Source organism: Pseudomonas capsici, from assembly GCF_017165765.1.
GTDB lineage: Bacteria > Pseudomonadota > Gammaproteobacteria > Pseudomonadales > Pseudomonadaceae > Aquipseudomonas > Aquipseudomonas capsici.
In genome coordinates, this window is record NZ_JAFGZD010000021.1 from 55,456 (window position 1) to 97,820 (window position 42,365).

A 42,365-nucleotide genomic window follows, 5' to 3' on the forward strand; every position below is an offset into this window, starting at 1 on the left:
GCTGCACCAGATGCGGAGTGACGATCATCAGCAGCTCACGTTCATCGCGCTGGATCTGCGAATTGCGGAAAAACGCTCCCAGAATGGGGATATCGCCAAGCCCTGGAAACTTGTCCACCGACGCAATATTGCTGGAGCTGATCAGGCCGCTGACCACAAAGCTTTCCCCATCGGCCAGGGAAATACTGGTGTCGGTACGCCGCACATTGAGTGCCGGCACCGTAGTGCCGGAAATGGTGATACCCGCCGTGAAATCCAGCTCGCTGACCTCAGGCGCGACCTTGAGCAGAATACGGTCACGTCCGACCACGGTAGGCGTCAGCGTCAGGCGCACGCCGTATTCCTTGTATTCGATGGAAATGCCATTGCCGTCTCCGCTGGGCACCGGCACCGGGAACTCGCCGCCCGCCAGAAAGCTCGCACTCTGCCCGTTCAGCGCAACGAGGCTCGGGCGTGCCAGGGTGTAGGCAAAGCCGCTGCCTTCCATCGCATTGATCATGCCCAGCACCTTGCTGCTGCCACCGCCCCACACGATGTTGAAGTTATTGTTATTCAGGCCGATGGCTGGCCGCGTGGACCCGACAGTGCCTGGCGAAACCGTGACATCGGTTACCGTACCGGGAGCACCGAACAGAAAGTTGTTCGAGCCGGTACCGAAAATCGATGTACTGGCCTCCTTGAGCTTGGAGCGACTGACTTCGATGAAACGGATATCGGTCTGTACCTGACTGGGCAACTGGGGATCGAGAGAAGGCACCGATACAGGATCGACCAGCGCGGCCGTGCTGCCTCCCCGCACGAACACCATGCTCTGGCGCGGCGAGGTCGAACAGGACGTCCAGACCATCAGACTCGTGGCCCCCGCAGAGACACCGGTCAGCAGAAAGCCCTGGTTGCCATTGACCAGCACATCGGCCACCTTCGGATCGCCCACGGCAATCCGGGTAATGCTCACCGGCGAACGAACATCCTGTTGCATGCCTTGCGTGACCTCCAGCACGGTCGGCATGGCTGCCAGACTTGCACAGCCAGCATTGGTATTAGCGGCGGGGCCAGAAGCTGCCCAGCCCGAATCCACGCCCAATCCGGCGAACAGCAAAAACAGCGCGTGACGTTTTAAGACCGGTACGAAACAGCGGCTCATCAAATGCTTCCTTGCTCGATCAGGGAGTTTGTTGCGTTACCTGGTTGCCGCGTATCACCTCGACACCACGAGATCCGCGAGACGCACCGGCATGAGGGTTGGCCGCGCCACTGAGGGCCAGTTGACTGAACTGCACCAGATTGCGCCTGGCGGTATCCAGGCGCACGGCGACATCGGGACGACCGGGGTCTGCGGTCCAGTAATCCTGCAGATTGCCTTCATCGGCACTGCGCACGGCCAGACGCAGCACACCGGTCTGGGTGGCCAGCAGCAAACGGCTCAGCAAAGATTCGGGCACCGCAACCACCACGGTCCGGGCGTTGGTACGTTGCTGCTCCAACTGAAAGCGCTCATCGGCACTGATATTCCGGGCAGGCTTGCCGTCGCGAGTCGGCCCGAGCAATTCACCCACGCTCAGGATTCTCAAGGCAGGCACTGCCACCTGACTGGAACGGATCGGGTTGACGGTGTCTTCGGGCAGATAAAGCAGAACATCGACATAATCGCCGGGGCTGAGCAGCCCGCTGGCACCGATCACCTCATCCACGGACAGGGCCATTGCCCGCTCGTCGGGACGAATCATCCGCGACAACGCTCCGCCCGCTTCGAAACTGCTTTCACTCAACCAGGTGCCGGCTGTCAGCGGACGCCAGGTACTGCGTCCGAGTACGTCTTCGATCCTGCTGAAACTTCCGGCGGGCGCAACCTTGAGGCGCTCGATCAGCAGATCTTCGTCTTTGAGAAGCGTGTAGGAAGGGACATTGCGAGCCAGCACCACGACATTCTGGCGCAGGGCTTCTTCCACAGGGGGAGGCGGCGGCTCGACTACGGCAGGGGGCGGTGCCTGTACGACGGGAGCCTCCACGGGGGGCGGCGCCGCAGGCTCTTTACTGACCATCAATCCCAGATACCCGGCCACTACCGCGCCGAGCAGAAAAACGATAGCGAGCACCATGGTGATACGACTGCTCATGGCAACGCTTCCTTTGTCATCGCATGACCACCTCAATCCAACGCATCAACTTCGCAATAGCAATGAAGAACAATCACATGCCGCTGTTTTGAAGGTAGCCCACACCACCCAAAACGCCATTAAGGCCGGTGAAATATCCTTATCCGGATAGCCGGGAGCGGTGCTTTATAACTTTGTGATTAATGCTTTATTACGGTTGTGGGTTAGCGAGTTGGAGGCAATGCTGTAACTGCAAGAGTTGTATGAAACTGCTGGTATTAGCCGCGCCATGAAGGGTGCAAGGAGAATCGAAATGTTCCTTACCAATCTGTACATACGCGTCTATGCGCACATTCAGGCCTTCCTGAAAAACCGGGAAGCCGCTTCGGCTATCGAGTACGTACTCCTGGCGGCCATGGTGGCTGTGGCCATTGTTGCCTTCGTGCCAGCCATCAGCGCCCAGGTCCGGGTCATCTTCAACCAGGTTCTGGTGGCCTTGGGCGGTACGGCAGTCTGACGCTTGATTGAACGAGGATAAAGTGTTGTAAGATCCGAGGCCGTTACCAACGTTTTTCAAGGGTATCTATATGGCCGTCCATCCCACACGCCAACAGCTGCTTCTGGTTGATGACGAAGAGGACGCCAATGAAGAGTTGGCAGAGCTGCTCGAAGGCGAGGGGTTCTGCTGCTTCACTGCGTCCTCCGTCAAGATGGCTCTGCAGCAACTGACCCGTCACCCGGACATCGCGCTGGTCATCACCGATCTGCGCATGCCCGAGGAGAGCGGCATCCAGTTGATCAAACGCCTGCGTGAGCACACTTCGCGCCAGCATCTGCCTGTGATCGTCACTTCGGGACATGCCGACATGGAGGACGTCAGCGACCTGCTGCGCCTGCAGGTACTGGATCTGTTCCGCAAGCCCATCTACCACGTCCGCCTGCTGGAAACCCTCAACAACCTGTTTCCCGAGCCGAAAATCTTTCAGGTGCAGTGACACGAACCTTCATGATCCACGGAACTAGCCATACTGCTCCATAGCCAAAGCGAGCAGACCTATGAACGTGATCAGGATGCACATATGAAGGTAGAAAGCTTTTTCGAATGGCTGGGTCAGGCTATCGGATCGGTGATTCGGTTTGTCGTCGACACCCTTGCCTGGCTGTTCAACGGTTTTACCCATGCCGGCGGCAATTTCGTGGACGGCCTTTCCCGTACTCTGGGCATGGACGCTTCACTGGTCAGCATCGTCGCACTGGTCATCGGACTGATGTTTCTGTACTCCGCGATTCGCGCCTTCATGCGCGCCTCCATCATCATGGGCATCATCTGGCTGGCGCTGGGACTGTGGCTGCTGAGCTGGATCATCCACTGACCGCCAAAGGCACCGCGCGCTTCAACTGACCGGCATTACGGCTACAATGCCCGCCTTGCCGGGAGTTCTCATGTCCAAGTTGTCCAGCGACTGGCGTCATCGCCCCACTCATCATCGGGTCTGGGGCCTGGCGCTACCGATGATTCTGTCGAATATTTCCGTACCGCTGGTGGCGCTGGTGGACAGCGCCGTGATCGGCCACCTGCCACATGCCCATCAATTGGGTGCAGTGGCCGTGGGCGCCACACTCTATACCTTCCTGGCCTGGGCCATGGGATTTCTGCGCATGGGCACCACAGGCTTTGCTGCCCAGGCTGCGGGGCGCAGCGATGGTGCTGCGTTGCGCCGGATTCTGCTGCAAGGCCTGCTCCTGGCCATGGGGCTGGCCTGCCTGCTGGGGCTGATCGCCCTGCCCTTCAGTCATCTGGCCCTGTCGTTGATGCAACCCTCGGCCGACCTGCAACAGATGACTCTGGACTTCTTTCACGCCCGGCTTTTCGGCCTGCCTGCGGCACTGGCCACTTATGCGCTGGTGGGCTGGTTTCTCGGCACCCAGAACGCCAGGGCCCCGCTGGCGATTCTGCTGATCACCAATGCGGTGAACATCATTCTCAATCTCTGGTTCGTTCTGGGTCTGGACTGGGGAGTGGTCGGCTCGGCGCGTGCCTCAGTGCTGGCAGAGTGGACCGGCGCATTGATCGGCCTGTTCATGGCCCGCAACGCTCTGCAGGCCTGGCCGGGCAGGATCGTCTGGGCAGCCTTGAAACTCTGGAACAACTGGCGCCCGCTGCTGGCGGTCAACCGCGATATCTTCATTCGCACCCTGGCGCTGCAATCGATCATGTTTCTGATCACCGCTCAAGGTGCCCGGCTGGGAGATGCCACCGTCGCCGCCAATGCATTGCTGCTCAATGGCCTGCTGCTGACGTCTCATGCGCTGGACGGGCTGGCCCATGCCGTGGAAGCCTTGTGCGGCCACGCCATCGGCGCCCGAGACCGCACGGCATTACGTCGCTCTCTGGTGGTCGCAGGTGGCTGGTCGCTGATTGCCAGCGTGGCCTTTGCCCTGCTGTTCCTGACTGGCGGACATCTGTTCGTGCAGATGCAGACCAATATTCCCGAAGTGCGTGAAACCGCCATTGTCTATTTGCCCTATCTGGCGGCCATGCCCTTGCTTGCAGTCTGGAGCTATTTGCTGGACGGCCTGTTCATCGGTGCCACACGCGCCCGCGAGATGCGCAATGCGATGCTGATCAGCGTTGCCCTGATTGCTCCCGTTGCCTTTTTCGCCGTCGATCAGGGTAACCATGGGCTCTGGCTGACATTCCTGGCTTTCACCCTGCTGCGAGGCCTGAGTCTGGGGAGCATTGCCTGGCGCCTGAACCGCAAGGACGGCTGGTTTGCCTAGTGATCGCTCTCAGCCATTCTGCCGGCAAAGGTGATCTTCGGGCTGGTCAGGGTCAGGCCGCTTGAATCAAGCCGCACCTGACTGGAACCGATGCTCAACGACAACTCGCTGCCCTCTTCAAACGACACCATCGGCCCGTTATCCAGACGGAAGCGGCGCTTCTCGCCCATGATCATCTGCCAGTCCAGTTGCGCCTGCACGCTGTCGGCAGGCAAGGCGCTGGCGGGCTGGGCGAAAACCGGCTCACAGCTACGAGAATGCAGGCAGGCGGTGATCACCGGACGATCCATGTCGTCATCGAGCAAACTCACCAGCACTTCCATCCCGCCGGTAAACACCAGATCGAGCCCGGGCATCACCGGTAGCCAGCAATCGTTGTAACGCGCACCACGCCCCTGCAGCCCCCACTCGAACTGCACCTTGAGACGTCCTACCGAATCGCGCGCGACCTCCTGCCCCGGCAGCCCCACGACCCACGCCCTCTGCAGCTGCGGAACCTGCGGACGTGGCTGCGGCTCCGGCACACTGAAGCCCACTTCCCAGGGGACGGCCTGAAAGCGATTGGTATACCCCTCGCCGCCCTCACCTTCCGGTGCGGGTTCGAGGCAGCGATGCTCGACCCGGTTGACCAGCCACATGTGGTTCCACTCGGTTTCCGGGTGGCCGGTCAGCGGCAGCAAATACCCTGACATCACAAAGGGCAGACAGCTTTCGCCTTCGGCCTTCTGCCGGGAGCGACTGCCCGGAACGTCCTCGCCCTGGGTGCTGACAGCAAAGCATGTCACGCCATGCCGGTAGGGCAACTGCTGCCAGGGAGCCGCAGGCGACGGACGAAAGCCGCGCAGGCTATCGCCGAAAACCAGCTCGTGGCGCTGGCGAGAATGAATGAAGTGATAGTGGATACCCTCTTCGGCACACAGGCGCTCCACCAGTTGCAGGTCAGACTCCTGATATTGAGCGCAATACTCGCGCTCGCGACATTGGGTTTTCAGCTCGAAGCGGTAGCTGCCCTTGCGCAACCCATGCTCCTCCAGAACCCTGGCAATAATCTGCGGGGCCGTCATGTGCTGGAAGATACGCTGGTTGTAACGCTGCCCGAGACAGGCTAGCCGAGGGCCGATCGTCAATCGGTAACAGGCAGGTCCGGGCCGGAAATGGCTGCGCATCGCACTGTGAATCTGGCCATGAAAGCCATGCTCGCCCCCTTGAAAGCTCAGGAATACCGGCTTGTACATCAGGCTTGCCAGATCCACATCGAGACCTTCGTTGACGACCTCAAGCTCAAAGACAAAAGGCTGACTGATTGCTTCCGTCCCCCGTAACCGGAGAACGCTAAAACAATGGCGCAGACGGGCGATCTCCAGACGAAAAAGCGGCACGCTGGCGGGATCGGGCATGAGGGTGTTCTCTACAGGGAAATCCGAGCGGCGATTCTGGCCGAGAAGCGGGATCGAGTAGAGGGCAAAAGGCAGAACAGGAAGATGCCTACGCTCGAAGAGGCGTTGGACTACACAGTAGATTCGCGGCTACATCGCCTGCAGGAGCCGATTCATTCGCGAAGACAGTATTGAAAGCGCTGCATTTACTTTGGATGTGCAGGTCTTTTCGCGCCTGAAGTCGCTCCTACAGACGGCGTAGGAGCGAACTCATGCGCGAAAGATCAGGAAGACAGGTAGGAAGACCGAGTCAGGCCAAGGCGCAACGCATCCAGATACTGTGTGCGCTCACGCGGGCTGATCCTGGCGCTGGCCACCTTGTCCCGATAATGGGTCATCAGCTCTTCCGGCGACAGGTGCACATAACGCAGCATGTCTTCGATGGTGTCGTGGGTTTCGATACCGGCGTGGTAAACGCTGCCATCCTGGTTCTGGTAAATGTTCACCGAGTCGGTATCACCGAACAGGTTGTGCATGTCGCCCAGAATTTCCTGGTAGGCGCCCACCAGGAAAATCCCCAGCAGGTAGTCTTCCCCTTCGTTCAGGGCATGCACCGGCATGCTGGTTTCGATGCTCTGCTCGTCCACGTACTGATTGATCTTGCCATCGGAATCGCAGGTCAGGTCCTGCAGCACCGCACGGCGCACAGGCTCTTCGTCCAGACGATGCAACGGGATGATCGGCAGCACCTGTCCGATGGCCCAGGTGTCGGGCAGGCTCTGGAAGACCGAGAAGTTGCAGATGTACTTGTCGGCCAGCTTGTCGTTGAGTTCGTCCAGTACCTGGCGATGGGAACGCTGACGGGCTTTCAACGAGTTGTGCAGACGGCGGCAGACAGCGAAATAGCATTGCTCGCCCAGCGCTTTCTGCGCCAGGCTGATCTTGCCGTCGGCGTACTGGGTCGCGATATCGCTCATGTAGTGCGTGGCGCGCCAGTAGGTTTCGGTCACCATCTCGATATCGGTCGGGCCGAGCAGATCGATCAGCCACTGCACGGTTTCCGGCAGGCTTTCCTTGTCTTCGATCAGCGGGACTTCGTCGTTGTGTCTTTCGACATCGGTCACCTGCACCACCAGCATGGCGTGGTGGGCAGTCAGCGAACGGCCGCTTTCGGAAAAGATGTGCGGATGCGGCAGACCCTGGGCATCGCAGAACTCCTTGAGCATGCCGACCACGACACCGGCGTAGTCGTCCATGTCGTAGTTGATGGAACTGGCGTTGCGCGAGTGCGTACCGTCGTAATCCACACCCAGACCGCCGCCCACATCGATGTGGTCCACCGGCAGGCCCAGATTGCGCAACTCGCCGTAGTAACGAATCGCTTCCTTGAAGCCATGCTGATAGTCCGCCAGATTGGCGATCTGCGAGCCCATGTGGAAGTGCAGCAGGCGAATGCCCTGATCCAGACCCGCCTTGCGGAAACGATCGACCACCGCCAGCAGTTGTGCGGCCGACAGACCGAACTTGGATTTCTCGCCGCCGGTATCGGCCCACTTGCTGGACGCCAGCGAGGACAGGCGCACGCGCAGGCCCACTTGTGGAGCGACCTTGAGATCGGCGGCTTCTTCGATCACCAGTTCGACTTCGGATTCTTTCTCGATCACGATGAAGACGTTGTGACCCAGCTTCTGGCCCATCAGCGCCAGACGGATGAACTCACGGTCCTTGTAACCGTTGCAGACAATGGTCCCGCCCTTGGGTGCCAGTGCCAGCACCGCCATCAGTTCGGGCTTGGAGCCCGCTTCCAGGCCAATGGAAACGTTCTGGGTGGCAATGATGTTTTCCACCACCGCTTCCTGCTGGTTGACCTTGATCGGGTACAGCGCGGTGTACTGGTTCTGATATTCCAGGCGCGCGATATTGCTGTCGAAGGCACCGGTCAGCTGGCGAACGCGGTCCTGCAGGATATCGGGAAAACGCACCAGCAATGGCAGGGACAAACCGCTCTTGCGCAGATTGTCGACCTGCTCATAGAGATCGATGGGCGAACTGCCCGGCCCGTTGGGACGAACTTCAACGCGACCGGATTCATTGATCGCAAAATAACCGGCCCCCCAATGACGAATCCCGTAAACACTGCGGCTGTCCGCAACGGTCCATTGGCTGCCATCGTCTTTGCGTGTGCGTCGTACGGACATCGAAGTCCCCTATAGATAAGTCATGTAGCGCCGCCTCAATGACCGGCATGCGCAGTGTAGAGAGTGGAAATGACGGTTTGGTTCTCGCTCAGCCGCCGGACTTTTTGGCCTTGAAACCTTTCTTGACCAGTTCTGCCAGCAACAGCTCGACGTGATCGCCCTGAATCTCGATCACTCCGTCCTTGAGGGCTCCGCCTGTGCCGCAACGCTGCTTGAGCGCCTTGGCCAGTTCCTTGAGCCCATCCTCGGCCAGCGGCACGCCCGTGATGGTGGTCACGGTCTTGCCTCCACGGCCTTTGCTCTCGCGCCGCACGCGCGCAATGCCGTCTCCCTCGGGGATGACGTTCTGCTTGCAGGTGCAGGCATCGACAGGCTGACGACATTCGGGACAATGACGCCCTGCGTCGGTTGAAAACACCAGGCCGCCCAGGGCGGCGAAGGATGCGGCTTTCTTAGCCACTGGAAATCCTCTTGTTGAGGACTGAAGACGGGCCGGGCTCGGTAGTGAGCCGTCGACCGCGAAGCCCCACTCTGGCAGGGGCAGCGCTACTGGAACGGCATGGCCGGTCCAGCTTGAAAAGGTCGCGCAGTGTACCGGCAAAAAGCATGCTTGCTAAGAGCCTGAATGCGCCAATTTACTGAACATTTGCGACCTGCTCCAGATAGCGTTTCAACGCTGCCAGGGAGTCCGGGCAATAGGGCTTTTCAGCCGCTTGCAGCAACACCTGGGCCACCGGGATAAAGCGCGCCTGCAATACCTCTTCCGGTTGCAGTCTCAGAGCTCCGTCCCAGACTGCGGAAAACACTGCGCACCAGATCCTGTTGCCCGGTTGATCGAAGAGAAACTGCTCATGGGCCTGCAATGCAACGCCGCTGACACCCAACTCCTCCTCAAGCTCGCGGGCCGCAGACTCGGCGTAGCTTTCACCGGCCTGGACCATGCCACCCGCCGCCACATCCCAGTAACCGGGATAAATGGCTTTGCTCAGGGTTCGCTGATGGACGCAAAGCTCGCCCGCCGAATTGAACAGCAATATATAGGTACCTCGCCCGATCAGACCGCGCTCGCGCAGTTCGGCCCGAGGGAGCGAACCCAGGAGCCGGTCCTGCTCGTCGACCCAGGCGATCTGCTCGGCGTCCGAGGCGGCGCGATGCGCGGCCTCCTGCGCAGAAACGACCATCAGCCCTGGGACAGCAACTGGCGAAGATCAATCACCGCCGCGTTGGCCCGGGAGATGTAGTTGGCCATGACCAGCGAGTGGTTGGCCAGCACACCGAACGCGCTGCCGTTCAGAACCATCGGACTCCACAGCGGCTCCTGGGAAGCTTCCAGCTCACGAATGATCTGGCGCACGCTGACAGTCGCGTTCTTCTTGGCCAGTACATCGGCGAAATCCACCTCGATGGCACGCAACAGATGCGACAAGGCCCAGGCCTGACCACGGGCCTCATAGAAGACATTGTCAATCTGCAGCCAAGGGGTTTCGACGATCTCCTCATCGACCTGCGGCACTTCGCCCGGCTTGACCGAGGCAACGGCTTCGGTTTTCAGGGTACTGTTGAGTTTGACCCGCCCCACGCTGGCCGACAGACGTTGCGACAGGGAACCAAGGCGTGTGCCCACATCGCCCAGCCAGTTATTCAGGTTGTCGGCACGGGCGTAGAACAAGGCGCCCTTCTGGTTCGGATCGGAGAGGCGTGCCTGATAGCGGCTCAGGGCATTGATACCGTCGGTGTACTGCGACTCGCTCGACGGCAGCACCCAGCTACGGTTATCGAAGTTGAACAACGGCTCGGCACGGGCCAGATCACCGTCTTCAGCCGATTGCGACTGCGAGCGGGCAAAGTCCTTGCGCAGTGCACGGCTCAGGTCACGAACCTGCACCAGCACGCCGTATTCCCAGCTTGGCATGTTGTCCAGCCACAGACCTGGCGGGAAACGGTCGTTGGACAGATAGCCGCCACGCTTGTCGAGCAGTGTCTGGGCAACTATCTTGAGGGTTTCGACAGTGGTGTAGCCGATCACCATCGGCTTGCCTTCACGCTCGGCAGCTGCCTGGGCATTCTGCTGCACGGGAAACAACGCAGGCTCCTTGCTCCAGTACCAGCCCACCAGCAGGGTGATCAGCAGATAGATAAGAATCAGAGAACCCAAGGCCCTGCTATAGAAAAGGTTGCCCAGGTAACCGCGTCTCTTGACCGACGCAGTATCAGCGGTACGCTCACCCGCGCTGCCTGCGCGGTTCTTCCAATCCAGCATGGTAAGGGTCCTTTCAGTCACGGGTTCAGGGCTTCGACCGCAACCTTACAGCAAGGTGCCTTTTGCTGACATGCACGGTGCAAGGTTTTGTTGTCGTCCCCACACCCTGCCCACTGGAACAAGGTGCGAATGGCAGAGAAATACAGCCATCATGCAAACTTTAGGTGCAAAAACGACTCTGACAGAAACCAGACGCTCTTTTGTTGACGAATAAGTGACTTACGGCACTCTTCTATACAAGCGGAGGTGCTAGCATAGCGCCAGCAGTGGTACTACTCAGCAAACCCACAGTACTCAATAATATGACCGAGTCAGAAGACCCTAGCCGCGATCGCCTCAAGCACCACTTTGCCCAAAGGGTCATTCATCAAGCACGTCAGATTCTTGAGACTTGGCAGCGTTTGCAGAAATCCGAATGGTCCCTGGCCGACATGGCCGAACTCAAGGACTCGACCCTGCGCCTGTTGCGTTTCGCCGAACGTTTCGAGCAGAACGAACACCTGCAGCTGGCCCGGGAAATCGGGCAGGCACTGGAAACCGTCGAAGCCAACCGCGGCCGTCTCAACAGTACCCTGATCACCGAACTCAACCGTTTGATGCAGCGCCTTTCCCGTACCGGTCTGCGTCACGGCGACAAACTGGAGCAAACCGCACTCCCGCCACTGCGCAAGCCGGTCTATGTCGTGCTTCAAGATCGCGAGCGGGCCGAACGTCTTGCCAAGCAGTTGGAGTTCTTCGGCCTTTCGGCTCTGTCACTGGACAACGTTGGTCAGTTTCAGTCGGCGATGCTGGAGCGCCATCCATCGGTCATCATCATGGATGTGGACTTCAGCGGGCCGGGCGAAGGCCTGAAACTCGCGACCCAGGTTCAGGAAGGACTGGAGCAGAAACTGCCGTTGCTGTTCTTCAGTCATCATGAAACCGATACACCGACCAGGCTGGCAGCCGTGCGGGCCGGCGGTGAAGAGTTCCTGACCGGAACCCTGGAAGCCTCGAGCCTGCTGGAGAAAATCGAAGTCCTGACCTGCGTGGCCCAGTACGAGCCTTACAAAGTGCTGGTCATCGATGATTCCCGGGCACAGGCCACCCATACCGAACGCGTACTCAATGCTGCCGGAATCGTGACCCGCACATTGCTGGACCCGATCCAGGCCATGTCCGAGCTGGCGGAGTTCCAGCCGGACCTGATCATTCTCGACATGTACATGCCCGGCTGCACCGGCACGGAACTGGCCAAAGTCATTCGCCACAACGACCGCTACGTCAGTGTGCCCATCATTTACCTGTCCGCCGAAGACGATCAGGACAAGCAACTCGACGCCATGAGCGAAGGCGGCGATGACTTTCTGACCAAACCCATCAAGCCACGTCACCTGATCACCACGGTCCGCAACCGGGCAGCCCGGGCACGCAGCCTGAAGGCACGCATGGTGCGCGACAGCCTGACCGGCCTGTACAACCACACGCACATTCTCCAGTTGCTGGAAGACTGCAGCTTTCGCGCCCGCCGCGAAAACAAGCCGCTGTGCTTTGCGATGCTCGACATCGATCACTTCAAGAAAGTCAACGACAGCCACGGCCACCCCATGGGCGACCGAGTCATCAAGAGCCTGGCGCTGTTTCTCAAGCAGCGCCTGCGCAAGACCGACTTCATCGGTCGCTACGGCGGCGAAGAGTTCGCCATCGTGATGCCGGACACCGATATTCAGAGCGCCCATCAGGTACTCGAAGAAATCCGTTACCGCTTTGCGGAAATACATTATCCCGCCCAGCCAACGGATCTGTTCTGCACTTTCAGCGCCGGCGTGGTCGCGCTGGGCGTGCATGACGACAGCCTGACGCTCGCCTCCCAGGCCGACACCGCGCTGTATCGTGCCAAGCATGCAGGCCGCAATCGGGTGCGTTCGGCCGTGATCGAAGAGCCCTATCACGTGGTACTGCCGGAGCCGCAGGCCCAGGAACAATAGTCGCCGCGGGTGAGCACGAAACCCGCCCTTACAAACCTCACCCCTGCATGCCTTGAAACACTCCGTTATCATGCGCTGACTTTCGAGAATCGAGCCTGCCATGCGCCGTTTGTTATGCCTGATGCTGTTGATCCTGGCCCTGCCCGCTTTCGGGACCAGCCTGCTGGACAGTCGCCCTGCGCCGACACTGGGCGGCACATCCCTGGATAACAGCAAGGAATTCCTGCCTGTCCGTGAGGCCTTCAAACTGAGCCTGATCGAGACGACTCCACAGTCGATCAAGCTGCGCTTCGTCGCCACCGACAGCTATTACCTGTATCGCCATCGCTTCCAGTTCCGCACCGAACCTGCCGATATCGGCCTGGGCGCAGCACAACTGCCGCCCGGTGAAAAAAAGCACGATGAGTATTTTGGCGATGTCGAGGTCTATCACGGCATTCTCGATATCGACCTGCCCCGCAAGCCCGGCGAAGAGCGTCCCTTTGTCCTGAACGTGAGCTATCAGGGTTGTGCCGACAAGGGGCTGTGCTATCCCCCGGAAACCGAGCGACTGAATATTGGTGATGTGCCCGCCGACACGGCCTCGCCAGCAGGCATGCAGGCCTGGAGCTGGAAAGAGCTGGCGCTGTTTTTCCTCGCAGGCATCGGCCTGACCTTCACCCCTTGCGTACTGCCGATGTTGCCGATCCTTTCCGGCGTGGTGATGCGCGGTCAGGTCGGTGGCCTGCGCGGCCTGAGCCTGTCGCTGGCCTACGTGTTGCCGATGGCTGCCTGCTTCGCCTTGCTGGGTGCATTGATGGGCATGTTCGGCGCGGGCCTGAATCTGCAGGCACGCCTGCAATCGGCCTGGGTGCTGGTGCCATTCTCGCTGTTCTTCGTGCTGTTCGCGGTGGCCATGTTTGGCGTCTTTGAATTGCGTCTGCCACAGGCCATCAGCAACCGGCTGGATCGCATTGCAGGCAGGACCGAAGGCGGTTCGCTGTGGGGCGCAGCCGTGCTGGGCGTGATTTCCAGCCTGCTCGTATCGCCTTGCGTCTCGGCACCACTGGCCGGTGCGCTGCTTTATATAAGTGCCAGCGGAGATGCGCTGGGTGGCGGCCTGAAACTGTTCGCCCTGGGCCTGGGCATGGGAGCGCCGCTGTTGCTGGTCGCGACCGGCGGTGCCGCCTGGCTGCCCAAAAGCGGCCCATGGCTGGTAACGGTTAAAAATGCCATTGGCGTCTTGCTGCTGGGTCTGGCCATAGGTTTGCTGAGCCGTGTATTGCCGGGGCAAATCACGCTGCTGCTGATCGGTATTCTGTGTGCAGGCGTCGCGCTGTTCCTCGGAACCCTGGAGTTCGCTGAAAAATCTCCACGACAAAAGCTCGCACAACTGCTCGGACTGCTTTTGTTGGTCTACGCTCTGGCATGCTGGTACGGCGCATTGAGCGGGCAGACCGACCCGACTCGTCCACTGGGACGCCCACAGGCGACCCTCACCAACGGCACGGTATTACCGACGTCATCGCAATGGCAGACCATCACCACGTCTGCCGAACTGGAACGTGCCTTGAACGAAGCAAAGAATGCAGGCAAGCCCTTGCTGCTCGACTGGTACGCCGACTGGTGCATCAGTTGCAAGGTGATCGAGCATGAAGTCCTGCCAGATCCGGGTGTCGTCGAGAAACTGGCCGGTTACAGCCTGATCCGTTTCGACATGACAGACAGCAATGCAGAACAACGATCCCTGCTTGACCGCTACAAGCTGTTCGGACCTCCCGCGCTGTTGTTTTTCAGTAAAAGCGGCGAAGAACTGGAAAATGTCCGGGTCATTGGTGAAATCGATGCCCCCGCCTTCATTGAGCGCATAAATAGAGCAAATGACCCAAAATAGCCGTCGGGTCACAAACTTTACGCAAACATCGCTCATTGTGCTGGCTACTGTAGTTAACTGGACAGTACATCCTCCTTGCGGCATAGTCGCCGGGCGTGAACGCCCGTAAACACAAAAAGGAATAAACGATGGCGACTTTCCTGGTACTGCATGGCCCCAACCTGAATCTGCTCGGCACTCGCGAGCCCGGGATATATGGCGCAGTGACCCTGGCTCAAATCAACCAGGATCTGGAACGGCGCGCTCGCGACGCCGGTCACCATCTGATGTACCTGCAAAGCAATGCCGAGTACGAATTGATCGACCGGATCCATGCCGCCCGCACTGAAGGCGTGGACTTCATTCTGATCAATCCGGCTGCTTTTACACACACAAGTGTGGCAATACGTGACGCGCTGCTGGGAGTGAGCATCCCATTCATCGAAGTGCATTTATCGAACGTGCACAAACGCGAACCTTTCCGCCATCACTCCTACTTTTCAGATGCTGCTGTAGGAGTGATCTGCGGCCTTGGCGCCAGCGGTTACCGACTGGCCCTGGAGGCCGCCCTGGAACAATTGGCCGTTAGCTCCAAGCCATGACCGGACCAGCAACGCTGGCCCGCCCGGCTTGAACCGGCTGCCGAAATGCCCTGACAGACCCCTTGGGAGTTGATGATTAATGGATATTCGCAAAGTCAAGAAACTGATCGAACTGCTGGAAGAATCCGGTATCGACGAGCTGGAGATCCGTGAAGGCGAAGAATCCGTACGGATCAGCCGTCACAGCAAGACCCCGGCACAACCTTACTACGCGCCAGCTCCAGCCGCTGCGCCTGTAGCCGCTGCTCCGGCAGCACCGGTTGCCGCTGCTGCCGCTGCAGAAGCACCTTCGGCTCCAAAGCTGAACGGCCACGTAGTCAAATCCCCGATGGTCGGTACTTTCTACCGCACGCCTGCACCTACTTCGCCTGCATTCGTCGAAGTCGGCCAGACCGTCAAGAAGGGCGACACCATCTGCATCGTCGAAGCGATGAAAATGATGAACCACATCCAGGCAGAAGCCAGCGGCGTCATCGAATCCATCCTGGTAGAAAACGGTCAGCCGGTTGAATTTGACCAGCCGCTGTTCACTATCGTTTGAACCGGGGAGAGCCAGCGATGTTGGAAAAAGTTCTGATCGCCAACCGCGGCGAAATTGCCTTGCGCATCCTGCGTGCCTGTAAGGAACTGGGCATCAAGACCGTCGCTGTACATTCCACGGCAGATCGCGAGTTGATGCACCTGGGCCTGGCAGACGAAACCGTCTGTATCGGTCCGGCTCCAGCCAACCTGTCCTACCTGAATATCCCGGCAATCATCTCCGCCGCCGAACTGACCGGCGCCACGGCGATTCACCCGGGCTACGGCTTCCTCGCGGAAAACGCGGATTTCGCCGAACAGGTAGAAAAATCGGGCTTCGCCTTCATCGGCCCGAAAGCAGACACCATTCGCCTGATGGGCGACAAGGTTTCCGCCAAGGACGCCATGAAGCGCGCCAGCGTGCCGACGGTTCCAGGCTCCGACGGCCCGCTGCCGGAAGACGAAGAAACCGCACTGCGTATCGGCCGTGAAGTCGGCTACCCGGTGATCATCAAGGCCGCCGGTGGTGGTGGTGGTCGCGGCATGCGCGTGGTTCATCGCGAGGAAGACCTGATCGAAGCTGCCAGCCAGACCCGCGCCGAAGCGGCTGCCTGGTTCAGCAACCCGATGGTCTACCTGGAAAAATACCTGACCAACCCACGTCACGTGGAAGTCCAGGTCATTTCCGACGGCCAGGGCAATGCGATTCACCTGGGCGACCGTGACTGCTCGCTGCAACGCCGTCACCAGAAAGTCCTTGAAGAAGCACCGGCACCGTTCATCGACGAAGACGCGCGCAGGGACGTACTGCAAAGCTGCGTTCAGGCCTGTATCGACATCGGCTACCGTGGCGCGGGCACTTTCGAGTTCCTGTACGAGAACGGTCGCTTCTACTTCATCGAAATGAACACTCGTGTTCAGGTAGAGCATCCGGTTTCGGAAATGGTCACCGGTATCGACATCGTCAAGGAGATGCTGAGCATCGCCGCCGGCAACAAGCTGTCGTACACCCAGGATGACGTTGTCATCAATGGTCACGCGCTGGAATGCCGGATCAACGCTGAAGATCCGAAAACCTTCATTCCGAGCCCTGGTCTGGTCAAGCATTTCCATGCACCGGGCGGCAACGGCGTACGTGTCGACTCGCACCTGTACAGCGGTTACAAGGTTCCGTCGAACTACGACTCATTGATCGGCAAGCTGATCACCTGGGGCGCGACCCGCGACGAAGCCATGGCACGCATGCGCAATGCCCTGGACGAAATCGTGGTCGACGGGATCAAGACCAATATCCCGCTGCATCGTGATCTGACCCGTGATGAAGGTTTCTGCGAAGGCGGAATCAACATCCACTATCTTGAACACAAACTGGCCAATCAATAAGTCAGCGTGTTTCAGATCAACAAAGCCGCAGCGATGCGGCTTTGTTGTTTGCGTCGCATAGAAGTAAACTTGCCCGCTTCTTCGCGGCAGTACCGCGCCCCCATTTTGACTCGAAGGTAATCCGCCATGCCTTGGCTGCAAGTCCGCCTCGCCATCAGCCCAGAACAAGCCGAAACCTACGAGGACGCGCTGCTTGAAGTCGGCGCCGTATCCGTGACGTTCATGGATGCCGAAGACCAGCCGATCTTCGAGCCCGAACTCAATACCACGCCGCTGTGGGCACACACCCACCTGCTGGCTCTGTTCGAAGCCGACACCGACGCCGATATGGCCCTGGCGCACCTGCGCCTGCTGACCGACGCCGAACTGCCCGAGCACACCGCCGAAGTCATCGAAGACCAGGACTGGGAGCGCAGCTGGATGGACAATTTCCAGCCGATGCGTTTCGGCCAGCGCCTGTGGATCGTCCCGAGCTGGCATGCCGCACCCGAGCCGGACGCCGTGAACCTGCTGCTCGATCCGGGCCTGGCATTCGGCACCGGCACCCACCCCACAACGGCCCTGTGCCTGGAATGGCTGGACGGTCAGGACCTCAAAGGCTGCAATGTGCTGGACTTCGGCTGTGGCTCGGGCATTCTGGCCATTGCTGCACTGTTACTGGGCGCAGAACAGGCCGTCGGCACCGATATCGACGTCCAGGCGCTCGAAGCCTCCCGCGACAATGCCGGACGCAACAACATCGCCGCCGAACGTTTCCCGCTTTACCTGCCGCAAGACATGCCCCAGCAGCAGGCCGACGTACTGGTGGCCAATATTCTGGCCGGGCCGCTGGTATCGCTGGCTCCGCAACTGGCAAGCCTGGTCAGGACCGGCGGTCGCCTGGCACTGTCCGGAATCCTTGCAGAACAAGGTGAAGAAGTAGCCGCAGCCTATGCTGCTACATTCGACCTGGACCCTATCGCCAACCGTGATGGCTGGGTACGCATCACGGGTCGTCGCCGTTAACAGCCGCCTGAACCGGACAGCAGCATGACCGACAGCTTCGTCACCCAGTGCCCCCACTGCCAAACCAGTTTCAGAGTCAGCCACGCTCAATTGAGCGTGGCCCGCGGCGTGGTGCGCTGCGGGGCCTGCCTGCAGGTCTTCAATGCCGCCCGGCAACTGCTGGAGCAGCGCTCGGTCGACGAAACCGAAGTCACGCCACCTCCCGCCCAGGAAATCATTGCCCCCGAAGTGGTCGAGCAGGCGCCTGCTGCACAGATTGCAGAACCGCTGCCCGAGCCGTCGCAGACCTCCCCGGAAGATGACGATCCCTGGAAAGTCAGCGAGTTCGACCTGGACAATCTGGATCTCGACGAAGAACTCGCCCGACTCGAACAGCGGGAAATCCAGCTGCCCGACAACTTTGGCAAGTCGAGCACACGCAACGGCGATGCGGCACTGACCGCCCAGCGCGATCACTCGGAAACCGAGGAAGGCACCTGGGTCGGCAGCCTGCGCAACGACGATGTCAATCAGTTGCCGGAAATCCAGGCCGAGGTGATCAGCACCACAGAGCCGGCTTCCGAACCGGACCACGAAGACGAACCCGAGCAACCTTCCGGTCGCGAGCGGACCGAGCCTTCACTGTCGTTGAGCAGCGTCGACCTGGACGATGAACCGCCGCTCATCGCCCCGCGCAAGCAGCCAGCCGGTGAAAGCAGCGAGCGCTGGTCGGCACGGGATGAAGACGAAGACGATCTCGACGATGATCCCGAGCCGGCAATCGACCCTCGCGGCAAACGCGCCCGAAACGAGCCGGCGGTGCGCGATCAGGCACTTCTGGACCTGACCGACGACCCGCTGCAACTGGACTGGCAACGCCCCAGACCGCGCTGGGGACGTCGCCTGCTCTGGAGCCTGCTGGTCCTGCTCGCATTGGCAGGCCTGGCTGGCCAGTACATCTGGTATCACTTCGACCATCTGGCCCGCCAGGATCAGTATCGCCCCTGGTTCCAGCAGATCTGCCCGAAAATCGACTGCAAGGTGCCTTCGAAGGTCGACATCAACCTGCTCAAGAGCAGCAATCTGGTGGTACGCAGCCATCCCGAGTTTCAGGGAGCGCTGGTGGTGGACGCCATCATTTACAACCGCGCATCTTTCTCTCAGCCCTTTCCGCTTCTTGAGCTAAGATTTGCCGATACCAGCGGTCAGCTCATTGCCAGTCGTCGGTTCAAGCCGGGCGAATACCTGAGCGGCGAGATGGCCGGCAAGGAAGAGATGCCACCCCAGACACCGATCCATATTGCGCTGGACATCCTCGATCCTGGCGCGAAAGCCGTGAATTACAGCCTGAACTTCCGCTCACCGGAATGAGCCACTGCCTGACGCTGCCTGCCGGAGCTCTCCAGGTCCGAAGGCACGTCTTCGCGAGGAAGGCAGCATGAATACCGATGTTTTCATGACAATTCGCTCAATAAGCGAACCGTTGGCAATAAGAAAATAACTGTTCAGATTTTATCCAATTCAGCCTTTATCCAGTCATCGAGAGCGGGTATCATGCCAACCCTTTTTCAAACTCTCGGTTCAGTCTGAATGTTGCGAAAGCAACCGAAGACGGGGCTGTTGCAGACCGTGTGGAACGGTTTTTTACACGGCCTGCGGATGATTCGGCCCCACGATAGGTAAAGCTATGTCGGCGGTACGCATCGGTCCATATACGTTACAGAATGGCTTGATCCTCGCCCCGATGGCGGGCGTCACTGACCAGCCTTTCCGGCAACTGTGCAGAGAACTCGGCGCAGGGCTTGTAGTGTCGGAGATGGTCACCAGTGACATGAGCCTGTGGAACAGTCGCAAATCGCGTCTGCGCATGATCCACGAAGGTGATCCCGAGCCCCGCTCGGTCCAGATCGCCGGTGGCGATCCACAGATGCTCGCGCAGGCAGCGCGGGCCAATGTCGAACTGGGTGCCCAGATCATCGACATCAACATGGGCTGCCCGGCCAAGAAGGTCTGTAACAAGGCCGCAGGTTCGGCGCTTCTGAAAGATGAAAAGCTGGTAAGCGAGATTCTGCAGGCCGTGGTGGCCGCAGTCGATGTACCGGTGACCCTGAAGATCCGCACCGGCTGGGACCGCGAGAACAAAAACGGCCTTACGGTCGCCAGAATCGCCGAGCAGGCCGGAATACAGGCGCTGGCGGTTCACGGGCGGACCCGTGCAGACCTTTACACCGGCGAAGCCGAGTACGACACCATCGCCGAAATCAAGCAGGCGATGTCGATCCCGGTGTTTGCCAATGGAGACATCGTTTCGCCCGAGAAAGCCCGGTATGTGCTTGAGGCCACCGGAGCGGACGGGTTGTTGATTGGCAGGGCCGCCCAGGGGCGACCATGGATTTTTCGTGAGATAGATCACTACCTGCGTACCGGCGAGAAACTGCCGGAGCTGCCGGTGAGTGAAGTGGAACGTATTCTGCTTGAACATCTGACAGCCCTGCACGCCTTCTATGGAGACGTGATGGGCGTGCGCATTGCACGCAAGCATGTCGGTTGGTATCTCGCAACCTTGCCGGGCGCCAGGGAATTTCGCGCCCATTTCAATCGTTTGGAAGATACGGAAGCACAGTGCGCCAACGTCCGGGAGTTCTTGAGCCAAGGCTGCAGGGGCCCGGATAACGAAAATAAAGAAGAGGTGGCCGCATGACGATGATGACCGAGACTTTAGTGAGTGGAACAACACCCGTGAGCGACAATGTCAATTTGAAACAGCACCTCAACACGCCGAGCGAAGAGGGTCAGACCCTGCGCGGCAGTGTCGAGAAGGCGCTGCACAATTATTTCGCCCACCTCGAAGGCGCTTCCGTCACTGACGTGTACAACCTGGTGCTGTCGGAAGTCGAGGCTCCGCTTCTCGAAAGCGTGATGAACTACGTCAAGGGCAACCAGACGAAGGCTTCCGAGCTGCTGGGGCTCAATCGCGGCACGCTGCGCAAGAAACTCAAGCAGTACGACCTGCTTTAAGCATTATTCAATACAGAAAAGGCGACCACCTTGCACAGCGGTCGCCTTTTTTGCTGACTTCCTTTGCTTTTGATGGAAATTGAAATGACCGACCAGACTACCCGCCTGCCGATCCGCCGCGCTTTGATCAGCGTTTCCGACAAGACAGGAATCCTCGAATTCGCACGCGAGCTTGAAGCGCTGGGCGTCGAGATCCTTTCGACTGGCGGTACTTTCAAGCTGTTGCAGGACAACGGTGTTGCAGCCGTGGAAGTGGCCGATTACACCGGTTTCGCCGAAATGATGGATGGCCGGGTCAAGACCCTGCACCCCAAGATCCACGGCGGCATTCTGGGTCGTCGCGGCATCGACGATGCAATCATGAACGAGCACGGCATCAAGCCGATCGATCTGGTTGCGGTCAACCTCTATCCGTTCGAAGCCACTGTTTCCAAGCCCGGCTGCGACCTGCCGACCGCCATCGAGAACATCGATATCGGCGGCCCGACCATGGTTCGTTCCGCAGCGAAGAACCACAAGGACGTCGCCATCGTGGTCAATGTCAGCGACTACACCCAGGTGCTGGAAAACCTCAAGGCCGGTGGCCTGACCTACGCTCAGCGTTTCGACCTGATGCTCAAGGCATTCGAGCACACTGCTGCCTACGACGGCATGATCGCCAACTATCTGGGCAGCGTCGACCAGAGTGCAGAAACCCTGAGCACCGAAGGCCGCAGCCAGTTCCCACGCACCTTCAACACCCAGTTCATCAAGGCGCAGGAAATGCGCTACGGCGAGAACCCGCACCAGAGCGCGGCGTTCTACGTTGAAGCCAGACCTGCCGAAGTCGGCATCGCGACCGCGACCCAGCTGCAGGGCAAGGAACTGTCGTTCAACAACGTGGCCGACACCGATGCCGCGCTGGAATGCGTCAAGAGCTTCGTCAAGCCGGCCTGTGTGATCGTCAAGCACGCCAACCCTTGCGGCGTCGCCGTCAGCCCCGAAGGCGGCATTCGTCAGGCTTATGAACTGGCCTACGCCACCGATACCGAATCCGCCTTTGGCGGCATCATCGCCTTCAACCGCGAACTGGATGCCGAAACCGCCAAGGCCATCGTCGATCGTCAGTTCGTCGAAGTCATCATCGCGCCAAGCGTTACCGCCGAAGCAGCAGCCATCGTCTCCGCCAAAGCCAACGTTCGCCTGCTGACCACCGGCCAGTGGGCTGCCGAACGTGGCGCAGCCTGGGACTACAAGCGCGTCAATGGCGGCCTGCTGGTACAGAGCCGCGACATCGGCATGATCACCTCTGCCGACCTCAAGATCGTCACCAAGCGCGCACCGACCGAACACGAAGTCCACGACCTGATCTTCGCCTGGAAAGTCGCCAAGTACGTCAAGTCCAACGCCATCGTCTATGCCAAGAATCGCCAGACCATCGGTGTCGGCGCAGGCCAGATGAGCCGCGTCAACTCCGCTCGCATCGCCGCCATCAAGGCTGAACATGCAGGCCTGCAGGTTCAGGGCTCGGTCATGGCTTCCGACGCCTTCTTCCCGTTCCGCGACGGCATCGACAATGCCGCCAAGGTCGGCATCACTGCCGTCATCCAGCCGGGTGGCTCGATGCGCGACAGCGAAGTGATTGCCGCAGCGGATGAAGCCGGAATTGCGATGGTGTTCACCGGAATGCGCCACTTCAGACACTAAGTCATAAAAACGGCCGCACTGGCGCAGGCGTCTGCTGCGTTGGATGAGGCTCCGCTGATGCTCATTGCCATAAGGCAACTGCGCTCATCGAAGCCTCATCCGCCTTGCATCCACCTACGCCATTGCGACCTCGTACTGCATGCCCCACAAAAATGGCAGTCATGTACTACTTACAGAATTCTGCGTCATCGAGGTTTTTGACATGAACGTTTTGATTATCGGTAGCGGTGGACGTGAACACGCCCTGGCCTGGAAAGTGGCTCAGGATCCGCGGGTCGAGAAGGTTTTCGTTGCTCCGGGCAACGCCGGTACGGCCATCGAAGCCAAGTGCGAGAACGTTGCAATCGACGTCCTGGCCCTTGAGCAACTGGCCGACTTCGCCGAGAAGAACGTGTCCCTGACCATCGTCGGTCCGGAAGTCCCGCTGGTTGCAGGCGTTGTGGACCTGTTCCGCAGCCGTGGCCTGGACTGCTTCGGTCCGACTGCCGGTGCCGCTCAGCTCGAAGGCTCCAAGGCGTTCACCAAGGATTTCCTGGCCCGTCACAAGATTCCGACCGCCGACTACCAGAACTTCACCGAGATCGAGCCTGCCCTGGCCTATCTGCGTGAAAAAGGCGCACCTATCGTCATCAAGGCCGACGGTCTGGCTGCCGGCAAAGGCGTGATCGTTGCGATGACACTGGCCGAAGCCGAAGAAGCCGTGCGCGACATGCTGGCTGGCAATGCCTTTGGCGAAGCCGGTTCGCGGGTCGTGATCGAAGAATTCCTGGATGGCGAAGAAGCCAGCTTCATCGTGATGGTCGATGGCAAGAATGTTCTGCCAATGGCCACCAGTCAGGACCACAAACGTGTCGGCGACGGCGACAGCGGCCCGAACACCGGAGGCATGGGTGCCTACTCTCCCGCGCCTGTGGTGACTGCCGACGTTCACCAGCGCGTCATGGATCAGGTCATCTGGCCGACGGTCCGTGGCATGGCCGAAGAAGGCAACGTTTATACCGGTTTCCTCTATGCTGGTCTGATGATCGACAAGGCTGGCAATCCGAAGGTCATCGAGTTCAACTGCCGCTTTGGCGACCCGGAAACCCAGCCTGTCATGTTGCGCCTGCAATCGAGTCTTGTGCTGCTGGTCGAGGCTGCGCTGGCACAGGCACTGGACAAGGTCGAAGCACAATGGGACCCTCGTCCGAGCCTGGGCATTGTCCTGGCTGCCGGCGGCTACCCTGGCGATTACGCCAAGGGCGCTGCTATCGAAGGTCTGGATGCAGCCGCACAACTGCCGGGCAAAGTCTTCCATGCCGGTACGGCACTCAAGGATGAGCGTGTCGTAACCAGCGGAGGTCGCGTATTGTGTGCAACCGCACTGGGCGACAGCGTCGGCAATGCACAGGAAAACGCCTACGCCCTGGCTGCAAGAATTGATTGGGAAGGTTGTTTCTACCGCAAGGACATTGGCTACCGTGCCATTGCCCGTGAGCGTGGTGAGAGTCAGGAGTAAGTCTGCCGACCAGCCCCTGACAAGGGGGCTGGTCGGTTGCTCCGGCACTGCGCACTGTTATCAGGCATTCACTCAGGAAGGGATATCAACGTGCGCTGGCTCAGGATTGCCATAGTTTCAACAGCTGGACTACTGTTCTTGCTCTTCATGCTTTCGGCCAGGGCCGAACATGGCGCAGGCTGGTCCACTCTGCTCGATGAACAGGCAAGCCTGCAGTTGAACGATATCCGTTCGGCCCGCTACCAGAACCAGTTCAGTCCCATCGACCTGGAGCGGGTCACGGCAGCCGACCGCAACAGCGCGTTATGGCTGCACTATCGGGTTCCTCCTACCCGACACGAACAACTGATACGCATCTTCGCCCCGGATCTGGCCAGCGGAGACCTGTACATCATCGAAGGCGAAAAGCTGGTCGATCACCTGCGTACCGGCAACGATGTGCCCAAGCAGGACCAGCGCCTGCCCTCCAACGATTTCCTGCTGCCCGTCCCGCAAAGCGATGTACCGCTGGACTTGTACCTGCGTCTCGTCTCGACCCAGAAACTGCGTCCCAACATCACGCTGCAACCGGCAATAGCCAGTGCGGCTGACGAGCGCGAACCCTTTCTGTTCGGCCTGCTGTTCGGCGCGCTGATCATGCTGATCACACAGAACATCACGCGCTACTGGCATACGAAATCACGCAGCAACCTGTGGCTGGCGGCCTGTGAAACCCTGCTGGCACTCAGCGCATTCCTGCTGCTCAACCTGATGGACATGGCCAAGACCTGGCATATCGCGCAAACGCCGGGGGCCCACGTTGCCCTGCTGCTCGCCGCCGTGGCCGGTCTGTTTTATACCTACTGCTTTTTCGTGCATCGAGGCATCAAGGTACTCGACCGCCTGATGCAGATCGATGCCGTGCTCATGGGCAGCGGCGTGCTGCTGGTACTGCTTTTCGACAGCGTGCCCCTCAACGTCATGACCTTCCTGCTGGTGTCCCTGACCACGCTGAGCATCCTGACGGTCTCGGTCTGGCACTGGCAGAAAGGCTACCGGCCGGCGCGCATGTTCGTGGTCTCGATGATCCTCTTCAACCTTGGCTATCTGGTGATCGTGCCGGGTCTGCTGTGGCTGAGTCTGATTCCGCCACAGTGGCTGATCCTCGCCCTGCTGGGTGTCTTCTGTATCTGCGGCCTGCTGATGAGCGTCGCTCTCAACGAACGTTCGCGCAGCATTACCGAAGACAAGTTCAGCCTGAGCCGCGATCAGGCCGCCAGCACGGCGGAAGTCAACGCCAAGGCCGAGTTCCTGGCCAAGATCAGTCACGAAATCCGTACCCCCATGAACGGGGTGCTCGGCATGACCGAGCTGCTGCTGGACACTCCGCTGTCGGTCAAGCAGCGCGACTATGTGGAAACCATCCACAGTGCGGGCAACGAACTGCTGACGCTCATCAACGAGATTCTCGATATCTCCAAGCTCGAATCGGGACAGATCGAACTCGATGATGTGCAATTCGATATCAGCGCCCTGATCGAGGACTGCCTCAACATATTCCGCGCCAAGGCCGAGCAGCAGAATGTCGAACTGATCAGCCTGATCCATCCGCAGGTGCCGCGGGTCATAAGTGGTGACCCGACACGTCTGCGCCAGACGCTGCTGAGCCTGCTGGAAAACGCCCTGAAGAAAACCGAAGAAGGCGAAATCCTGCTGGCGGTCGCGCTTGACTCCAAACCCGGCAAGCATCGCGTGCGCATCTCGGTACAGGACAGCGGCATGCCGTTGTCTGCCGAGGAACGCGATGCACTGATGCACACCGAACTGCACAGCAAGCATTTCCTGACCAGCAACAAGCTCGGCGGCCATCTGGGCCTGGTCATCGCACGCCGCCTGACAGAGTTGATGGATGGCGAGTTCGGTATCCAGAACGGCCATACTCAGGGCACCACACTCTGGCTGAGCCTGCCGCTGGATTCGAAACTGCTGGAGCAGCCGACCACCGATCTGGATGGCCCGCTCAAGGATGCTCGCGTACTGGTGGTGGATGACAACGACACCTGCCGCAAGGTGCTGGTGCAGCAGTGCAGCGCCTGGGGCCTGAACGTCAGCGCCGTGCCATCCGGCAAGGAAGCGCTGGCGTTGCTGCGCACCAAGGCGCACTTGCGCGATTATTTCGATGTCGTGCTGCTCGATCAGAACATGCCCGGCATGAGCGGCATGCAACTGGCCGCCAAGATCAAGGAAGACCCGAGCCTCAATCACGACATCCTGCTGATCATGCTCACCGGCATCAGCAATGCGCCCAGCAAGATCATCGCCCGCAATGCCGGTATCAAACGCATTCTGGCCAAGCCGGTGGCCGGCTATACACTCAAGACCACGCTGGCAGACGAACTGACGCAACTGAACAAGGGCGTCGTTCCACTCTCATCGCAACCGGCATTGAACACACCGGTCAGCGTGCCCGGCGACTTCCGTATTCTGGTGGCCGAAGACAACACCATATCGACCAAGGTCATTCGCGGCATGCTCGGCAAGCTCAACCTGCGCCCCGATACCGCCAGCAACGGTGAAGAAGCGCTGCGGGCCATGAAGGCACAGCGTTACGATCTGGTACTGATGGACTGTGAAATGCCGATCCTCGATGGCTTCTCGGCCACCGAACAACTGCGGGCCTGGGAAGTGGGCAACCAGCGGGTACGCACTCCGGTGGTGGCTCTGACAGCGCACATTCTGACCGAACACAAGGATCGCGCCCGTCAGGCGGGTATGGATGGGCACATGGCAAAACCCATCGAATTGTCGCAGTTGAGGGAACTGATCGAGTACTGGGTCGAACAGCGTGAGGCAAACCGCACTCTGGCGTCCAATGGCAACCTTTACCAGCAGAACCGATGAGCCACAACAAAGCCGCCTCTCCCAAGTGAGCCAAGATCATGCTGCATGTGCTGTTCAGTGTTTATCTGAAGATGCTGGTGCTCTATAGCCCTTTTTTCGTACTTTCCTGCTTTATCAGCCTGACCCGTGGCCACTCACGCAAGGAGCAGCGGCGTCTGGCCTGGAAAGTCGCGCTGGCGACGCTGATTTCCAGCGTGCTGCTCTATCTGTTCGGCCGGGTGATCTTCGATGTCTTCGGCATTACCGTGGACGCCTTCCGGATTGGCGCAGGCAGTGTGCTGTTCATTTCGGCACTGGGCATGGCACAAGGTAAATCGGCGGTACAGACCGATAACATTCAGCAGGATGTCACCATCGTTCCCCTGACCATACCGATCACCGTCGGCCCGGGGACCATCGGCGCACTGCTGGTCATGGGAGTCAGCCAGCCTCACTGGGATGACAAGCTCACCGCCATACTGAGCATTGCCCTGGCCAGCTTCAGCGTGGGTGTCGTTCTGTACCTGTCCGACCGGATCGAGCGCATTCTGGGCGACCAGGGACTGCAGATCGTCAGCCGCCTGATGGGACTGTTCGTCTGCGCCCTGGCAGCGCAAATCATTTTCACCGGAGTCAAAGGCTATCTGGTGCCATGACTAGATGTGCGCACTTCTTATGATTGCCTGCGCCTTGCCACTCAGATAACCGAGAACCCTGTCACGGTGAGCTTCGTAGGCAACGGAATCGAAAACATAGCTGCCGCCCTTGAAGTAGAGAATCAGGCGATTACTGCCCTGCGCTGCATGGGTGTCGCTGGTCAGGTGCAGGCTGCAAAGCATGATACGCACCTCATTGGGACGAGTCCTCTCACAAGGGGCAACCTGAAAGCTGGCTAGACGCTTGCGACTGATATCCCCCTCGAAAAAGGCCTCAGCCTTCTCATGAACGCCCATTGCCTGGAATGAGCGCTGTACCAGACCGGAAAGCCGTCCGTAATCCGGCTCCCCGAGAATGGCGAATGTCGCCTGCTGCAGATCCTCCATGTCCATCAGCAGCAGCGAGTCCTTGATGATCCTGTTCTTGCAGACAAGCCCCAGCTTTTCCAGACGATTGCGGTAATAGTGCATCCAGCTGGACCACTGCCCCAGAAAGTCATATTGCTCGCTGGCAAACAATTGGGAATACAGCAGGATATTCTGCACATCCGTCTTTTCCTGCATCGACAGACCGGGAAAAAAGGCCACCATACTGTCGATATTTCCCAGATATGCAGCTTTGATATCAGTCAGGCTCATTGTGTTTTCCTTTTCATCGAGCCATTCGGTTGCATCACAACCGAATGATTTCCTGCTTCGCCTCCCTGGACAAAGCATCCTGAACCATTGAACGCAAAGGCGCATAAGCCTCAGGTTCGAACCGAAATGCAGTGCCGCTGTAGTGCACCGTCATTTCACCGCCGAGCATCTGCCATAAATACAGGGATGGTCTCAGGGCTACTGTTCTCATCTGCAGGCAGCACACCAGGATATTGATGTTGCCGTTGGCGTCCCTCTCGCACGGTACGACCTGAAACAGCTCGGAACGTCCGGAGGTACCCCATAAGTTGAAATAGGTCTGGGCAAGCTCACTGTTCATGAGTGTGTCGAATGCGTTCACCAACGACTGACGCAGAGAGGGTGAGGCTGCGACATCGAGAAAGGCAGGTCGGCGACTCAAGTCCCGCAGCCCATGAATTTTCAGGGTATTTCTCACGACTCTGCCGAACTGCCGTCCTCCCGTCGAGGCAATGGAGCGTTGATACTCATCCAGCCAGACCCAGCCGCGAAGCGTGTGTGGATACCTGGCGTCCGCACGCAATTGCGCGTATAGCAGGCAATCGAGAATGTCACTTTTCAGCCCGTCCTCGACCTGCTTGCCGAAGGTCACCAGATGACGCCCCATCAGCAGGCAACTATCGTGATAAGACATCGCGTTCCCCTTTTAACGGCTCGATGAACAGAGGGCGTTTTTCCTTGAGGGCCACATCGAAGCGTTCGCGGAACTGTGAGTAGATGACGTCGACAAGGCGCATCGAGTAGAAATCGAGTGCGACATTGCCAACTACCTGGAGCGGGTCGATGGGCTCGAACAGATACGCTGGCGTCAACGCTTGCAGCGTCGTGAAATGAATCTGCACCAGCACCATCTCGTCGCCTGCCGGCCCGACAAAAGCAAGCTGCAAGGCGACTCTGGTGGCTACGGATTTCGGTACTGCATCCAGTGCACCGGGCACGATTTCCACCCCATGCTGATCAACCGACAGCGTCTGCGCTGCCAACAGTTCGATCGCTCTCTGCTCCGGCCGCTGCGCATAGCACTGACGGGCAGCCATCTCGGCCTTGTCGACCGATACCTGCGGAACAAGTAAGGTCTTCGCCGACCTTATCCAGTCCCACAACGTAGACCCCGGCCCGCCCGCAGGACGCTGACTGAAACCTTCATGCGTGTTCAATACCCAGCCGAAACGCAGGGCAGCAGCCAGCCATACTTGTTTCCAGCTTTCGAAATCAACATGTTTTTCCGGGTGTTTTCTGGACGCTGCAAGTTGTGCGTATAACAGGGAGTCCAGCACATCATGTGTCTGAACAACATGGCAGGTATCAAAGAAAAGCAAACACCCGCCACTGACAATGGGATGACAAGGCTCAATCTTCATGAACACTTCCTTTTCATTCAAAGATTGGAGGCGACAAGCGCCTCCGCGAGCACTCAGATTTCGTACTCTTCAATTGCATCTTTGGCGTTATTACCCAGACGCTCCCGAACAAGTTCACGATGACGCTGGTAGACCGTAGAGTTAAGAACCAGATTGTTCTGACCTTGATAAGTACTGACGTCCGAGTTGTTCCATTCCCAGAACAGCACATTCGTAACATTGATTTCGGTATTGAAACTGACCGCCCCCAATGCCACGTTTACAAAACCATCCGACGACTCGCTACAGGCAGCAATGCGGAAACTGCCGCCCTTGTGAGTCTTGCTTTGATGCTCAAACAACCTCAGCGGCTTGTCCTTGGCCTTGAGCGCAGCAATCGCATCCCCCGCGACCTTGAGCATCGCAGCAGAGGCAGGCCCCGGCAGCGCGGCGGCGGCGATGGCCGAACCAATGATTTCCAGCCCGACCTGATCCATGGTGAAACTCTGCCTGGTCGTGCGATACCTGGCATAACTCCAGTTGACGGAAAGCCAGCCGAGCTTGGCCAGAACTTCGTTGTACTTGCCATACCAGAGCTGGGTCTGGGATTCAGGGTTGAATGCCTTGTTCGCAACCAGCGTGGCGAACAGGAAGGAGTCCATGACATCTTCCTTGTTCTGCCGGGAAACACCTTCGGTAAAGGCAACAACACTTCCCCCGACTACCGCCCCCTTTGGCGCGACCGGAACAACTGGCTGATCCCCCGACCTCAGGCGGGCACTCATGGCTTCGGTATGCTCGGCCAATGAATGCGTGCAGCTGGCAAGTTCACAATTCTCGATGTAGTTCAGGCTTGCGGTATCGTCTATTACTGTTTCTGTTTTCATTTCGCTTAATCCTTTAAATGTTCATGTCCTCGTGGACAGAAACAAGACTAGCGAAATTGAAAAGAAGCAACGACCCGTTAAATGCGATCCAAAATCAATCCATTATTGATCTCATCAGCTTTCGATAAATCGATCCGCCCGCAGACCCGAAGAATGCAAAACAAGAATTTTCTTGAAAATACAATGGCTTTTAACACGTGCTTACAAGAGAAAAGAAACGGACTACATGAAATGTATGTCCGCACTTTTCAGATTCATAAAGACTGCGGGAAAAATATCCGGTCTTATTGCGACTCAATACAGTCAGAGTCAGGACTTTTCCCACAGCATCAAACTCGGCATCAGACACATATCGCTCATTATTTCGCCGGTTTCGCTCCATACCAGCGCGGCGTATACACCCAGTTCCCGCCCTCACGGCGAGGAAAAATGCAGGTCGTGGACGAGCCGACAAGCACCATGGTGCGCATATCCACCTGTTCGGGCGTCAGTTCGCCCAGGGTAATGACACGCAAGGTCTGACCGGGACGACCGATATCACGCCCCAGAGTCACGGGCGTTTCGGGTGTGCGGTGCTGGCGCACGATCTCCAGGGCACGGCCCAGTTGCCAGGGGCGGGAACGCGAAATGGGGTTGTAGAAAGCCAGCGCCAGATCGGCCTGCGAAGCCAGGTCCAGACGCTTTTCGATCACATCCCAGGGCTTGAGGTTGTCCGACAGCGACATGACACAGAAGTCATGCCCCAGAGGCGCACCCGCCTGAGCGGCCGTGGCCAGAGAAGCGGAAACTCCCGGCAGGATTTCCAGTTCAACAGCATGCCAGCGCGGGTCCGTGGATTCATGCAACGCTTCCAGCACAGCCGAAGCCATGGCAAACACCCCCGGATCACCGGACGACACCACCACCACCGACCGACCCTGGGCCGCCAGTTCGAATGCATGACGGGCACGCAGCATTTCTTCACGATTGTCAGTGCAATGCAGCACCTGATCGGCACGGAACGGCCCGGCCATGCGCACATAGGTCTCATAGCCCAGCACATCGTTGGCACGTGCCAGTTCGGCCTTGACCGCAGGCACCATGAATTCGGCAGCCCCCGGCCCCAGACCAATCACCGCCAACCGTCCGCGCCCGCGACCGATCTGCTGAACATCCAGTGGCTGGCGGGCAACCGCAATCGCCATGCCCTCTCCCACACCGATCGGTGGCAGCAGTTGCGGCACGGCATGCCGGGCCATGTCGCTGGCGGCTTCGGCTTTGGCAAAACGTACCGGAACCCCCAGGTCGGCGGCAGCCTGATGCAAGTCGGCATCGGCCATCTGCTCATCACCCGCCAGCAGGCAGGCCAGCGATTGCAGGGCAATTCTGGCAGAGTGCAGGCCCGCCCGGATTTTCTCGGCCAGTCCGGGGCCGGTTTCGCTGACGGCAACCAGCACGCAGCGCGAGTAAATCAGCAACTCGTTGCTCGCGGCCTCACGCTCGGCACATCCCACATGAATCGCCAGATCGGCATGCGGGTCTTCCGGCAACTGCGCCTGAGCCAGCCAGGGCGCGGCACCTTCGATACGCACCCGCTCGCCGGAAAGCAGATCGGAAACGAAGCGCTTGCCCAGCTCCAGATCACCCAGGGCATAACCACTGGGCGGATTGAGCAGGCAGGTACCGAAACGCAGTTCACCACTGGTGGTGATTGCAGGTGCAACACCAAGGCCAGCGGCAATTTCACGGGCCATGACATTGACCCCACCCAGCCCGCCCAGCAGCGGCACGACGGCGCTGCCATCCTCGGCTACGGCCAGCACGGCGGGTTCGGCGCCCTTCTCGAGCAGCAGCGGCGCCAGGGTACGGATCACGATACCGGCAGCACACAAGGCAATGATCGGCGTGTTCTGTTGATAAAACTGGCGCAGAGTCGCGCCAAACTCGGTGTAGGTGCTGTCCGCCCCCTGCACCCGCTCGGCCAGGCCGTGAATCAGTGCATCCGGGTAAAGTTGCTGGATGCGTCGCGCAGTAGCCAGGCTGCCATTGCCCAGAATCACAATGGCTGGAATATTCTGGACCATCAGCCTTGCCACCTTTCGCCGGGAACGATGATCAGCGAGAAATAAGGCGACGACATAGGGTCGACCTGATCCAACGGTACGATCTTCTGATTGACCATGGTGGCGCGCTCGACGTAAAGCGCACGCCCGGCCAGGCCCAGCTCTGCCAGCACCTCCCGTACCTTGGGGAAGTTGCGACCCAGCTTCATGATCACCGCCGCATCGGCATCGGCCAGTTTGCGCTTGAGCTCATCGTGCGGCAGCACGCCGGACAGTACCGAAAGGCTCTGATTGCGATAGACCAGTGGTGCCCCCAGAACGGACGCCCCGCCCAGCATCGAGCACACCCCCGGAATCACCTGGGCCTCGTAACGCTCGGCCAGACGGTCATGCAGGTACATATAAGAGCCATAGAAGAACGGATCGCCTTCGCATATCACCGCCACGTCGCGCCCGGCATCCAGGTGCGCTGCCACCTCAAGGCTGGCCTCGTCATAGAAATCGCTGATGACCTGCTCGTAGGACAGCGGCGCAGGCAGCGTTTCGGTGGTCACCGGATAAACCAGCGGCATCAGCGTCTGGGCTTCCTGCAGATGGCCTTCGATAATGCCGAACGCATTGCCTTTCTTGCCTTTGGCCACGAAATAGGCCACCACCGGCGACTCGCGCAGCAGACGCAACGCCTTGACGGTAATCAGTTCCGGGTCGCCGGGACCGACGCCCAGGCCAATCAATCGACCACGAGCCTGCATCATTCGATCTCCGTCGCCAGTGCATTGACCGCGGCCACCGCCATGGCGCTGCCACCGCGACGCCCCTGCATGATGACGAAAGGCACGCCACGGCTGTCGGCAGCCAACATCGCCTTGGACTCGGCAGCGCCAACGAAGCCCACCGGGAAACCGAGGATCAATGCCGGTTTCGGCGCACCGGCATCAAGCATTTCCAGCAGATAGAACAGCGCGGTCGGAGCATTGCCGATCACCACGACACTGCCTTCCAGATGAGGACGCCACAGTTCGAGCGCCACGGCGGAGCGGGTATTGCCCAGTTCACGGGCCATTTGCGGAACGCCGTCGTCATGCAGGGTGCAGATAATCTGATTGTTGGCTGGCAGCCGCGAACGGGTGATGCCTTCGGACACCATGCGCGCATCGCAGAGGATCGGCGCGCCTGCCGCCAGTGCGTTGCGCCCGGCCGTACCGGCACCCGGCGAGAAGCGCAGGTCTTCGATGACTTCGACCATGCCGCAGGCGTGAATCACGCGCACGGCGAGTTTTTCCAGGTCGGCGGGGATCGTGTCCAGACGCGCTTCGGCGCGAATGATCGAGAAGGAGTTGCGATAAATCTCCTGACCATCGCGGATGTAATCAATCATGCAGAACTGCTCCGTGAGTCGGCGGCCAACTGCGCGCCGACTGCTTCAATAGTGAGGTCACGCGCACGCAGCACGCCGAAACCGGAATGTGCTGCATCGCGAAAATAAAGGTCGTAATGGCCGGGCGAAACCGCCAGCAAGGTCACAGGCGCGACATGGGCCGCCGCGCAGGAGCGACCGCAACCGGTCAGGTGCGCCGCTTCGCCGGGAGGTAACCGCTCAGCCAGCAACAGGGCATCGACCTTGGTATCGGCAAGTCCTTTGGCGCAACCGGCAGACCCAGTGCAGGCAACGATGCGCGACAGCGGCTGGGCGCTGGAACAGATCAGCCCCGCAGCCTGCAATGCCACCATTACCTCCTGCGCCCGCTCGCGGGGAATATTGGGCAACAACAGGCTTTGCCAGGGCGTCAGCCGCAAGGTGCCGTCGCCCTGTTCGCTGGCCAGTCGGGCGACGAGGGTCAGCAGCGTGGCGTCCAGACGCCCGAGGGGGACTGCGCCGCCGACTGACACCAGACCGGCTTGCACCTGTGGATAAATGCCCAGGTGACGATATTCGCCAGGGCTCGGACGCTGCCAGCCGGTTATTTTCTGATCAATTCGAAGTGGCACGCTCAGTCGCGTCGTCAACTGGCGCAGGATTTCCGCGACCGGCACCTCGGCCAGCAAATGCCGCATGCGGCTGTGTTCGGCACTGGCCAGATCGAGAAACAGCTCCAGCAATGCGACCACCAGTTCATGCCCGTTCGCCAGTGGCACAGCTGCCAGCGGGCGATCCTGGGCCGGGCAACCCGCCAGTCCGAAGGCCAGCAATACTTCACCGTCCAGCGAAAGGGCCGAAAGCCACAGGTCATGGGGGTGTTCCAGCATGACCAAAGCCTCGCCACCGTCCAGCGACAGAGCGAACTTGGCCGACAGCTCATGAAAACGTGCGCGGGTTTCCAGAGACGCCAGAATCTGCGCCGCCAGGGGCCGGGTATCGAACAGCATGTGCGGGTCCAGCCCGGCGGTCGGGCTGAGCATCAGGTTGCGCACATCGTCGCTGTCCGGACTGGCCGGACCAAGGCCTGCGGCCATCAACGACTCGATCAGCCCGTCATGATCGGCACCGATCCCGCGAATCTGCAGGTTGGACCGGTTGGTCGCCTCGATCACGCCCTGTGCATACGTACTCGCGGCACTGGCCACCGCCAACGCCTGGGCGCTGGTGATCACGCCACCGGCCAGCTTGATCCGGCAGATTCCGCCGTCCAGCGCCGGGACGATACGCAGCAACCCCGGACAGGCCGAGGGGCGAATGGCTATGGAGGACTTGCGAGCGTACTTCGGCTCGTTCAATGAATCACCCGATCTGGACTCTGGTTGCAGCTTCAATAGGCACATGTGCCTATCGGGCGCGGTATTATGCCTGCTTTGTCCGCCAGCATGAAAAGACGCTCTGTCGGAAGTTCGGATCGAGGAATGCAAATGTCGCCGTGGCTGACAGTCGTGGGAATCGGGGAAGACGGTTACAAAGGCCTGGGCAAGAATGCCCGGCATGCGCTGCTGCACGCCGATCAGGTGTTTGGCAGCCCGCGCCAGCTCGCCCTGCTGCCGCCCTGTATTCGCGCAGAACGCCGCAACTGGCCGAGCCCGTTTTCCCTGACGCCGGTACTGGAGCAGCGTGGCGCCGAAGTCTGTGTCCTGGCCAGCGGCGATCCGATGCTGTTTGGTGTCGGCGCCAGCCTTGCCCGCGTGGTCGCAATCGAGGAAATGCGCGTCATATCCGCGCCCTCCTCCTATTCACTTGCGGCGGCACGCATGGGCTGGCCGTTGCAGGAGGTCGTCACGCTTTCGGTGGTCGCCCGACCTCTGGCCGCTCTGAACGCACAGGTTCATCATGGCCTGCGCCTGCTGGTGCTGAGCAACGATGGCAGCAGCCCGGCAGCCATTGCCGGCCTGTTGCGCGAGCGGGGGTTCGGCCCAAGCCATATGACCGTGCTGGAACATCTGGGCGGCGAAGCCGAGCGACGTATCGACGGGCTGGCCAGTGAGTGGGGCAGCCCGGATATCGCGGCGCTGAACCTCGTGGCCATCGACTGCCGCGCCGACGCCGATGCGCCACGCCTGAGCACCCTGGCAGGCTTGCCGGACTCGGCGTTCGAACATGACGGCCAGCTCACCAAGCGTGATGTGCGGGCAATCACCCTGGCGCGTCTGGCTCCGGTACCCGGCGAACTGCTCTGGGACGTGGGTGCGGGGTGTGGCTCCATCGGCATCGAGTGGATGCGCGCCCATCCCACCTGCCGAACCCTGGCCATCGAAGCGGATGAAGGTCGTCAGCATCTGATCGAATTCAACCGTGATGCGCTGGGGGTGCCCGGCCTGCAACTGGTGCGCGGCAGTGCGCCCGAAGCGCTGCATGACCTTGAAACCCCTGATGCCATCTTCATCGGAGGCGGCGTGACCCGTCCCGGCGTGCTGGAGGCCTGCTGGAAACAACTGCGCTCCGGTGGCCGGCTGGTTGCCAATGCCGTGACCCTGCAAAGCGAAATCGCCCTGATGGCCTGGCGCGAACAGCATGGCGGCGAGCTGACCCGCATCCACGTCGCCCATGCCAGACCGCTGGGCGAATTCGATACCTGGCGTCAGGCATTGCCCATCACTCTGCTGGATGTGGTCAAGCCCTGATGCGCGAAGAAACCGCCGAACAGCCCGCCCCGCTACGCAGTGGCCTGACGACAGGCAGTTGTGCCACGGCCACCAGCCTGGCGGCTGCGCGTCTGTTGCTGGGCGGACCGGCCAACGATGCGGTGCAGATCGTGCTGCCCAAGGGCAAGCAGGTGCAGATGCGCCTGGAGTTCTGTCGCCTTGTGGCGGACGGCGCTGAGGCGGCAACCATCAAGGATGCCGGAGACGACCCCGACGTGACCCATGGCGCACTGGTCTTTGCCCGGGTGCGGCTCGATGCCGAGCCAGGCGTGCGCTTTGTCGCAGGCCCCGGGGTGGGCACCGTGACGCGCCCCGGTCTGGTGCTGAATGTCGGTGAACCTGCCATCAACCCGGTGCCGCGTCGCATGATGACCGAGCATTTGCTGGGGTTGGCGCAGGAAATGGGTTACGAGGGCGGTTTCGAAGTGACGGTGGGCGTCGAAGGCGGTGAAGCCCTGGCACTGAAAACCATGAACCCGCGCCTGGGCATTCTCGGCGGGCTGTCGATCCTGGGCACCAGCGGCATTGTGCGGCCGTTTTCCTGCGCGGCTTACATCGCCTCCATCCACCAGGGTATCGATGTCGCCAAGACCAATGGCTATCTGCATATCGCCGCCTGCACCGGCAATGCCAGTGAAGACACCATGCGCCGGGTCTATGGCATCCCGGATATCGCCCTGATCGAAATGGGCGACTTCGTCGGCGCAGTACTCAAGCACCTGCGCAAGGTGCCTGTGGATAAACTGAGTCTCTGCGGCGGCTTCGGCAAGATCAGCAAACTGGCTGCCGGGCATATGGACCTGCACAGCCGCCATTCCAGCATCGACCTGCCGCAACTGGCGCAATGGGCCGCGCACGCGGGTGCCGATGAAATGTTGCAACAGCAGATCCGCGAGGCCAATACCAGCCAGCAGGCCCTGGCCATGAGCACCGCAGCGGGCGTACCGCTGGGCGATGTGGTCTGCCAGCATGCCCTGGACTTCGCCCGCAGCGTGGTCCCGGCACAGGTTCAAGTGGAAGTGTTCGCTATCGATCGTCAGGGCGCCATTGTCGGAAAAGCCGGAGTAACTGCATGAAACGCATATTGCTGCTGGGCGGCGTGACCGAAGCATTGGCCATCGCACGAACCCTGGGGCCGCAACACTTCTACAGTCTGGCCGGGGTGGGTCGCGTACCGACGGATCTGACCTGCCAGCTCAAGGTCGGCGGTTATGGCGGCGCTGAAGGTATGGCGCAGTTTATCCGTGAACAGGGTATCGACCTGCTGCTGGATGCCACCCATCCCTATGCCGCGCAAATCAGTCGCAATGCCGCTGTTGCGTCGGGCCTGGCGGGGATCGAATGCTGGGCGCTGCGTCGTCCGGCGTGGCAGCCAGGTCCTGGCGATGACTGGCGTGAAGTGGCCGACTGGGCGGAACTGATCGCAGCAATGGCTCCATTCAAGCGTCCGCTGTTCACTCTGGGCCGGGAGCCCTTGCAGCACCTGCACGAAATCCCCGAGCACCAGTTCTGGACCCTGCGCGCCCTGGACCCATACCCCGGCAACGAACGCTGTGAAGTGATCGGCGCACGCGGCCCTTTCCACCTCGAAGACGAACGCGCCCTCTTCGAGCGACGCCAGATCGATGTCCTGATCAGCAAGAACAGCGGCAGCAGTTCCACCGAACCCAAACTGGAAGTGGCCCGCGAGCGTGGCCTGCCGGTGCTGGTGCTGAAACGACCGGCATTACCGGAAGTGGACCGGGTGCTGGAAAGTCTCGAAGAAGCCTTGCATGCCCTTCGCGAATGAATTCGCCTCGGATTCCCCGCGACACCCGGCCACAGGCCTCCCTTTTTACTTATCGCCGCCATTCAGGCTAAATGGCGAGGCTGACTGGACCCTTCGATCAAACGGAAACCGTAATGTCCCGACACCGGACAACATCGGCCTGGATAGCCTGCTTCGCAGTGCTTTTCAGTCTGCTGGCCATGCCCCTGTCGCCTCGTTCTCAGGGCGAGCAGTTGCTGTGGGGCAGTTTCTGTAGCGGCAGTGGTACACGTCTGGTAGCGATTTCCCTGGGTGATGCGACAAACCGCGTTCCCGGCAATGACGATCACTCAGGCATGCAACATTGCGCCTGCTGTTCAGGCTCGCTGATTGTCGTCATTCCTTCAGGCTTTACCCATGGCCCGCAGATACGGCCTGGGCCGGAATACTTCCCGCCGGCCCTCTTTCTGATCCATACCTCGCCTCGCCAGCAATGGCCAAGCGCCAATCCCCGGGCCTCTCCGCTAGCCTGACATTCACTTCGCACGTGTCTTGACGCACCTGAATGAATTGACCGGAGAATCATCCATGTTCAAGAAAGTCCTCATGCTGGCTGCCCTGTTGCTGCCTGCCTGCTTTGCCAATGCCCACGAATACACCGGCGGCCAGTTATTGATCGGCCATCCATGGTCCATGGAACTGCCACCGAATGCGCCGACCGTAGCGGCGTATTTCACCATTGAGAACAAGGGCAGTAACGCCGATCGTCTGTTGAGCGTCACAACTCCCATCGCCAGCCAGGCAGAGTTGCATGAGCATGTGCAGGCAGATGGCGTGATGAAAATGCGCCAGGTACCGTCAGTCGAGGTTCCAGCCGGAGCCAAAGTCAGTTTTGCGCCCATGGCTTATCATGTGATGCTGCTGGGTATCAAAGACCGGTCCATGCTCGCCCTCGGTCAGCGCTTTCCGATGACGCTGCACTTCGAAAAGGCTGGCAATATCGACGTACAGGTCGTGGTCCAGAAGCAGGAACCCGAACACAAACATTGAGTGACTGCCTGACTTGAGCGCCATGCGCACCGACCGAACCCGCTCAGCCGTGCCTCCTGGAGCCAGAGGCGCATGGTTGAGTCTGTTCGCCATGTTGATGATCTTTATCGGTCCACTGATTTCCCAGTCGATGCCGATGGAACATCACGCCGGTATGTCCACGCCCGTATCCACCTCGATGGGCAGCGGGGAGCACCATGCGCACCATGGCGGCGAGCACGCCAGCCCTGCCGAGACAGGCATGAGCGATCATGCGCTATGGGCCAAGTGCGGCTACTGCACCTTGCTGTTCAGTTGCCCTGCCCTGTCTCGGGTCATCACTCTGGTTGCCGCAACACCGCCCAAACCCTCCGACTTCTTTGCCGCGCTCACCCGGCAAGGTCATGCGCGTCAGAGCGCCTTCCTGCACGCCCGCAGCAGGGCACCGCCTGCCACGACGACAGCCTGACCCTATAACGACCGCAGCCTCGAAGGCTGCGCGAACCTGACTGACTTGCCGGAAACCTGCGCAACTCAGTCCTGTACCTTTTTCCGTGAGCACGCTTTTCATGTCACAGCGTAAAGTCTCTTTCTATAACCTTGCCTGGCGCTGGCATTTCTATGCCGGATTGTTCGTGGCACCGTTCATGATCCTGCTGGCGCTGACCGGGATCATTTACCTGTTCAAGCCACAGCTGGATCAATTGATGTACAGCGACCTGCTGACCGTCAAACCCGCTCATCACCAGATCAGCGCCGACGAGTTGCAACAGCGAGTGCTGAACCGTTATCCACAGGCCGCCGTCAGCAAATACTTCCCGCCCTTCAGCGCCGAAGGCAGCGCGCAATTCGTGGTGCGTGAACAGGGCCGCGAGCTGAATGTCTTTATCGACCCTTATCGCGGCGAAATTCTGGGAACCCAGGATGCCAAAAACAACCTGCAAGCCATCGCCCGCGCCCTGCATGGCGAGCTGATGATCGGCACGGTCGGTGACCGGCTGATCGAGCTGGCCGCTGGCTGGGGCATCATGCTGGTGATCTCGGGCCTCTATCTGTGGTGGCCACGCGGGAGCAATGCATCTGGGGTGTTGTGGCCGCGCCTGAGCAGCCGCGGGCGCGTGCTGTGGCGCGACCTGCATGCGGTCACCGGTTTCTGGGGCTCGCTGATTCTGCTGTTCATGCTGCTCAGCGGCATGACCTGGACCGGCTTCTGGGGCAAGCAGTACGCCGAGCTGTGGAACACCTTCCCCGCCGCGATGTGGACCGATGTACCCAAGTCCACGCAACTGGCCGGTGAACTCAATACCGCCAGCGTGCAGACCGTGCCCTGGGCGCTGGAAAACACGCCGATGCCGCAGTCCACGGGCGAGCATGCCGAACACATGAATCATCACGGCATGTCTGCCGGCCCGGCGGCCCCCAAAGTCACCTTGCAGCAGGTCGTGGATATCGCCACCGAACGCGGCGTCGAGCCCGGCTACAGCATTACCGCGCCCAAGACTGCCGAAGGCGTATTCACGGTATCGGTATTCGCGGACGACCCGCGCAATGACGCCACCCTGCATATCGATCAGTACAGCGGCAAGGTGCTGGCTGACGTGGGCTGGAAGGATTACAGCCTGGTTTCCCGGGCTACCGAGATGAGCGTGATGCTGCATGAAGGCAAATTCTTCGGCTGGATCAACCAGATACTGATCTTTGTGGCGTGCCTGATGATTCTGCTCGGCTCGGTCAGCGGGCTGGTGATCTGGTGGAAGCGCCGCCCCACAGGAGGCCTGGGTGTTCCGCCCTTGCGCCATGACCTGCCACGCTGGAAAACGGCAATCGTGATCATGTTCGCCCTGGCCGTAGCCTTCCCGCTGGTAGGCATTTCGCTGCTGGCGGTGTGGGCGTTCGATCGGATAGTTTTTTCCCACTTTGCTAAATCTTCGGCGGCAGCTTAAATTGCAGCTACGAAGCCTGAAACCGGCGGGCGGTTTTGTGATGAATTCCTCACCCGACCGGTTCGGGCCTCGTCGAATCTCTTGAAAAAGCCGCTGAAAAGCGGCTTTTTCATTGCGCAGCATCCCCCTCGCACCAACAACGACCAAAAAATCCAGCGATGCACCACGATCAGCGCCACTTCAGTGCGCAGGCTTGCACCTGGTTGTTGCAGTGCCTGTCTACGCCGCCGTTGGCCGGGTTGGGCACAGCCTTTGCTTAGCAGCATTGAGGCATTTCTTCGCCCTCCCAAAAAAAGCCAACCGAACGGAGCCCGTCCAATGAAGCGTCGCAGCCTGATCAAAGCTTTCACCCTGACCGCATCAATCGCCGCAATGGGTATGACCTGGACAGTTCAGGCAGCCGAAACGATCAAGGTCGGTATTCTGCATTCGCTTTCCGGGACCATGGCCATTTCCGAGACTTCGCTCAAGGACATGGCGCTGATGACCATCGATGAAATCAATGCCAAGGGTGGCGTGAACGGCAAGATGCTGGAACCTGTGGTCGTGGACCCGGCCTCCAACTGGCCGCTGTTCGCGGAAAAGGGCCGTCAGTTGCTGACTCAGGACAAGGTCGCTGTAGTGTTCGGCTGCTGGACATCCGTGTCCCGCAAATCGGTACTGCCGGTCTTTGAAGAGCTCAACGGCCTGTTGTTCTACCCTGTGCAGTACGAAGGCGAAGAGATGTCGCCGAACGTGTTCTATACCGGTGCAGCGCCCAACCAGCAGGCGATTCCTGCGGTCGAGTACCTGATGGGCGAAGACGGCGGCTCGGCCAAGCGCTTCTTCCTGCTGGGCACCGACTACGTTTACCCGCGTACTACCAACAAGATTCTGCGCGCATTCCTGCACTCCAA

Annotated in this window: 40 protein-coding genes (1 of these 40 running past the window's edge); 25 read left to right on the forward strand and 15 right to left on the reverse strand. The window is 59.8% G+C overall.

Translation table 11 applies throughout. The annotated features are described in order from the left end of the window. Window positions 1–1,144 carry the 5' portion of a type II and III secretion system protein family protein gene (locus JSY17_RS21660; RefSeq protein WP_117185388.1) on the reverse strand. The gene continues 128 nt to the left of window position 1, outside the view, so 1,144 of the gene's 1,272 nt are visible here — the first part of the coding sequence; its start codon is at window positions 1,142–1,144; its stop codon lies off the left edge, out of view. Between the two features lie 19 nt (window positions 1,145–1,163). Next, on the reverse strand, window positions 1,164–2,117 hold the full coding sequence (gene cpaB, locus JSY17_RS21665) for a Flp pilus assembly protein CpaB (RefSeq protein ID WP_117185387.1): 954 nt from the start codon (window positions 2,115–2,117) through the stop codon (window positions 1,164–1,166). 292 nt (window positions 2,118–2,409) lie between these two features. On the opposite strand from cpaB, the gene JSY17_RS21670 reads away from it, so the two are divergent. The 4 genes from JSY17_RS21670 (at window position 2,410) to JSY17_RS21685 (ending at window position 4,877) form a co-directional block, all read left to right on the forward strand. Then, a complete protein-coding gene (locus tag JSY17_RS21670) occupies window positions 2,410–2,613 on the forward strand; it encodes a Flp family type IVb pilin (RefSeq protein ID WP_117167767.1) in 204 nt (67 codons plus the stop codon). 70 nt (window positions 2,614–2,683) lie between these two features. Next, a complete protein-coding gene (locus JSY17_RS21675) occupies window positions 2,684–3,091 on the forward strand; it encodes a response regulator (protein WP_025262128.1) in 408 nt (135 codons plus the stop codon). An 84-nt stretch (window positions 3,092–3,175) separates the two neighbouring features. After that, window positions 3,176–3,469 (forward strand): hypothetical protein, encoded by a 294-nt coding sequence (locus tag JSY17_RS21680; protein ID WP_117167768.1) that lies wholly within the window; start codon window positions 3,176–3,178, stop codon window positions 3,467–3,469. A gap of 70 nt (window positions 3,470–3,539) precedes the next feature. After that, window positions 3,540–4,877: an MATE family efflux transporter gene (locus tag JSY17_RS21685; RefSeq protein ID WP_206402921.1), complete on the forward strand. Its 1,338-nt coding sequence runs from the start codon at window positions 3,540–3,542 to the stop codon at window positions 4,875–4,877. Here JSY17_RS21685 and JSY17_RS21690 read toward each other — a convergent pair. From JSY17_RS21690 to JSY17_RS21710, 5 genes are all read right to left on the reverse strand, one after another. Further along, window positions 4,874–6,274: a contractile injection system protein, VgrG/Pvc8 family gene (locus tag JSY17_RS21690; RefSeq protein WP_206402920.1), complete on the reverse strand. Its 1,401-nt coding sequence runs from the start codon at window positions 6,272–6,274 to the stop codon at window positions 4,874–4,876. The genes JSY17_RS21685 and JSY17_RS21690 overlap by 4 nt on opposite strands. Before the next feature lie 263 nt (window positions 6,275–6,537). Then, on the reverse strand, window positions 6,538–8,451 hold the full coding sequence (gene speA / locus JSY17_RS21695; RefSeq protein ID WP_117183347.1) for an arginine decarboxylase: 1,914 nt from the start codon (window positions 8,449–8,451) through the stop codon (window positions 6,538–6,540). Between the two features lie 88 nt (window positions 8,452–8,539). Continuing rightward, a complete protein-coding gene (locus tag JSY17_RS21700; protein WP_025262133.1) occupies window positions 8,540–8,911 on the reverse strand; it encodes a translation initiation factor Sui1 in 372 nt (123 codons plus the stop codon). Between the two features lie 175 nt (window positions 8,912–9,086). Then, window positions 9,087–9,632, reverse strand: a complete 546-nt coding sequence (locus tag JSY17_RS21705; protein ID WP_206402919.1) for an NUDIX hydrolase — start codon at window positions 9,630–9,632, stop codon at window positions 9,087–9,089. Next, a complete protein-coding gene (locus JSY17_RS21710) occupies window positions 9,632–10,711 on the reverse strand; it encodes a DUF2333 family protein (RefSeq protein WP_206402918.1) in 1,080 nt (359 codons plus the stop codon). Before JSY17_RS21710 ends, JSY17_RS21705 begins: the two co-directional genes overlap by 1 nt. Window positions 10,712–11,013: 302 nt before the next feature. Between JSY17_RS21710 and JSY17_RS21715 the strand changes: the two genes are divergently transcribed. The 13 genes from JSY17_RS21715 (at window position 11,014) to JSY17_RS21775 (ending at window position 27,735) form a co-directional block, all read left to right on the forward strand. Further along, window positions 11,014–12,678, forward strand: coding sequence for a response regulator (locus JSY17_RS21715; RefSeq protein WP_206402917.1), 1,665 nt, complete (start codon window positions 11,014–11,016; stop codon window positions 12,676–12,678). Between the two features lie 100 nt (window positions 12,679–12,778). Beyond that, the gene (locus JSY17_RS21720; protein WP_206402916.1) at window positions 12,779–14,551 is read left to right on the forward strand and encodes a protein-disulfide reductase DsbD; all 1,773 of its coding nucleotides are present in this window, start codon (window positions 12,779–12,781) and stop codon (window positions 14,549–14,551) included. 128 nt (window positions 14,552–14,679) lie between these two features. After that, entirely contained in the window at window positions 14,680–15,132 is a 453-nt protein-coding gene (gene aroQ / locus JSY17_RS21725; protein WP_025262138.1) for a type II 3-dehydroquinate dehydratase, read from the forward strand. 79 nt (window positions 15,133–15,211) lie between these two features. Next, entirely contained in the window at window positions 15,212–15,673 is a 462-nt protein-coding gene (gene accB, locus JSY17_RS21730) for an acetyl-CoA carboxylase biotin carboxyl carrier protein (protein ID WP_117167776.1), read from the forward strand. A 17-nt stretch (window positions 15,674–15,690) separates the two neighbouring features. Further along, window positions 15,691–17,034, forward strand: coding sequence for an acetyl-CoA carboxylase biotin carboxylase subunit (gene accC / locus JSY17_RS21735; protein WP_117167777.1), 1,344 nt, complete (start codon window positions 15,691–15,693; stop codon window positions 17,032–17,034). 126 nt (window positions 17,035–17,160) lie between these two features. Further along, window positions 17,161–18,039, forward strand: coding sequence for a 50S ribosomal protein L11 methyltransferase (prmA, locus tag JSY17_RS21740; RefSeq protein WP_117183353.1), 879 nt, complete (start codon window positions 17,161–17,163; stop codon window positions 18,037–18,039). A 24-nt stretch (window positions 18,040–18,063) separates the two neighbouring features. Next, complete coding sequence (locus tag JSY17_RS21745) at window positions 18,064–19,389, forward strand: DUF3426 domain-containing protein (protein ID WP_206402915.1); 1,326 nt, start codon at window positions 18,064–18,066, stop codon at window positions 19,387–19,389. Window positions 19,390–19,705: 316 nt separating this feature from the next. Then, window positions 19,706–20,719: a tRNA dihydrouridine synthase DusB gene (gene dusB, locus JSY17_RS21750; protein ID WP_117167780.1), complete on the forward strand. Its 1,014-nt coding sequence runs from the start codon at window positions 19,706–19,708 to the stop codon at window positions 20,717–20,719. After that, the gene (fis, locus tag JSY17_RS21755) at window positions 20,716–21,036 is read left to right on the forward strand and encodes a DNA-binding transcriptional regulator Fis (protein ID WP_002555375.1); all 321 of its coding nucleotides are present in this window, start codon (window positions 20,716–20,718) and stop codon (window positions 21,034–21,036) included. The genes dusB and fis overlap by 4 nt, the downstream gene beginning before the upstream one ends. 84 nt (window positions 21,037–21,120) lie before the next feature. Further along, the gene (purH, locus tag JSY17_RS21760; RefSeq protein ID WP_206402914.1) at window positions 21,121–22,722 is read left to right on the forward strand and encodes a bifunctional phosphoribosylaminoimidazolecarboxamide formyltransferase/IMP cyclohydrolase; all 1,602 of its coding nucleotides are present in this window, start codon (window positions 21,121–21,123) and stop codon (window positions 22,720–22,722) included. Between the two features lie 202 nt (window positions 22,723–22,924). After that, window positions 22,925–24,220 carry a phosphoribosylamine--glycine ligase gene (gene purD, locus JSY17_RS21765; protein WP_206402912.1) on the forward strand — a complete coding sequence of 432 codons (1,296 nt, stop codon included), beginning with the start codon at window positions 22,925–22,927 and terminating at the stop codon, window positions 24,218–24,220. A gap of 90 nt (window positions 24,221–24,310) precedes the next feature. Beyond that, the gene (locus tag JSY17_RS21770) at window positions 24,311–27,100 is read left to right on the forward strand and encodes a hybrid sensor histidine kinase/response regulator (protein ID WP_117167783.1); all 2,790 of its coding nucleotides are present in this window, start codon (window positions 24,311–24,313) and stop codon (window positions 27,098–27,100) included. A gap of 38 nt (window positions 27,101–27,138) precedes the next feature. Beyond that, window positions 27,139–27,735: a MarC family protein gene (locus JSY17_RS21775; RefSeq protein WP_025262147.1), complete on the forward strand. Its 597-nt coding sequence runs from the start codon at window positions 27,139–27,141 to the stop codon at window positions 27,733–27,735. Here the strand turns inward: JSY17_RS21775 and JSY17_RS21780 are convergent, their stop codons facing one another. The 8 genes from JSY17_RS21780 to cobG form a co-directional block, all read right to left on the reverse strand. Next, entirely contained in the window at window positions 27,736–28,374 is a 639-nt protein-coding gene (locus JSY17_RS21780) for a hypothetical protein (protein WP_117183357.1), read from the reverse strand. A gap of 34 nt (window positions 28,375–28,408) precedes the next feature. Next, window positions 28,409–29,047, reverse strand: coding sequence for a hypothetical protein (locus JSY17_RS21785; protein WP_117183358.1), 639 nt, complete (start codon window positions 29,045–29,047; stop codon window positions 28,409–28,411). Further along, window positions 29,031–29,774: a hypothetical protein gene (locus JSY17_RS21790; RefSeq protein ID WP_206402910.1), complete on the reverse strand. Its 744-nt coding sequence runs from the start codon at window positions 29,772–29,774 to the stop codon at window positions 29,031–29,033. Before JSY17_RS21790 ends, JSY17_RS21785 begins: the two co-directional genes overlap by 17 nt. Window positions 29,775–29,827: 53 nt before the next feature. Then, the gene (locus JSY17_RS21795) at window positions 29,828–30,640 is read right to left on the reverse strand and encodes a hypothetical protein (RefSeq protein ID WP_200978590.1); all 813 of its coding nucleotides are present in this window, start codon (window positions 30,638–30,640) and stop codon (window positions 29,828–29,830) included. A gap of 359 nt (window positions 30,641–30,999) precedes the next feature. Beyond that, window positions 31,000–32,703: a precorrin-3B C(17)-methyltransferase gene (gene cobJ / locus JSY17_RS21800; protein ID WP_206402908.1), complete on the reverse strand. Its 1,704-nt coding sequence runs from the start codon at window positions 32,701–32,703 to the stop codon at window positions 31,000–31,002. Continuing rightward, complete coding sequence (locus tag JSY17_RS21805; RefSeq protein ID WP_404823365.1) at window positions 32,703–33,437, reverse strand: precorrin-2 C(20)-methyltransferase; 735 nt, start codon at window positions 33,435–33,437, stop codon at window positions 32,703–32,705. Before JSY17_RS21805 ends, cobJ begins: the two co-directional genes overlap by 1 nt. After that, the gene (locus JSY17_RS21810) at window positions 33,434–34,060 is read right to left on the reverse strand and encodes a precorrin-8X methylmutase (protein ID WP_117165521.1); all 627 of its coding nucleotides are present in this window, start codon (window positions 34,058–34,060) and stop codon (window positions 33,434–33,436) included. Before JSY17_RS21810 ends, JSY17_RS21805 begins: the two co-directional genes overlap by 4 nt. Beyond that, window positions 34,057–35,397 carry a precorrin-3B synthase gene (cobG, locus tag JSY17_RS21815; RefSeq protein ID WP_277424932.1) on the reverse strand — a complete coding sequence of 447 codons (1,341 nt, stop codon included), beginning with the start codon at window positions 35,395–35,397 and terminating at the stop codon, window positions 34,057–34,059. Before cobG ends, JSY17_RS21810 begins: the two co-directional genes overlap by 4 nt. 129 nt (window positions 35,398–35,526) lie before the next feature. On the opposite strand from cobG, the gene cbiE reads away from it, so the two are divergent. The 8 genes from cbiE to JSY17_RS21855 form a co-directional block, all read left to right on the forward strand. Next, on the forward strand, window positions 35,527–36,729 hold the full coding sequence (gene cbiE / locus JSY17_RS21820; RefSeq protein ID WP_206402905.1) for a precorrin-6y C5,15-methyltransferase (decarboxylating) subunit CbiE: 1,203 nt from the start codon (window positions 35,527–35,529) through the stop codon (window positions 36,727–36,729). Further along, on the forward strand, window positions 36,729–37,826 hold the full coding sequence (locus JSY17_RS21825; protein ID WP_117183364.1) for a cobalt-precorrin-5B (C(1))-methyltransferase: 1,098 nt from the start codon (window positions 36,729–36,731) through the stop codon (window positions 37,824–37,826). Before cbiE ends, JSY17_RS21825 begins: the two co-directional genes overlap by 1 nt. After that, a complete protein-coding gene (locus JSY17_RS21830; protein ID WP_206402903.1) occupies window positions 37,823–38,539 on the forward strand; it encodes a cobalt-precorrin-6A reductase in 717 nt (238 codons plus the stop codon). The genes JSY17_RS21825 and JSY17_RS21830 overlap by 4 nt, the downstream gene beginning before the upstream one ends. Window positions 38,540–38,652: 113 nt before the next feature. Then, a complete protein-coding gene (locus JSY17_RS21835; RefSeq protein WP_117185370.1) occupies window positions 38,653–39,030 on the forward strand; it encodes a DUF2946 domain-containing protein in 378 nt (125 codons plus the stop codon). Between the two features lie 55 nt (window positions 39,031–39,085). Then, the gene (locus JSY17_RS21840) at window positions 39,086–39,547 is read left to right on the forward strand and encodes a copper chaperone PCu(A)C (RefSeq protein ID WP_206402901.1); all 462 of its coding nucleotides are present in this window, start codon (window positions 39,086–39,088) and stop codon (window positions 39,545–39,547) included. Window positions 39,548–39,560: 13 nt separating this feature from the next. Then, window positions 39,561–39,995 carry a DUF2946 domain-containing protein gene (locus tag JSY17_RS21845; RefSeq protein ID WP_404823366.1) on the forward strand — a complete coding sequence of 145 codons (435 nt, stop codon included), beginning with the start codon at window positions 39,561–39,563 and terminating at the stop codon, window positions 39,993–39,995. A 100-nt stretch (window positions 39,996–40,095) separates the two neighbouring features. Further along, entirely contained in the window at window positions 40,096–41,469 is a 1,374-nt protein-coding gene (locus JSY17_RS21850; protein ID WP_206402897.1) for a PepSY-associated TM helix domain-containing protein, read from the forward strand. A gap of 318 nt (window positions 41,470–41,787) precedes the next feature. Continuing rightward, window positions 41,788–42,365, forward strand: a 578-nt coding sequence (locus JSY17_RS21855; protein WP_206402895.1) for a transporter substrate-binding protein, incomplete at its 3' end; no start/stop codon positions are given.

Excerpts from the sequence above, each read along its gene's own strand:
- cpaB (WP_117185387.1), bottom strand. The coding sequence starts at position 2,117 with ATGAGCAGTCGTATCACCATGGTGCTCGCTATCGTTTTTCTGCTCGGC.
- JSY17_RS21670 (WP_117167767.1), top strand. The coding sequence starts at position 2,410 with ATGTTCCTTACCAATCTGTACATACGCGTCTATGCGCACATTCAGGCC.
- JSY17_RS21675 (WP_025262128.1), top strand. The coding sequence starts at position 2,684 with ATGGCCGTCCATCCCACACGCCAACAGCTGCTTCTGGTTGATGACGAA.
- JSY17_RS21680 (WP_117167768.1), top strand. The coding sequence starts at position 3,176 with ATGAAGGTAGAAAGCTTTTTCGAATGGCTGGGTCAGGCTATCGGATCG.
- JSY17_RS21685 (WP_206402921.1), top strand. The coding sequence starts at position 3,540 with ATGTCCAAGTTGTCCAGCGACTGGCGTCATCGCCCCACTCATCATCGG.
- JSY17_RS21690 (WP_206402920.1), bottom strand. The coding sequence starts at position 6,274 with ATGCCCGATCCCGCCAGCGTGCCGCTTTTTCGTCTGGAGATCGCCCGT.
- speA (WP_117183347.1), bottom strand. The coding sequence starts at position 8,451 with ATGTCCGTACGACGCACACGCAAAGACGATGGCAGCCAATGGACCGTT.
- JSY17_RS21705 (WP_206402919.1), bottom strand. The coding sequence starts at position 9,632 with ATGGTCGTTTCTGCGCAGGAGGCCGCGCATCGCGCCGCCTCGGACGCC.
- JSY17_RS21710 (WP_206402918.1), bottom strand. The coding sequence starts at position 10,711 with ATGCTGGATTGGAAGAACCGCGCAGGCAGCGCGGGTGAGCGTACCGCT.
- JSY17_RS21715 (WP_206402917.1), top strand. The coding sequence starts at position 11,014 with ATGACCGAGTCAGAAGACCCTAGCCGCGATCGCCTCAAGCACCACTTT.
- JSY17_RS21720 (WP_206402916.1), top strand. The coding sequence starts at position 12,779 with ATGCGCCGTTTGTTATGCCTGATGCTGTTGATCCTGGCCCTGCCCGCT.
- aroQ (WP_025262138.1), top strand. The coding sequence starts at position 14,680 with ATGGCGACTTTCCTGGTACTGCATGGCCCCAACCTGAATCTGCTCGGC.
- accB (WP_117167776.1), top strand. The coding sequence starts at position 15,212 with ATGGATATTCGCAAAGTCAAGAAACTGATCGAACTGCTGGAAGAATCC.
- accC (WP_117167777.1), top strand. The coding sequence starts at position 15,691 with ATGTTGGAAAAAGTTCTGATCGCCAACCGCGGCGAAATTGCCTTGCGC.
- prmA (WP_117183353.1), top strand. The coding sequence starts at position 17,161 with ATGCCTTGGCTGCAAGTCCGCCTCGCCATCAGCCCAGAACAAGCCGAA.
- JSY17_RS21745 (WP_206402915.1), top strand. The coding sequence starts at position 18,064 with ATGACCGACAGCTTCGTCACCCAGTGCCCCCACTGCCAAACCAGTTTC.
- dusB (WP_117167780.1), top strand. The coding sequence starts at position 19,706 with ATGTCGGCGGTACGCATCGGTCCATATACGTTACAGAATGGCTTGATC.
- fis (WP_002555375.1), top strand. The coding sequence starts at position 20,716 with ATGACGATGATGACCGAGACTTTAGTGAGTGGAACAACACCCGTGAGC.
- purH (WP_206402914.1), top strand. The coding sequence starts at position 21,121 with ATGACCGACCAGACTACCCGCCTGCCGATCCGCCGCGCTTTGATCAGC.
- purD (WP_206402912.1), top strand. The coding sequence starts at position 22,925 with ATGAACGTTTTGATTATCGGTAGCGGTGGACGTGAACACGCCCTGGCC.
- JSY17_RS21775 (WP_025262147.1), top strand. The coding sequence starts at position 27,139 with ATGCTGCATGTGCTGTTCAGTGTTTATCTGAAGATGCTGGTGCTCTAT.
- JSY17_RS21780 (WP_117183357.1), bottom strand. The coding sequence starts at position 28,374 with ATGAGCCTGACTGATATCAAAGCTGCATATCTGGGAAATATCGACAGT.
- JSY17_RS21785 (WP_117183358.1), bottom strand. The coding sequence starts at position 29,047 with ATGTCTTATCACGATAGTTGCCTGCTGATGGGGCGTCATCTGGTGACC.
- JSY17_RS21790 (WP_206402910.1), bottom strand. The coding sequence starts at position 29,774 with ATGAAGATTGAGCCTTGTCATCCCATTGTCAGTGGCGGGTGTTTGCTT.
- JSY17_RS21795 (WP_200978590.1), bottom strand. The coding sequence starts at position 30,640 with ATGAAAACAGAAACAGTAATAGACGATACCGCAAGCCTGAACTACATC.
- cobJ (WP_206402908.1), bottom strand. The coding sequence starts at position 32,703 with ATGGTCCAGAATATTCCAGCCATTGTGATTCTGGGCAATGGCAGCCTG.
- JSY17_RS21805 (WP_404823365.1), bottom strand. The coding sequence starts at position 33,437 with ATGATGCAGGCTCGTGGTCGATTGATTGGCCTGGGCGTCGGTCCCGGC.
- JSY17_RS21810 (WP_117165521.1), bottom strand. The coding sequence starts at position 34,060 with ATGATTGATTACATCCGCGATGGTCAGGAGATTTATCGCAACTCCTTC.
- cbiE (WP_206402905.1), top strand. The coding sequence starts at position 35,527 with ATGTCGCCGTGGCTGACAGTCGTGGGAATCGGGGAAGACGGTTACAAA.
- JSY17_RS21825 (WP_117183364.1), top strand. The coding sequence starts at position 36,729 with ATGCGCGAAGAAACCGCCGAACAGCCCGCCCCGCTACGCAGTGGCCTG.
- JSY17_RS21830 (WP_206402903.1), top strand. The coding sequence starts at position 37,823 with ATGAAACGCATATTGCTGCTGGGCGGCGTGACCGAAGCATTGGCCATC.
- JSY17_RS21835 (WP_117185370.1), top strand. The coding sequence starts at position 38,653 with ATGTCCCGACACCGGACAACATCGGCCTGGATAGCCTGCTTCGCAGTG.
- JSY17_RS21840 (WP_206402901.1), top strand. The coding sequence starts at position 39,086 with ATGTTCAAGAAAGTCCTCATGCTGGCTGCCCTGTTGCTGCCTGCCTGC.
- JSY17_RS21850 (WP_206402897.1), top strand. The coding sequence starts at position 40,096 with ATGTCACAGCGTAAAGTCTCTTTCTATAACCTTGCCTGGCGCTGGCAT.